The sequence below is a fragment of the Pseudoalteromonas sp. S1727 genome, from assembly GCF_005886375.1.
In the GTDB taxonomy this organism is placed as follows: domain Bacteria; phylum Pseudomonadota; class Gammaproteobacteria; order Enterobacterales; family Alteromonadaceae; genus Pseudoalteromonas; species Pseudoalteromonas haloplanktis.
Window position 1 is genome coordinate 1 of sequence record NZ_PNDT01000048.1, and the last position, 52,909, is coordinate 52,909.

Below are 52,909 nucleotides of genomic sequence, written 5' to 3' on the forward strand. Positions count from 1 at the left end.
GCGGTAAGCGGTAAGCCAAAATTTGAGCGTTGCAAATTATTATGTCAACACTTAAAAAGCACTCGATCCGCTTAAAACTTACAGCTTATGACTTATAGCTCTAAAATAATTGATCAAACAAATCAAACAGCTTATCGAGCTCTTCAATGGTGTTGTAATGCATACAACCGATACGCACAACGCCGCCTTTATCTAACACTCCTAATTGCTCACATAAGCCTTGGGCGTAAAAATTACCATCCCACACACAAATGTGTTGTTTACCTAAAAACTCAGAAACCTGACGCGGCTCCAGTCCTTCAAAGGTCAAAGCAAAGGTTGGGGTACGCTGTGATAGACGCTCTAAATCATCAATTCCAAATAACCTGATCTTAGGGTAGTTAACTAAGCGAGTTAGGAAGTGCTCACTTAAGGCCATTTCATGTTGCTTTGTTTTCGTAAATGCTGCGGCTAACTTATCACGTCGTGAATGGCTATCATCAAGCTCACTAATATCTGCGATATAGTCCACAGCCGCAATCAGACCTGCTAGTGCTTCAAAACTTTGCGTGCCCGTTTCCCAACGACCTGGGATTGCATCTTTTGCAGGTTCCACTTTATAAGGTGTAAATCCTTCAAGATGTTCACGCTTACCGTAAACCATGCCTAAGTGAGGGCCGAAGAACTTATAGGCAGAGCAGGCTAAGAAGTCACAATCTAACGCTTGTGCATCCACCAGCTCATGAGGTGCATAATGCACTGCGTCAACATAAACCAATGCACCCACTTCATGAGCCATGGCAACAATACGCTGGATATCGTTAATAGATCCTGTGGTGTTTGACGCATAAGTCACAGCAACAAGCTTGGTATTTTGATTAAGTAAGCTTGCAAAATGCGCTAAATCTAAGCTGCAATCAGCTTCGTTAATCAATACAGTATTAACCTTCACGCCTTTATCTTCAGCTGCTTGCTGCCAAGAGGATACATTTGAGTAGTGATCAGCATTAGTCACGATGATTTCATCACCCGCTTGCCAATTACGAGAAATCGCACGACTAAAGCTAAACGTAAGGCTGGTCATATTCGCGCCAAATACAATTTGCTCGCGCGATGGTGAATTAAGTAAATCAGCCGCTGCTTGACGCGCATTAGCCATTAGCTCAACGGTTTTATCGCTTGAGAAAAACGCGCCACCTAAATTCGAATTGTAATAGCCTAAATAAGCCGACATTGCACTGAGCACTTGCTGCGGCACTTGCGAGCCACCCGGGCCATCTAAAAATATTGGCGATTTACCCGCAACTTGCTGCATTAATGCCGGAAATTGACGGCGAAGTTTAGTTAAATTCATTGCCATTCCTTAAGCCGTTAATACAAAGCAGTCTAGGTAACCGTCTTTACTTGCATCAATTTTATTCATCGGTGTGGCGTTATGCCATACTTCGCGGTCATTAATAAGTGCAAACATACCGTCTTTAATTTCCATTTTAAAACATGGCTCAGCTTGTTTGTTTTCATAAACCAACAGTTCACCGCCTTCTAAGTTTTCGTGAGATACACCACAAATACACACGTGATCAAAACCATCTTGGTGAATACCCTCTGGTGCAGGTGGTGTATCGCTGTCGATTGCGAGCATTCTAAATTGGTGAATTTCAATATCACGGTCTTCATCTATCCCTGTAATTGCACGAAATTCATTAACGATACTTTTCATCCCTTCACTTTGTAGTAAGCCTTGCTCTAAGTTTTCATACGTACGCTCAACATTACCTTGAAAGGTATTGATTGAATCATCTTGTACAAAGGCTTTAGTGGCTTGTAATTTTAGCTCGCCACCTTGTGCTTTGATCACTGAATAGCGGCGTTTACGAAATGCACCATCAGCGTACGGATTAGCCGGAAGATTGGCAAACGATGGCTTTACCGCCTCGATATGAGCTTGGTTTACAAAACGAAGTTGTAATAGGTTCTGGTTGTTTAATGCTGTCATAAAATATCACCTAAAAAATAAGAGACTAACTCATAAATATTGGTGGGATTTTAATGCAAATAGATAGAATTTTTTGCGTCTTTATTTGGTTAAAGGCAGCTAAATGTATAAAATTAAGATCTAAAAGTGAGTTTTATTGAATTTTTAATTTAAAAATGAAAACGACCACATGGCGTGGTCGTTTTCTCATCTATAAAAGGTATTCAATAAACTTAAGGTGTTGTCTCTACAAACTCAACATTTACTTCACACGACTCTGTGATTGGACCTACTTCATAATAGTCAGCTGAGTGCCAAGTACCATTACAACCTGAGGCAGAATCAACTTCATAACCTTCATCTGGATATAGACTCAGACCACGAGTTTCATTATCTCCTAGTGTAAAACTATTCTCACTTACCACACCATTACCCGAAACAACAACATTTACAGCATAAACTTGACTATAATAAATGTTGTAATAATCTTGGTTATTACGCAAATCTTCCAAATAGTTAACGGTTTCATTACTTAATGGATTATTATGAAACTCTAATATAGCTGATTTTTCAGCAATAAAATCAACCCCTGTAATCGTCGATAAATTCGAGTTACTGAGCCTTACCTCAGTTAAAGCTGTATTATTTGAAAAATCGATATTTGCTATATTCGTACTGTCCAAATATGCGGACTCTAAGTTTATAAACAAACTAGTGTCAAATGAACTTAATTGTTGGTTGTTGCCTAAACCCACTGATATCAGTTGTGATGGCGAGGCAATATTTATTTGCTCACTTAAAGTAAACTGATTACCTTGCAAGAATAACTCTCTTAAATTAATTAGACCACTTGTATCAAATGAAGTTAAATCCGCGTTGTTAAATTCTAACCTCCTAATATGTGGGAACTGTTCATTACTAATTAAGCTTGAGTCTAATCCGTCGATACGTAGAGTATATAGATCTTCAAGATGACTTAGATTTAGTCCAGCTAAGCCATAACTGTAACTAATGTCTAAAAATTCCAATTCAAGATTATTTGATAAATTTAACTCATTTAATTCTAAAGAGTTCGCGAAAAGCCTCCGTAACTTAGTATTCTGAGTTAAATCCAATGAACTTAGTGGATTACTGTTCACCCAAAGAACTTCTAAATTAGCTTTATCACTAACATTTAAGGTTGTTAAGGCATTGTACTCCACATCAAGATGAATCAAATTATCGGTGCTGGCGATGGATAATACACTTATGTTATTAGTCCAAGCACCAAGTTGAACCAATGAAAGCTGATTACTAAGATCCAACTCTACAAGTTCATTATTACTTACCCATAGATGAGCAATTAATGGGTTCGCGCTAACATCTAGCTGGGTAAGCTTGTTATTACTTAAATCAAGCTCTAGTAAATTAACATAACGACTAAGATCGAATGTTGTTAACCCAATTGCATTTAATTTCAACACTTCAATTAAAGAAGGATCTGCAACCTCAATTGTACTTACTTGGCTATCATTAATTGAAAGCTGACGTAGTAAAGGCAGATTGGTTAAATTGAGGTTTTCGCCTACATTTACATTACTAAGACCTATACTTTCTATGTTTGTAAATGCTTCCAGTCCAGCCAGCGCTGTAATTTCACCATAACCTTCATATTGGCAATTTAACTCTGTAACACTCTCTAAATTAGTTTTCCCAGAATTATCAACACACATAGCAAGCGCAGGATCGGTAACATTTGCCTGAATAGATAATGGGACAAACTCTTTAAAGGTTACATCGATTTGGCAGCTTTCCGTAACGGATGAAACTCGATAGCCATCGTCTTCTATAAAACCATCACACCCAGAAATAGTATTAAGTACATAACCTGGGTTAGGGTCAATTGACGTCCACCACGATGAACCATGCCTTACAAAGCTCTCATCACCGACACCAAGCGAACCATTGCTATCACTATTAACTGTAATAGTATGTTGTGGAGCATCAAACGATAAGTAAACTTTATCTTCTTCAAGGCAACTATTACCTTTTAAGTATTTACAGAAAGTAATATCACGGCGGTTGTTATCAATAAGCTCTATAACCGTTTCTTGACCATCAAGTATTAACTCCAGTTTGCCATCCACTAACTCAACATTTACTGGGTCAGCGTCATCAAGCTGGAAAGTATAATATTGTTTATCTAGGGCTTCATCGTAATCACCATAAGTAACAAACCAGCGAGCAATGCCATTGCTATCATTTTGATAAAGGCCAAAGGCTAAATTATACTCATAAAATTGATCAACCTTAGTTGAGTTTGAGTAATCATGAATGTATAGGTGTGAAGTTGAATCAGTAGCTTGATTGTTATCGTCATAAAAATGTGTTGTACGCTCAACATAGTAACGCTCACCGTCAATTGCCACTAACGTGTACTTAAACTCTCCATCGAGATAGCAAGTATTTAAAGATACATCACACCAATCCACTACTTGCCAACCGTCATTAGTAGTATCGATATACCTCGCACGTTTTAAATGACCGTCTTCGAACCCTTGCTGATAAGAACTCGTACTGACTGTAAAGAAAACCTCACCATCATCGTAAACTTGAATTTCAGACCAATGAGTATCAATGTCATGACCATCTCTAAATTGATGGCGACCAGCAAAATTATCGGCACTAATCGGTTGCTCGTTACGGCGAATCATAATGCCAGTATCTGTGTAATACTCTCCTTCAAATATGCCTTGGGTGACAAGCTGATAACCTACGTTTAGATCTTTAGTGATATAAAATGATTCAGTTCCGCCATCTTCAGGAAAGTTAAGCACCATCGTATTATCGGTTACTTGCCAAGTAAAACCCTCATCAGATAAATCACTAATATCATGAGATACACCGGTACCATCATCACTAAACGTAACTTTGTAAACTGTATCCTCACCTACAAGGTCAACAGACCATTCACCAACGATGTCATCAGCAGTGATTGCTAAACGTTGCTCAAGAGTTGTTTTTGTTACCTCGTAAGCGCTTGTATATTCTTCAACTAAAACATCATTTTTATAGTGTTCAATGCTTCGATCTAACTCATACCAGTTACTACCTTTTTCAGGTAGTGGGGTTAATCTCAGGCTGGTAGCTATATCTTTAACAGTCACTTCAACCGGAAAACCCTCTGGGTATTCTATATTTTGGTATTCACCAAGAATAAACTCTTGCTGTGGAGTGATCTCTATTACCCCACCTACATTTTCATTCCAAATAACATCGACTTTACCGTTATAGGTTAAAGAGCCAGTGTTATCTTCACGCAACTCAACTGTATAAGCACTTGCGTAATACAGATCTTGATTACCAATTATGAAGTTACCCGCTACTTGCTGTTGCTCTTTAAAGGTCGCTGTAATTTCACAATCAGTGTTACTTGCAAATGCAATGTAATGGTTACCTTCTATATAGCCTTCACACCCCGTAATGCTATCTACTACGTAGCCTTCTGCTGGCAGTATTTCAAAACCAACATTTTGATAAGTGAATGAGTCTTGAACTATCGGTGATAACTCACCGTTACCTGTGGAGTTTGCAGTAAGTGTTACTTTAGGGCGCTTAGGTAAATAGCTGATCTGTGTTGCTGCTGAACACTCACTACCTTGTTGGTAATGACAAACAACAATCGCATTCTCATCAGCTGAAACAAGTTCGAAATACCAGGTTGTGCCGTCCACCTCATAGCTTAATACACCATCATCGAATACAAGCCCAGTATATTGTTCACCATTAATTTCAAGTGTGTAATCAATACCTTGATCTGTATAGTTTGAGTATAACTGATCTGTATTACCATTTTGGCTATAAAACTGAGTGTAGTTTTCCAATAATTCTTCGGTGAACTCTGAATACGACAAGTCTTCACTGTATTCATAGATTAAAATAGCACGAACTTGCTCAGTAATATTACCTTGCTGATCATAAGAGGATTGCGTTCTTAATATATAAAACTGATTATCAACAATATTTATAAACTCATGAACCATATCATCCGCTAGGTAACAGCTACTATCAAAACCTTCACAGCTAGTTACCAGCTGGTTGTTGTAAACAAAACGCTTACGTATAAACACGCCATCTTCTAGGTAACCTTGATAGCCTGTGTAACCCAGACCTATCATTACTGTGCCATCACTATGCAGATTAAGATCATAGTTTTGCGCTGTACCAACAAAGCCATGCCAACGACCTATAAGATCTTCATTGGTAGTCGTTACATCAGCCTGCTTAACAATTAAACCTGTTAGTGAGTTACCTGACTCATCAGAGCTGGTGTCTAAAGCAACCAGCTGGTAGCCTGCCGATAACGTCTTGGTAAACCAAAAATCAATTACACCAACTTCGCCATCTTCATCATAGCTAACAGATAATTTGGTGCCATCTAATACCCAGTTAAAACTTTCACTACTGTCATTGTTTACATCGCCTGTACCATCAGTATAAAAGCGTAACTCCTCTGGTTCTTCACGCTCGGTAGTACCATCAAAACTGCTGTCATCTGCTTGAAAGAGCCAAGTATTTGCTGTTAATTCTGTGGCAGTTAAAGCAATAGTTTTAAATTTGTTAATTAAATTAGTGGTATAAGTATACTCTTCTGCAGGGCTCGTTGTGACAATACCGGTCTGTTGATCAAGAGTCTCGATTTGTGTTGTACGTGTCACTTCTATGGTCTTAAACACATCATTTTCAGCTAAGATTTGGAAACTTATTGCTTTTAATTTCATCGTTTCTTCAGGATCAGAGCTGCTCATTCCTGCATGAGCTTTATAAATAATCACGTCATTAGCTAGTGCAAGATTGTAAATCCCCCCCTCTTGAGTCATCGTTACATTAGAGCTCGTATTGGAATGAAGTTGACCATTACCATCTGCTGATAGTGTTAAGTGAAATGCGCGATTATTATAATAACGGGGTGAGTTAATAATAAATTCACCCACTAATGCTTCCTTACTACCTGTTACAAGATCGTCGTCTTCTTTAATTTGTTTTTTAGTTTCTTCAATTAACTGTGGATCTTGTTCATTAACTTGCTCTTCAAACGTTTTAGCAACATTTTCATCAGCAACCAGTTCCAGGGTACTATTTACACCTTCAGGTAATTGATAAGCAGGGTTATCAACAACGATTTTAATTAAGGTCGCAAGTTGAATTTTTTCATCCGCATCAACATTTAAAAGAGCTGCGTCAAGCTCTTCAGTAGTGGTTGGTTCAGCACCGTTACGTGTTAAAAGTGCAAATTCAGCCGTTGTAACATTAGTGATGTTTACACCAAAGTTATCATTACTATCAAGTACGTTATCATCACCTGCTTGCTCAAGTAGCTTTTCTACCGAGCTTAATTGCGACACAAACTCAACACCTGGGTTTAATGAGTCTAAGCCTTTAGCTTTTACACGTACCAGTTTTTTGCCTGAACCTTCGTCGATAATTAACTCTTGGGTATAACGACCATTCGCATTTGCCTGTGTTGCAAAAGATTCATTCCCTACAACAATCTCAAGTTCAGCATTAGCGATTGGCTCATCTGTAACTACCCCTGTAATGGTAACGTTCGACACTTTACGCTTAATTACAACTTCTTGTGTTTTTGAAGCTGTAGCGCCATCATCATCTGTTACTGTAACTGTAAAATTAACTGTTATATCTTCTGTTATATCTGCAGAAGTGAACGTCGCATTTGCTGCTGACAGGCCATCGCTAGTCAACTCAATACTTGCATCATGACTCCAGCTATATGAAGCAATACTCCCATCGCTATCACTTGCAGCTGCATTGAGGGTAAATGCCTCTTGCTCTATCGTCTCTGCAGGCGCGGTTATGCTAACTGTTGGGCTCTGATTGACTGGATCAATTGGGGGAGGCGGTGTTGAGCCCCCGCTGTCATCACCGCCGCCTCCGCAGCCAGTTAAAAGTAGTGCACTCGTAAATAAACCAATGCGTAGTTTGCTGTTGCAAAAATCCATTTTCTTTCCCCTTTTAAATGGATAAAGTTCAGTAAATTAGTTCGCTCACCCGATAACTAAAAAAAACCATAGAGGTTCTATGGCTTGTATTCAAATCAAAACTTTATAATTTATTTTTAACTTCTTTTAATTGTTCTGAAAAGGTAAGGTTTCTTAAGTCTCCTAAACCTACCGCTTCGGTAAGTTCGGCTAGCTCGGCTTCAAATTTAAGCAGCTCACTCTCAATCTCTTTATTACCTAACGCTGTTTTTAACTCTGTATACTCACTAAACAGACTATTTATACGATCGATTTGATGGGCAACAAGATCTGCGGCTACTTTTATATTGTCATAGTCTCGGTAATTTTTCTGAGCGTAAGCTTGCCCTTCCGCTAGCTGGCTCTTTACGTCACCATACACCACAGGAAACACACTGACTTTATCTGAATTAGCTAAGCTATAGATTTTATTAATATGTTCTGAAAAATAAAACTGCACCACTGCGTCTTTTTCTAATGCTGTTAACTGCTCTAAAAGCTGTGGGACATACTTTTCTACCTGCGCTTCTTTACCATCTATGAGGAGCTCTTTTAACTCTTGGTGCTGCTCATCTAATAAAGCGTAGCGCTTCTCAAAATGAATTTTGGCATCGATCTGAGTAAGTACAGCAAATTCATCTCTTACCGGTTTCAATACAGCCGTAATTCGCTCTTTAGATAAACTCGCAGCAGTAACTAAATTAATAACCTCTAAACTTTGCTCCATGACTTCATCTGCAACCGTATCCGATGAAAATAATGAAGCACTATCAAGTGCATGCTCTGGTGACAACCTTAATTCATCAAACTCACGATCAAGCACTTGCCAAATCTTTTTAGCTTCAGCGACTTTCTCTGCATCAAAATCAGCCAAAGATTCTGAATCTATTAAGTTATAAGCTGTTAACGCTTCTTGAAAAGCTTGCTCAGCCTTTTCATAAGCCAGTTGTAATTGCTCAGGTGTTGCTTGTTCACCAGTCAGTCCAGAGGTAATGCTGCCTAAATCTTTTTGTACTGACTCGATGGTTTTGCAACCCGTTAAGCCCACAGTTACGATAATTGTTGCTAGTAATATTTTCTTCATTAGTAGCTCCATTGCACACCGAATGTATACGCAATATTTGTGTACTCAACCTCAGGGACTCTTAAACGCTGACCATTCGCTAAGTTTTCGGTTACCACGTCTCTGGTTTTATAATTTGCGTCTATACCTGCGATGATCGCAACATGCTGTAACACCTGATAACGCATTCCAGCTCTTGCAAAGACTCCCCAACCATTAAAGTTATCGGTCAAAGTTGTGGTTTCAAATTGGGTATTTTGAATTTGTGAATACATAGGTGAACTTACCTCACCTTCAACGTACCAACTATATTTGTTGAAGCTATCTTGTAAACGACTGTCAAAGCGAGCTCCTAAACTTAATAAGATGCCCATTTGATCTTCTGATACCGAAATAACGGGGCTTAAATTTGAAGTGTAATCTTGCTGAGCCCCAGTGTGCCCACCATCCATACCTGGCAAGGTATAACGAGCAGGATTATTTGGATCATCAGAGATTGCCATTAGAGCTTGATCAAACGCATCGGCGCCAGGTTGTACAAAAGAAAAGTTTGAACGAGTAAAGCTAGAAGTGAAAAATTTAATTCCAGCTGTTATCTGAACAGCTTGACTAAAGTTATACGCAGCTTTGGCACCGACTTCACTAGAACGAATTTTGAACGCATTTTCTTGTACCGCGCCAAACTCCCCCATACTCCAGGTTTCTGTTTCTATTTCGGGAATAAACGTGGTTGCGGAGTCAATATAATAGCCCCAATCATCATTAAGACCGCTATAAGAAACTTGGCGAATCGTTGTATTAGTTACATCTATTGACTGACTTAACTGACCAAAACCAGCAACATCCCCTAACGTTTCACTATAGCCAACACTTTCAAAGCCAACGCGTATTTCACTAAATGAGGGGTTTGGAGTTGCATAAATTGATGCGCTAAATAAAATTATTGATGGCAACAAGAAGAGTTTCATTTTCTCACCTTACACTACATTGATATTTATAAACATGCAGCAAGCAAGGAAGATAATCTGAAATCATGTACCATCCTTGGTTACAACAAATAACATTTGTTAATATTTATAGACAAAGTTTAGCTTAAGTGAATAATCAGTCAAGTGAAAATGAATGTAGACTTAACAAAAAACCCGTGTAAAACGGGCTTTTTAACAAAGACAAGCGTTTAAACTGCCTGTTGAATAATCACTTTGTCTGCTTTTTTAGTGTAAACAGGCATGCGGTGGAAGTTTAAGTAACGGTATGTGTCAGCTGCTGTTGCATTAATTTTCGCAGCATATTCTTGATATTCAGCAGGTGTTGGTAACTTACCTAAAATAGCCGCGACAGCAGCAAGCTCAGCGGAGGCTAAAAATACATTCGCGCCATTACCTAAGCGATTTGGAAAGTTGCGGGTAGAAGTAGAAACCACCGTCGCCTTATCTGCAACACGCGCTTGGTTACCCATACACAATGAACACCCTGGCGTTTCAATGCGAGCGCCTACGCGACCAAATATACCGTAATAACCTTCATCGGTAAGCTGGTCTTTATCCATCTTAGTTGGTGGAGCAACCCACAATTGAGTTGGAATACGCCCAGTAAAACCATCAAGCAATTTACCTGCCGCACGGAAGTGGCCAATGTTAGTCATACAAGAACCAATGAATACTTCGTCGATTTTCTCACCGGTAACATTTGATAATAAACGTGCATCATCAGGATCATTTGGTGCACACAAAATTGGCTCTTTGATATCGGCTAGGTCGATTTCTAGGACGTGTTTATATTCTGCATCTGCATCAGCTTCCATCAACTCTGGATTTGCTAACCATTGTTGCATTGCTGTAATGCGACGCTCAATGGTACGTACATCACCGTAGCCTTCAGAGATCATCCACTTAAGCATCACAATGTTTGATTCTAAATACTCAGCAATCGACTCTTTAGAGAGCTTAACAGTACAACCAGCGGCTGAACGCTCTGCAGATGCATCTGATAACTCAAAAGCTTGCTCAACCGTTAAATGCTCCACCCCTTCAATTTCTAGAATACGACCAGAGAACTCGTTGATCTTACCTTTCTTTTCAACCGTCAATAAACCTTCTTTTATAGCAAAGTAAGGGATTGCATGAACAAGGTCACGTAACGTAATACCCGCTTGCATTTTACCTTTAAATCGAACCAGAATTGATTCAGGCATATCAAGAGGCATAACGCCTGTTGCGGCTGCAAATGCAACAGCACCGGAACCTGCAGGAAATGAAATACCTAGAGGGAATCGGGTATGTGAATCACCACCAGTACCTACGGTATCTGGTAATAACATACGGTTTAGCCAGGAGTGAATTACACCATCTCCTGGACGCAGTGATACGCCACCACGGTTCATGATAAAATCGGGTAGTGTATGATGCGTGTTAACATCAATCGGTTTAGGGTAAGCTGATGTATGACAAAAAGACTGCATAGTTAAATCGGCTGAGAAGCCTAAACAGGCAAGATCTTTAAGCTCATCCCGTGTCATCGGGCCGGTAGTATCTTGCGAACCGACCGTGGTCATTTTTGGTTCGCAGTATTGGCCAGGACGAATGCCCGTTACGTTACATGCTTTACCCACCATTTTTTGTGCAAGTGTAAAGCCTTTATCAGACAGCTCAGTGATAGCGGGTACTTTAAATACATCCGTTGCACCTAAGCCAAGGGAGGTACGGGCTTTATCAGTTAAGCCACGACCAATGATCAGTGGGATCCGACCACCAGCACGAACCTCATCAAGAATGACATCTGATTTAAGTTCGAATGTGGAGATCACTTCATCTGTACCGTAGCGCTTCACAACACCTTCATATGGATAGATATCAATTTGTTCACCCATATTAAGTTCATCAACATTCAACTCAATTGGTAACGCACCAGAATCCTCCATCGTATTAAAGAAGATTGGCGCTATTTTATTGCCTAAACATACACCACCAACACGCTTGTTTGGTACAAACGGAATATCATCACCCATAAACCAAAGCACCGAGTTAGTGGCAGACTTACGGGAGGAGCCCGTCCCAACAACATCACCAACATACGCCAAGGGCAGGCCTTTTGCTTTTAATTCTTCTAGCTGCGTAATTGGCCCGACTTCACCGTCTTTATCTGGTTTGATACCGTCGCGTTCAATTTTTAACATTGCTAAAGCATGTAGAGGGATATCTGGACGAGACCAAGCATCCGGTGCGGGTGATAAATCATCAGTGTTTGTCTCGCCGGTTACTTTAAAAACAGTCACAGAAATTTTTTCAGCAACAGCTGGCTTGCTAGTAAACCACTGTGCATCTGCCCATGATTCAATCACTTGCTTAGCAAAGCTATTACCTGCTTTGGCCTTCTCTTCAACATCATAAAATGCATCAAACATTAATAGGGTATTAGCAAGGCCTTTAGCGGCGATTGGCGCAAGCGACTCATCATCAAGTAAATCAATCAGAGGGGCGATATTGTAACCACCAAGCATTGTACCCAGTAGTTCTACGGATTTTTCTTTTGAGATAAGCGGCGACGATGCATCCCCTTTAGCAATTGCGGCTAAAAAGCCAGCTTTAATATACGCTGCATCATCCACACCAGGTGGTACACGGTTCACCAGTAAATTTAGAATAAACTCTTCTTCACCAGCCGGGGGAGTTTTAACTAGCTCAATAAGATCAGCTGTTTGCTGAGCATCTAATGGCGCTGGTACGATACCTAATTCGGCACGTTCTTCTACGTGTTTACGATAATCCTGTAGCACAATATAGCCCTCTTTGGTGACGTGAAAGTATTTTGACGATTTATAATAAAGCTTTTAAGTATAGATTAAAATCCATCCTGTAAAGCAAAACATAATACTCACTATAAATTATGTGAATGTTAATTAAGGAAAACACCAATCACATGAATATTAATTACAACCCAGTTATTATCAGGCATAAAAAAACCCAGCATTGCTGGGTTTTTTTAATTTAAGATAGTATTAACGCTCTACTTTTACGCGTTCAATAACAGTTACATGCGCTTCAACACGACGGTTCTCAGCATGCGCTTCAGCCGTGTTTGCAGGGTTTTTAAGACGCTCTTCGCCTAAACCAACAGTAATGATACGTTTTTTATCAATACCATCTTCAATAAGACGAGCTGCAACAGCGTCAGCACGTTTTTTAGATAACCATTTGTTATAGTCAGCTTTACCCACTGAAGAAGTGTGACCTTCTAAAAGAACTTCAGTTCCTGGGTACTCTTTTAAGAATGCAACCGCTGCATCAATATCATCTAAGTATTTTTGCGATACTTTAGAAGTATTATTAGGGAAAGTAATTAATAAGCTCTTAGTTACTTCACGATCTTCATATAATGTACAACCAGTGCCATCTACAGCGTCAGTCATTGGTGTGTTTGCACATTGGTCGTCTGCATCTGGGATGTTATCGCCATCACTGTCAACTGGAGCAACAGCTACTGGAACAACAGCTGCTGTAGGAGCTGCTTCAACTGGAGCTGATGAACCTTGCTCACCAAAAATATAGCTAAGACCAAGCTTACCAGCAACATCAGTGTAACCACGGTCAAGTCCTTGGTACATTGTAGCTTCAGCGTTGAATGCAAAGTTATCTGTGAAATAGTGTTGATAACCAGCACCTAAGTTAGCAAACATTAAATTTTCAGTAATGTCTAATTGCTTAAGACCAAAAATACCATAGAAAGGGCCGCCGTTAATGTGGTAAAGACCATCAATACCTAAACGATCGCCGTCCATGCTCGTTGCAGTCATAGCTGGGTTTGAACTTGAGATATCAAAATCCATATCTGCATATTCTAAACGTGCGCTCCAGTAATCGTTAAAACGATAACCTAGCTCAGCACCCCAACCCGTTGAATCATCAACATTAGTACCAGCACTACCACGAACATTTTCCCATGATGCATCATAGTAATCGCCAAAAGCACCGATAAAGAAGCCTTCTTTTTCAGCCGCGAAGCTTGAAGCGCTAGTTGCAGCTAGTGCTAAAGCAATAGTAAGAGATTTAAGTTTCATGTTTCATTCCTTTCCATTAAAAATACCTAAAGGCCATTTGGCCAAACTCGCTCTAAGATAGATGATGACCAATTAATCCAAACTTAATAAGCCTATAGAAACTGAAATTTATAGTGAAGTCCAATAGGTTGGAACAACACAAAATACGACAATACCTATATCAATTCTTAACTCGCTAGATATTTCGCGAGCTCTCAAAATTATTTAACTCATTTCAAACTTCGACAAATTAATTGATTAACAATAAGAATACTACAATTATTTACGGCTTTATTACTTTAAATCAAGTTTAAATTCACTTTAATTAAAAGCGAAAAATGATTAAGTAGTCAAGAGTAACATCATACAGTGTTAGCCCGTTTACTCAAAAAGTAAATATTGGTAGGTATTTTAAAAGCAAAAAAAAGTCGACTTGAGTTAATCAAGTCAACTTTCTAAAAGCTAAAGTTGCTGAGTTAAAATGTTAAAGCAACTTTAGCTCAGTAAATAAAATTATTTGCGAAGAACTTTAACTCGTTCAACACTCTTAACCTGAGCTTCTACTCGGCGATTTTGTGCGTGAGCTTTAAGTGTGTTTGCTGTATTCAACAAACGCTCCTCACCATAACCAATAGTAGATACTCTTTCAGATGAGATGCCATCTTTAATTAGTACATCTGCTACATCTTGTGCACGTTTTTTAGATAATTGCATATTGTAATCAGCATCACCTACAGCTGAAGCATGACCTTCTAATAAAACTGATGTTCCATCGTTTTCTTTCATAAACGCGGCTAAATCAGCAATATCATCAAAATAGCCATTTGGTACTTCGGCAACATCGTGCGGGAATGTAACTAACAATGCCATTGTTACTTCTTTATCTTCATACAATGTGCAACCGTTATCATCAACGGCATCAGTCGTCGGTGTATTAGCACATTGGTCATCAGCATCGATAACACCATCATTATCACTGTCCATAGGACCCGCCACTACTGGCGCTGGCTCTACTGGCGCAGGTGCTGGACTTTGGTCACCAAAGATATAACTAAGACCTAATTTAGCACCAACATCTGTGTAGCCACGGTCAAGACCTTGATATAGAGAAGTTTCAGCATTAAAAGCAAAATTATCTGTAAAATAATGTTGGTAACCTGCACCCAGATTAGCAAACATTAAATCTTCATCTACAACATCAAGATTTTTCAAACCAAAGATCCCGTAGAAAGGGCCGCCATTGATATGGTATAGGCCATCAATACCGTAACGTTTTCCGTCCATACTTGTTGCAGTCATCGCAGGGTTTGAGCTTGAGATATCAAAATCCATATCAGCGTATTCTAAACGTGCGCTCCAGTAGTCGTTAAAACGATAACCGATTTCCGCCCCCCAACCTGTTGAATCATCAACGTTAGTGCCTGCACTGCCTCGGACATTTTCCCATGATGCATCATAATAGTCGCCGAATGCACCTATATAAAAGCCTTCTTTATCGGCTGCGAAACTTGAAGCGCTAGTTGCAGCTAGTGCTACAGCAATAGTAAGTGATTTTAATTTCATTGTTTCCTTCCCATTTTCACAATTAAAATTGTAGCTAAGTGACCCTAGCTCTTAACATTTAACCTGAGTACAAAGAGATTTGTTAATCATTACTTAACGAAAACGCTTGAATTGTGTTTTTGTCAACTAAAGTGGTTTTAATACAAACAGTAATAAGTATAGACGAGATAAAAGACTTTACCTAACCTACAGCTAAATCACCCAAACATAACACTAAAAAAACCTCCCATAGTCAGTATTTACAGTGATAAGCGCACTTTAGTACGCGTGTAAATTTTAAAACTCTCACGTGTATTATATTGGTTAATTTTAAATCAACAAGTAGGAAGCGTATTTATTTCTTATGAAAGATTAATGAATAACAGTTAATAATCAGCCTAAAGTAAGCAAAGTAAATATCTCCTCACAATAATGACTTACTTTCAGTGAGGAGCGATATAAATAGGAATATACTAACTCAGCGTGGTGCGTCATCAGGTACCACAAAATGTCTGATAATTTAGTTCATTTTTAGGGGCTAAAGTCCATGACTCTTTTACTTGGGATTGATATGGCTGTTGCAATGCATGCAAATATTCGTTCAATATGGGACTGTGCTGCTGCCGCGTAAAATCTTGTAAGATATCTTCAATAATATGATTGCGCGGGATCAATTTTGGATTCACTTTACTCATTATAAAGTAGCTGTCGGTAGATGTTCTTTGTAACCAACTCTGTGACCACGTAGTTAACTCTTGAGGTATATCACTATTACCTTGCAATGATTGCGTCAACGCATTAAAAGTATTGGTGTAATCAAGTTGGTGCGTTTTCAACAACGTTAGTAGCTCGGAAACTAATTCTTTATCCCCTACTTGCTCACCATCAAGTCCCAGCTTCTGCGCCCACATTTGGCTAAATGCATGATTAAACTGCTCAGCAAAGCCATTAATAATTGGGCTTAATAAGGCTACCGCTTGCTCATCATCGCTACTGATCAAAGGCATTAAACTTTCGGCTAAACGGGCACAGTTCCAATTTGCAATATTTGGCTGATGACCAAAAGCATAACGCCCTTGACGGTCTATAGAGCTAAATACGGTATCAAAATCAAACTTATTCATCATCGCACAAGGGCCGTAATCAATGGTTTCACCGCTAACTAGCGTATTATCGGTATTCATCACGCCATGAATAAAACCAACTCGCATCCAACTCACCACAAGGGCTATTTGTTTTTCAACAACCTTAGCTAAAAATGCTAAATAGCGCTCAGCGCCAGAAGTCGTTATTTCAGGATAATGTCGCTCAATGGCTAAATCAGCCAAGGCCCGTAAACCTGCAACATCTCCTTGTGTGGCTAAATACTGGAATGAGCCAACTCGAATGTGACTGCTGGCAACGCGGGTTACAATTGCTCCCGGCTGAGGTGGTTGTCGGTAGACGGTTTCGCCGCTGGCAACAACCGCCAAACAACGTGTAGTGGGTACGCCGAGTGCATGCATGGCTTCACTCATTATATACTCACGTACAGCAGGACCGATTGCACAACGGCCATCACCACCGCGTGAAAATGGCGTAGCGCCCGAACCTTTCAACTGAATGTCCCATAGCTGTTGCTCTTGATCTGTCACCGCCCCTAGTAAGTGTGCGCGACCATCTCCCAATCGCGGTGAGAAATGACCAAACTGATGCCCAGAATAACCCAGTGCAACAGGTTCTATGTTACTGTTACTTTGATTACCAGCAAAAATGTCTGCACGTTCAGCGCAGGCCACATCAATATTAAGCTGTTGAGCTAAAACATCGTTCCACAACAATAATGTGGGTGCTGCAACGACACTAGGAAAATCTGGTACTGCAAAATCATCTGCAATCTGGGTATAGCGCGCAACGAGTTTCATGGTATTCCTTAAGCTTGGGTTGTTTGTATGCCAACGCGGTTATCACCCACGCTGTACGCGAGAATTAAGCTTAGCTCTTGTAAACTTAAACCGCTTTGCTGTTGTAACTCATTAAAAAATGCTTGCGCCGCAGCTAGTGACTTTTTAGTTTGTAGGCCACCATCAATTATTTTATGCGCCCGCAAATAACTTTCTACGTCACGAGATAATAAAAAGGTATCTTTACCAAGAGCACGTAATGCATAAGGTCCTGTGTTACCCCCTAAACGTGCACCGTGCTTTTTTAAATATCCCCACAAACCAATTATGTCGTCTGTTGGCCAATCGGCAATAAATTGACTAAAACTACCATGTTCTGTGGCAACATCATGGATCATATAAGCGTTATGTGGAATGGTTTGTACTTTTTTAAAGTTACGCACAATTCGCTCATCACTGGCTTTTTGCTCGAGCATATCCGGTGGCATCATGAGTAACTTTTCGACACTGAAGTCCCAAAAAACGTCACGAAAGCCAGCCCATTTATTGTTGATCACCGACCAATAAAAACCACTTTGAAAAACCTTGCGGGTAAATTCTTCAAGCCATACATCATCAGGTAGAGTCCGTAATTGTATTGCTGTTTTTGGAGCCACAAGCAATTGCTGTAACATTGCTTCGCCACCTTTTCTCTGTGCCGCTCGTTGATATATATCTTGAAACTTTTCCATCATTCACTACCACTACTGTTATTAAGCTTACTGTAACGTTATTTACGTTGTAAAAAAATGTCAGGAGCACATTGCAGGGTAAATTAACTTAAAAATATCCATCCTTGACACCTAGACGGCTAAAATGCTTTAATCTCCGTCATTACCCCTATTTAAGGTGTGAGTTTTTCTTAAAACTTGCGCTGTGGGCTAGAAGAGGTGCGTTATTCAGGTAGCGTATGTGAGGAGCACAAAACTCCAATGATCATACGTGAGGGGAATTAACGCCGAGAAGTAACACTTTTTGTGAAGGGTTATTTCGGGCGACTGGGTTGAATCCCAGCGACTGTCACCAATAACAGCAACGCTGTTAATTTGTTTGGTGGAGAGCTTCTGGTCTTAGCATAATAAGGCCATTGCGCCCTATTGTATTAAGCCCATTCGCTCTTCGAATTATTAGTTCGAACGACGTTAATGCGGCTCCAATCATAAAAGCTTCCTTAACTCTTCGAATAATTTATAAGTTCGTGAGAGATGATCAACAACTTTAATTTAAACAACTACCCATTATGGACCGCGCTTGTCACCCCTTTTACAGATGCAGGCGACGTCGACTATGGCGTACTTAACCAGTTAGTTGCACAACAACAAGCAGCTAACAATGGTATATTACTACTTGGCAGCACCGGAGAAGGTCTTGCCTTAACATTAAAAGAGCAGCAAGCGATTGTTGAGCACGTATGCCAATTAGCACCAACCGTGCCACTGATGGTTGCCGTTGGCGGTATGAACCTAAAGCAACAAATTGCGTGGGTTGAATACTGCAATCAACTTCCTATTCACGGCTATTTACTTGGCTCTCCTGTGTATGCAAAACCAGGTGTAGTTGGTCAAACTCATTGGTTTGAAAGCCTGCTCAATGCCAGTAAGCACCCTTGTATGCTTTATAACGTGCCAGGGCGTAGCGCCGTTGCGATCCCTCCTGAGGTCATCAGTAATTTAAAAGATCATAAAAATTTATGGGCACTGAAAGAAGCCAGTGGCGACATAGCCAAATTTGAAGGCTTTAGAAAAGTAGCCCCTGATTTAGCAATCTTTAGTGGTGATGACGCGCTAATGCCTTACTTTGCACAAGCAGGCGCGAAAGGCTTAGTGTCAGTTGCTGCCAATGCATGGCCTGAGCAAACCCATGAATTTGTGAGACGTAGCCTTAGCGGTCAACACCCCAATTTATTTGCCGACTGGTCTCAAGCGATTCAAAGCTTGTTTGCCGTGGCAAACCCTATTCCCGTTAAAGTATTGATGCATTTACAAGGGCGTATTCGTAGCCCGTATTTACGTCCGCCTTTAACGCATCTTGAGTTAACACAAACTGATTGCATCAGTCATGCAAACAACACCATTTTATCTTGGCATTAAACACAGGTTTTTATAATGAGCTGGTTAGAACTATTAAATAATTTAGAATCGGGCGCAGTACGCGCAGCAACACAAGACGAAAGCGGCCAATGGCATGCAAATGTTGACGTTAAACAGGGCATTTTAGAAGCGTTTAAAAACGGCACTAATACTGAATTCCCAGGTGGATTTGTTGATAAACACAATTTAGCACCACAAGGTTTTACAGCCGATGCTGGCGTTCGTATGGTACCTGGTGGCTCAAGTGTACGCCGTGGTGCGCACGTAGCTAAAGGTACGATCATTATGCCACCAGCGTACGTGAATATTGGTGCATTTATTGACGAAGGCACTATGGTTGATAGCCACGCCTTAGTAGGTTCGTGCGCGCAAGTAGGTAAAAATGTGCATTTAAGTGCAGCGGTACAATTAGGCGGCGTACTTGAGCCAATTGGTGCAAGCCCAGTTGTGGTAGAAGACGATGCATTCATTGGTGCAGGCTGTGTGATTGTTGAAGGCGTAGTCGTTAAAAAAGGCGCTGTACTTGCACCGGGCGTGCGTTTATCAGCGACTATTCCTGTTTATGACTGTGTTAACGAGCGTCAACTAGATAAAGGCGAGCCAATTCCAGAATACGCGATTGTTATTCCTGGCTCTCGTCCTGCATCTAACGCCTGGGCGCGCGAACAAGGCTTGAGCATGTCATGCGCATTAATCGTAAAATACCGTGATGAACAAAGTGATGCGTCATTACTTCTTGAAGAGGTTTTACGTTAATGACCTTTTTGAGCACGCCAGTTAAAACCGCCATTGATGAGTTATCAACTCAGCTTGATACACCATTTTTTGTTTACGATCTTGATACCCTAAACACGCACTTAGCGCGTTTAGTGGCACAAACTGAAGTAAAACTTTGGTATGCCGTAAAAGCTAACCCGTTATCTAAAGTGATACAGAGCTTAGATAGCGCAGGTTTTAATTTTGATGTGGCAAGCAAAGGCGAACTTGAGCAAGTACTAGCACAAGGTATTAACAGCGAGCGCGTGCTCAACACTGGGCCTGCAAAGAGCCCAAAACAAATTAAACACTTTATTGAGCGTGGCGTACGTATTTTTGTGGCCGAAAGTCTCAATCAAGTTCGCTGGCTAAATGAGCAGGCGCTTGCTCAACAATGCCAGCTTCAGGTTTTACTACGCGTACAATTACGCTGGCCTGAGGGCGAAAAAAACCCACTGGGTGGCGATAGCCTAACGCCATTTGGCTTAGGTTGTGATGAATGGCAAGCACTCTACATTCATGACTACCCTGCACTTAACTTTGACGGCCTGCATATTTTCCAATGGGGTAATATGCTTAGCAGTGACAAACTCGCCGAGCTTTGGTCACAAATGGTCGCGCCATTACAACAACTCGCAGCTGATTTAAATATCAATTTAAAAGTACTCGATTTAGGTGGTGGTTTAGGCATTCCTTATACATTAGATGCCCCTACTCTAAGCTGGGACGCATTAATAGCAGCGCTTGCAAAAATTAAGCGTGATGCAGGTGTTGAACAATTATGGATGGAACTAGGCCGCTATGCTGTTGGTGAATGTGGTCATTACGCAACTCCAGTGGTTGAAAGCAAGCTTAATTATGGTCAACAGCAAGTGATTTTAAGTGGCGGAATAAACCACTTATTGCGCCCTGCGGTAACCAGCCAAGACTTCCCTGTGCGACTATTGCGTGAGTCAAACGCAACAACGCAAGCGATGAGTTTGTATGGCCCACTGTGCACAGCACTTGATTGTTTGGGTGAACACCAATTACCCAATGATTTAAACGAGCACGACTGGCTGGTGTTTAGTCAATGTGGTGCGTACGGCTTTACCGAAAGCATGCCGTACTTTTTATGCCATGAACTTGCCGCCGAGTACGTTTTACAAAACGGTGAGCTTCACTGTATTCGTCAAGCAGAAGATGCCAGCTACTATTTAAGGTAATTGATATGAGTATTACAACAGCTATCAGCCAAGAAAACATCGTAGTTGGTGAAGTTGCAAACGGCCTGCCACTCACTATTCCTGTTTATCGCTTAAAAGGCGATGGCAGCGGACCAAGTGTGTATGTGCAAGCCAACATGCATGGAGCAGAAGTACAGGGTAATGCGGTTATTTACCAGTTACTCGAACAACTTAAACACCATAAACTTAAAGGCGATATTACCTTAGTCCCGTATGCTAACCCCATTGGTTGTAATCAAAAATCAGGGGAATTTACCCTTGGTCGCTTTGATCCAATTACCGGCACTAATTGGAATCGCATGTATCACTGCACTAGCAAGCTTGCAACTGAGTTTGCCGAGCAATACGCGGATGCCGATGATCAGACTTTAAAAAGCGCCTTTAAAGCAGCACTTATCGATGAAATAGATCAGCTATTAACGGGCCCAGCTTACCGTTTAACCACTGGTAAACGTATTGCCCTGAATTTGCAAAAATTAGCTCATCAGGCTGATATCGTTCTGGATTTACACACCGGCCCAATCTCAAGTCAGCACTTGTATTGCCCAGATTACGCCAAAGACAGTGCCCGCTATTTTAATATTCCCCACGTATTGTTTATTCCAAACGACTTTGATGGTGCAATGGATGAAGCCAGTTTTTGCCCGTGGTGGCAGTTAACTGAAGAATTAGCAAAGCAAGGCCGTAAGTTTAATGTGCAGGTTGAAGCGTTTACCGTTGAGCTTGGCAGCCAAGAAAAAATTGATTTGAGTGCCGCTCTCGATGACGCAAATAGCATTTTAAGTTATCTAAATTATAAACAAGCATTCGTCGATGCACCGTATCAACCAAAAATGATGAAGCGCTACGGCTGTAATTTAAATGATTACCTTGCTTACTATGCGCCTATGGGCGGCATGGTTGAGTATATAGCGCCACTAGGCGGGTATATTAAAGCCGGTGAGCCGATTGCTAAAGTGCTACGCATGGAGCGCTATTTAAGTGAACAACCTTTGCAAACACTAACACTTGATTGCGATGCCATCGCAATTTTGCACTTTGCTTCAGCAAGCGTAAATCAAGGCACTGAGCTATATAAGTTTTTTACCAACGTATTTGAGCTTTAAGTTACTTCCCATTGAAAGCTCAACCCTTCTCATTGCGTGAGAGCACGATTATCCAATTGGAAAACGTGCATTGAACAGGCGGCTTCGGCCGCTTTTTCTTTGTATTTATGATCGAAAAGCGCCACAATCACGTAAGTTCAGTAGCAATTCACTGATATTCAGTTACAGTCAATAGTGGATAAATTGTAAAAATCGCAATTTTCAATATTTCTATGACACTGAAATTAGTTAACTTTAATTTATTCGAAATACACAATAGCGACTCTCTATTTGATTTTATCAAAGGAATAATAATGACTTGGCACTATGGGATCTTATTCACTGCACTATTATCAAGCACCGCATTTGCGCAATCAGAACCGGCAACAAAAACCAACGAACAAGATGATGAGCTTGAGCTGGTAAAACAATGTATTTTAAACGAGGCAATTGGCGGCTCTGACGAAATGACACTAGCGCAATTACGCGAAAAATGCTCATCATTAGAGGAAAGTAAGCAAGTAACAGCACTGGATAAACGCAAAGCGCGTGAAGAAGTCAGCCAAAAAAATCGCAATGTGATCACCCCACATAAACGCAATTACATTTTACCGCTGTCGTATGTTTCTAATCCTAATACTAGGCCATTTAGTAGCTTAAATGAACTATCTGAGGACAGCGATGGCGAGCCACTCGATAACTTAGAAATAAAATATCAATTGTCGATTAAAGTCCCTTTGTACAATGACTTTGCAGATAAAGATCAAGCCATTTACTTTGGCTTTACTCTACAATCATTTTGGCAATTCTATAATGATGATATTTCATCGCCATTTCGTGAAACCAATTATGAACCTGAGATTTTTTGGGTTAACTACCTAGACCCGGAAAATGTACTGTGGGGCGATGAAATGGCCATTGCAATCGGTTTAGTTCACCAATCTAATGGTCGTAGCCAACCTAACTCTCGCTCATGGAATCGTATTTATGCCGATTTTATTTGGGAGAATGAAGGATTTGTTTTTAGCTTTAAGCCTTGGTATCGCATTCCTGAAGATGAAAAAGAAAATCCACTGCAGGCTAAAGGTGACGATAATCCAGATATCTATAAATATATGGGTTACTTTGAATTTTCTGGCGCATACCGCTACGAAGACCATGAGTTTAGCTTTATGACTCGCAATAACTTAAATTCGGATAACCGCGGCGCAATTCAATTAGATTGGTCATTTCCTTTATGGGGCCGATTACGCGGCTATGCACAATACTTTAATGGTTACGGTGAAAGTTTAATTGATTATAACGCTGATATTGAACGTATTGGTGTGGGTATATTGTTAACTGATTTACTTTAAAAATAAGTTACTGTAAAAAACAAGGCCAAGCTAATGCTTGGCCTTGTTTTATCACTTAATAACTTTAAACGTACCTTCAAATTCAGCGACTAACACATTGCCATCAAAGATTTCTACTGGCACTAAATAGCTTGCCTTACCTTCCGACTCTAACTCGGCTAATTTACCTTTACAGCCGCTTAAATCAACACTGCCACGCGGTTCATTATTCAGCGGTTTTAAATACTTAATATTTGCATCAGCCAATACGATATTGCCTTCAAGGCCTGCTTCTTTAAGTGCTAAGTATGTTGCCCCCCAGCCAGTTAGCGTCGCTAAACTATAAATAGAGCCTGCAAACATGGTGTTATGCAAGTTTAAATTCGCATTAAGATCAGCACTGGTGGTAAATTGCCAATCTGTGTAGCTTTCAACTTTAATACCCATCGCATCACTAATTGGAATCGATTCGCGCCACGTATTCTGTAGCACTTGAGTCCAATTAGGATGGCGGAACCAACCTGGCTCAGACGGTTTTTGTTTCACCATCTTCCAATGTTGAACATCGTTATAAGCTAGATGCGCTTTTTCTTTAAGCTCATAACCATGGCGCTTATAAAACTCCAGCGCGCGCTCGCGAGCAAATAAAACGAGTTCATCGGCATCTTGGGTCCAAGCTATTTTCTCAAGCTCATGTAGTAGACGACTACCAATATGCTGGTTACGATTCCCTTCAGCAACTGCCATATAACGTACTTGGGCTTGTTGTTGATTATTAAAATGCAGCCGTGCAACACCTAGTACAACACCTTCTTTATTTTTAATAAAGCGGTGCTCAGCATCTTGCTCTAAATCGTCCTGCTCCGAGCCACGCGGCTCATTCCATGGCGCACGTAGTACTTGCCAACGTAATTGATAATAAGCTTGCCAATCTTCGCTACTTTGTGGTGTTGTCACCTGAAACATAATCACTCCTGTTGTGCTAATACCGTACTATAAAACGCTGTCGCTTACTGCTAAAAATAATATCAACAGAATACGGTAATTTGTTATTGCGACCTACCATACTCCATCTGATAAAAACTTGGAATACGACTTTGGTGAGCAAAGTAAAATACCTGTATATCACAAAAATTGATATGCAGACTGGCGCTTTAAATTGACTCAGCTATGCTGATGTAACTATGGAACATTTTTTTGAAGACAACGGGGCAGTAAAGCACAGCTTTATCGAAGATTGTCACCGTCTCGGACATCTACTCTATTGGCACAAATATGGCGCCGATTGCATTCAAGTGCGTCAACATAAGCAATTACGTTGGCTATTGATCAACGAAACCTTACAATCCGTGGTTGAAAAAAGCCGACCGAGCCACTTGCTGTTCCCTCATCTACAGTTTTTAGCACAACTATGGCAACCTCTTACAGCACCAAAATCAGTGCTTGAACTCGGACTTGGCGGGGGGGCTATTCGTAATTACTTACAACACACTTACCCTGACTGCCAACTGATGTCGGTAGAAAAAAACCCCAATATCATTCACTGTTATAAACGTTTCTTTGGCGGTGACCATGCCTTAAACTTGCGCTGTTTTGATGCGGAAGCGGTGCTTGAGCAAGGGCAAGAGTATGGTTGGATCATCCTTGACTTGTTTAGCCAACTCGATGCGCCACTGTTTTTATACAAACATCGCTTTTATGAAAAATTACGTAGTGTCTTAGCTAAAAACGGCTACCTGTTTATTAATTTTTTATCACAACATGATTCACAACTGAAACAATTAGAACACTTACTGATCACCACGTTTGGTAAAATTCCGAGTATTGAGAAAATCCCAGGTTACGCAAACCATATAGTAATGATCAAAAAATAACGTTTATTTAAACAGAGTACGTTACACGGCTAAATTAAATGTCACAGGCCCATCATTGCATAAACTCACCTGCATATCCGCAGCAAACTGCCCCGTTGCAACAACCACCCCAGCCGCTTTTGCTTGGCTAACAAAATACTCATAAAGCTCATTTGCTTGAGTAGGGGTTGCTGCAGAAGAAAAACTTGGCCGCATGCCTTTTTTAGTATCTGCTGCTAAGGTAAATTGCGATACCACTAATAATTCACCTTGAATATCTTTTAGGCTTAAGTTCATTTTGTCGCTTTCATCGCTAAAAATACGGTAGTTACTTACCTTATGTAGCAGCTTATCAGCAGTGCTATTGTCATCGTGTTTTTCAACTCCCAATAATAGCAAGATCCCCTGCCCAATTTGACCAATAACTTGGCCTTCCACTTCAACTTTTGCGTGTTTAACCCGCTGAATTAGTCCTTGCATTTATGCCTCGATAATTTAATACACATTAGATCAGCTGCGCGCCGTACAGCCGCTAAATATACATTATTATCAACACCATGCCCAACACCATCTAATATCAGTAACTGTGCATTGAGTTGCTCTGCTAATTGCTGCACCGCATTAAATCGACATACTAAATCATGGCGGCCATGTATAAACCAAACAGGAACCTTACTAATTTTTTTATAATGCTCGCTAATGAAGTTATCAGTAATAAAACACCGTGCAGCAAAGTAATGAACCATCAAGCGCGCCATATTGAGGCCCAATTGCGGTGAACTCAACCCCCATTGGTGGTGCTGTTTTCCATGGCTCAGTACACTTTCCCACTGGCACCATAACTTAGCAAAGTGATTAGCATTTATTTGATTATCATCATTTAATTGCTGTTGATAAAACGCAAGAATACTCGTCACATCTGGTAGATTTTGAGAAAAGCGTGCATACAACTCAGGGTAAAAGTGTGCAGCCCCGCCAGCACGGCTATATAACCAGTCAAAATCGGCTGCAGTAGCTAAAAATGTACCCCGTAAAATAAGCCCCTGCACATGCTGTGTATGCTCAATTGCATACAGTAAACATAAGGTTGCCCCCCAAGAGCCACCGCTAAGCACCCATTTTTCAAGCCCAAGATAAGTACGTAAGTAATCAAGATCTGCCACAAGCTCTGCGGTAGTGTTTGCATTAATTAAATGAGGAGTAGATTGCCCGCAGCCACGTTGGCTATACAAAATTATACGATAACGCGTAGGATCAAAAAAACGGCAATCATCCGCATGTAAGCCCGCTCCAGGGCCGCCATGACAAATTACTACCGGCAAGCCACAAGGCTCACCGTATTCTTGTATATGAAGCTGATGGCCATCACCAACGCTTAAATGAAAATCATGGTATGGAGTAATTGACGGATATAACTGCATAATGCTGCTCTCCTATGAGCGATGCAGTTAGTTAATTAGCATCGCCCTCTTCATCAAGAATAATCTCAGGGGTATCGGCAATATCTTTAGGGCTAATACAAACCGTAAATTCAGCCCCTAACAACACAACCACCCACGATAAATAAATCCATACAAACAAAATAGGGATCGTTGCTACTGCGCCGTAAATCACCTCATACGATGGAAAATGACTAATATAAAGCGCAAAGCCTTTCTTAGTTAATTCAAATAATAACGCCGCAAATAATGCTCCAGGTATTGCAGCTCGAAATGAAACCCGAGTATTTGGTACTAGAGTATAGAGCAAAATAAAGCCCGCCATGGAAATTAAATACGGCAAAAGCTTTAGTAAAAAGCCACTAAAACCAGGGATCCCTTGATCTGCAAACGACACTAAAGACACGATATACGAGGTAACACCAATACTGGCTCCCAATAACAACGGCCCCAAGCTCAATACCATCCAGTAAACAGCGAAAGAAATCATCATCGGGCGCTTGGCTTTAATACGCCAAATACGGTTTAACGTTGCATCAACATTACGGATAAGCAACAGGGCAACAGCAGCTAAAAAACCAATACCTACAGCAGTCATTTGATTCGCATTACCAGCAAAAGAGGTAATATGCTCTTTTATTACATCTGATGAGGTAGGTATAAAATTAGCAAACAAAAAGTTTTCAATCGCTATTCGGGTATCCTCAAAGCCCGGAAAAGCCGAGAAAATTGCCACACCTACAGCGATTAAAGGCACTAACGAAAGTAACGTCACATAGGCTAAATAACCCGCATTTACAGTTATTTGATCATCGATACAACGATTCACATACTGCATCCACCAACCAGGCTGCTGGCGTAAAAATGACATGGCTTGTTGCTTATAATGCGCGACTTTCTCATTCATAAATTTAACTTTCTGCTAAAATTGTTTTGATTATCATAGCAATCAACCACATAATTTACAGCTATAACGGATTTAAAAAGGGATCTCCATGAAAAAACTTACTTTGCTAGGCGCACCAATTATCGCTTTAACTCTTGCCTTAACGGGTTGCCAATCTGCATATTACTCAGCCATGGAATCGGTTGGTGTACACAAACGCGATATTTTAGTCGACCGTGTTGAAGCAACTAAAGAATCTCAAGAAGAATCACAAGAAGAGTTTCAATCTGCTTTAGAGCGCTTAACTACACTAATAAACTTTGATGGTGGTGATTTACAAGCAGCTTATGAGCAACTCAACGATGACTACGAATCGAGCCTTGCAGCTGCGAGCGACGTGACAAACAACATCAACAAAGTTGAAGATGTCGCAGAAGCGTTGTTTGAAGAATGGGGTGACGAATTAGAGCAATACACCAACGCCTCACTTAAACGTGAAAGCAGTAAAAAACTCACGGCAACCAAACGTGATTTTGACAAACTGTTACGCTCAATGCGTAATGCCGAAAGTAAAATGGAACCGGTACTGTCATCACTGCATGACAATGTCTTATATTTAAAGCATAACCTTAACGCACAAGCTGTATCGGCCATTCAAGGTGAATTCACTAACCTTAAACGCGATATCAAAGTGTTAATGGATGACATGAACAAGTCGATTGCTGATTCAAATAAATTTATTGAGCAAATGAATAAAGCAGGGTAAACCAACTCAGAGTTGGCGAGCAAAGAATACATTAAGCCTGTATTTTGCAGGCTTTTTATTGTTATTTTTTGTTACTTTTTAAGTGTTTTTTAATCCGCTATTTTTGGTACACTTTTATTAATTCAAATAATAAAAACAGTTAATAATGAAAATACCTACTCTTTCTTTAATCTTCACTTCAACTCTCTTAACCGCGTGCAGCGCAGCGAATAATGTACAAATCATTGCCGGTACAGATACTATTGTGCCACTGCACCAAGATGGTGAACGAGCGGGTCGCTATCACAACCTCTACCCTGGCGAAAAAACTTACCCAGTTAGTTGTGAGAATGATTGCTACCCAAAAAATGCCAGCTTAATCTGTGAAACAGAAACTGAAAACTGTCAATATCAAGGCCAACAAGAAAACCCACAGCTTAATACTGGTTTCACTGTTCGCTGGCTCGGCCATGCCGGATTTATGATCAAAACCCCCAATGGTCAACAAGTCGTATTTGATCCTGTAAAAGAGCAATTTGACTCCCCAGTCGACTTAGCCTTTCGTCTTGCCTCTGGGTTCTATCGCAAACCTGGCGACTGGCTTACTGACAGTGAACTTAAAAATCTGGACGCCGTCATGTATTCTCATATTCACTACGATCATTTCAATAAAGCCGACATTGAGGAAATTGGCAATCAGCCACGCTATTTAACGCCACTTGGCATGGCTGATAACTTCCCAACTGGTGGGTTTAACATTAGTGAAATGGCTTGGTATGCAAAAACTAACATTGACGATTTAACGATTCATGCCCTGCCTGCACATCATTTTAGTAGCCGAGTGTTAGTGCCATTTATTTACGAAGATAACGACAAAGACTTATGGAACGGCTGGTTGCTTGAGCAAAATGGTAAAACATTATTCTTTGCTGGCGACACTGGCTACTCACAGCACTTTAGCGATATTCAACAAAAATATGGCGACATTGATATTTGCTTAATGCCGATAGCGTCTTATTATCATGAAGAAAACGGTAAATGGTATCGCTATGTACACACTACGCCAGAAGACGCCCTAATGGGTGCACAAGAGCTTAACTGCAACGTTATGATACCTTGGGGCTATGGCAATTCAAGTTGGAAGATGGGCGATCACAGCAGCCACTCGGCACTGCTACGCTTGTTGCATATGTACACTGAAATGGACTCGCAGATACCACTTTATATTCTAAATGAAGGGGAAAGTATCGCGTTATAAAGGGATACTTGGGTATTCCGACGATGGCTCCTCGGCTTTGCACTCATCATCGCCGAGTGAGCGGCTTATTGGCCCAAGTATCATACTAAAAACGCCATTAATTATATTCGCTGCTTGGTTTGTATCTGAACTATCAAGCGAGTGGTTCTGTACTTGCCTTTGCTGACTTTGCACACTGCCAGCAACAAAATCACACCCCGAGCTCATTACTTGCGATGAAGTGCAACCAGATAACAAAACAACCATAATCAATAAAAATACTTTAGCCAAAATTATTCCTTTAATATGCATGAACTCTGATCGTGCTATCACTTTACCTGTTAATTACGCTAAGCAGTGTAAAAAATTGTATTCAGCGACGACCTATTTTCTCGGCAATTTAATATTGGAAAATGATGTCTGTTGTTTTCAATTTTTGTTTCAGTCACTATTAAGCAATAAACAAAGTAAAAATTTGAGAATACCATGAAAATAGTCGCGTTGACTTTAAGCCTATTAATGAGTAATGCCGCCATAGCAATTGATGTAGAACATACAACAACCCCCATAATTATTGATGGTGTCGCAGAAAATGCATGGGATAAAGCTACTTGGCACGACATGCCACATTTAATGGATGGTACACAGCCTGACTCCGATAGCGATTTTAAAGGCCGCTATCGCCTACTGTGGGATGAAAACACCCTCTATTTACAAGCCGATATTGTTGATGATGTACTCATTGATACACACCCAGATCCCACCGATAAATACTGGGACGATGATGCTCTCGAAGTATTCATCGATAGCGACGCATCGGGTGGTAACCATCAATTTAATCATACTGCGTTTGCCTATCACATTGGCCTTGATAACCAAGCCGCCGATTTTGGGCCTGATAAAAAACCCCATTTATATACAGATCATTTAGTTAGCCGCTGGCAACGCAACACCACCGCGCCTTATAACATTACTTGGGAAGTGGCCATTAAGCTCTACCCAAATGATTATCAAGAAGGTGCTAAAAACACCCCACTTAAATTAACGGCAAAACAAGTAATCGGCTTTATGCTAGCCTACTGCGATAACGACGGCAGTGAAACTCGTGAGCATTTCATGGGCTCACACGAAGTACAGCCAGTTAACGGCAGCCGCAACCTAGGCTATATCGATGCCGATGTGTTTGGTAAAATCACCTTACTACCGAAAAAGTGAAGAAAGAGACAAGGTTGGGTTGAGCGCAGCGAAGCCCAACGAAAAAATACCCTTTTAACTAAAGCAGGGGCTTTGCATTATCGATTATTTAATTCTCAAACACGTTTATGCTTAGATAAAGAAACACTACGCCCTGATTCAGAGCTAATTTTAGCCGCCTTTTTGGTCATACTTAATAATTTTAACAAGCAAATCAATCCTGCGATTTGTTTTCTTAGTTTGATCCCTAATCATGCCCTGCACCATGGCAGAAACCATAAAAATAAAACATATAATTTGAAATAATTCAGTTTCAATATCATAGAAGCTATTAGCGATTGACAACAAAACAAATGGTAAAAAAATTGATATAAGATCTTTCAAGCCCCAATCATTTTTGCCTAGTTTTTCAAATTCATCTTTATACTTTTGCAGCTCGGCAATATGTTCTATCTCTAGTTTTGCCTTAACTTCATTTTCAGTATTCACACTAGCTCACTCACTCGTATTAAATATAGCTTTTACAATAACTAAATACCATTTATGGGTCCACCATTAAAAAAACTGTCTAACAGTATCGAACCCATTGCACCGGTTCTAATCTGACAGCTGACCGCTGACCGCTGACCGCTGACCGCTTATAGCTTACAGCTCTTTTGTTTTCACCCACAAAAAAGCCGCTGTATTTTGCAATACCGCGGCTTTTCAATGCGTTTATCTAAAAAGATTACGCTTTATTTTGCTGCACGACCCGCACGTTTACGCTCACTTTCAGTTAAGTGACGCTTACGAATACGGATATTTAGCGGTGTTACTTCTACTAACTCGTCATCAGCAATAAACTCAAGCGCTTGCTCAAGTGTATAGTTAAGTGCAGGTGTTAATGTTTGTGCTTCATCAGTTCCAGATGCACGAACGTTTGTTAGTTGCTTACCTTTAAGCGCATTAACTGTAAGGTCGTTATCACGGCTATGAATACCGATAACCATACCTTCGTAAACTTCAACACCGTGACCGATGAATAAACGGCCGCGCTCTTGTAAGTTAAACAATGCGTTAGTAAGAGCTTTACCTGTTGCGTTTGCAATCATTACGCCGTTCTTACGAACACCTAGCTCGCCACCTTTGTGCGGACCGTAGTGATCGAACGTGTGGTAAAGTAAACCAGAACCTGACGTTAAGGTCATGAATTCAGTTTGGAAACCGATTAAACCACGACTTGGGATCATAAAGTCCATACGCATACGGCCTTTACCATCTGGTGCCATATCAGTAAGCTCACCTTTACGAAGACCAATTTGCTCCATGATAGAACCTTGGTGCTCTTCTTGACAGTCAATTGTTAGTGTTTCATACGGTTCTTCTAACACACCATCAACAGTACGTAAGATTACTTCTGGACGAGATACTGCTAACTCGTAACCTTCACGACGCATGTTCTCGATTAAGATACCTAAGTGTAATTCACCACGACCCGATACGCGGAAGCTATCTGGGTTATCAGTATCTTGAACACGAAGTGCTACGTTGTGAACTAATTCTTTGTCTAAACGCTCACGAATATTACGTGATGTTACAAACTTACCTTCTTTACCACAGAAAGGAGAGTTATTAACAGAGAACGTCATTGTTACTGTCGGCTCATCAACACTTAATGGTGGTAATGCTTCAACGTTGTTAGGACAACAAACAGTATCAGAAATCTTAAGCTCGCCAATACCCGTTACTGTAACGATATTACCAGCATAAGCCTTGTCTGTTTCAACACGCTCTAAACCTAAGTAACTTTGTACTGAACCAATTTTACCATTACGCTTAGTGCCATCAGCACTAATAATAGTCACTTGTTGGTTAGGAGATACAGAACCACGTTTGATACGACCAACACCGATTACACCAACATAAGAGTTGTAATCAAGTTGAGAGATCTGCATTTGGAAAGCACCTTCAGGATCTGCATCCGGTGGTGATACTTCATCAACGATCATCTTGAACATAGGTTCCATGTTGTCTGATGGCTCGTCTAAATCTAGTGTTGCCCAACCGTTGATAGCTGACGCATAGATTACTTTAAAGTCTAGTTGTTCATCGGTTGCACCTAGATTGTCGAATAAATCAAAGATTTGATCCATAACCCAATCAGGACGTGCACCTGGCTTATCAATTTTGTTGATCACGACAATTGGCTTTAAGCCTTGCGCGAATGCCTTTTGCGTTACGAAACGCGTTTGTGGCATTGGACCTTCTTGAGCATCAACAAGTAATAATACTGAGTCAGCCATCGAAAGTACGCGTTCAACTTCACCACCGAAGTCGGCGTGTCCAGGGGTATCTACGATATTGATATGGTAGTCATTCCATGAGATAGCGGTGTTTTTCGCCAAAATGGTAATACCACGTTCTTTCTCAATGTCGTTTGAGTCCATCACACGCTCTTCGTTACCGCCGCGTGTTTCTAATGTACCTGATTGCTCAAGTAGTTTGTCAACCAGTGTTGTTTTACCATGGTCAACGTGCGCGATAATCGCTATATTTCTTAACTTTTCGATGCTCATATTTTTACTCAGAGAAATTAATTCTCATTGATCCTGCAAGATCTACGCACTCACCTGCGTTTTCACGAGATGTCCCAGCATAGGATTTAAAAGGGCGCATATTATCCCTTATTAATGAGATGGATGAAAGTTTATCCAATATATATTTCACAACTTTCTTTATAGTTCTAATAAGTATCTGTTTTATATATGACATTTTCATTAACTTAATTTTTTAATTTAGCACTATTTAGCTCATTCCTAGCTATTGTTGTCATAATTTGGCAGTATTTGATGGATAAGTTAACTAAATAGCAGTGCCTATTAAATGTACTAATCAATAGTGAATAGCGTTCCACATTAGCAATGCACCAAAATAACTCAAAACATGTCCATATTGGTGCAAAAACATATAAGTGAAGCAAACACTGTTATTTTTTAACCATTAAAAACAATGAATTACAAATGTGGCATGGAAGCCGCTTACTAGAAGCAAAAGCAATTATGCAGCAATAATAAAACCCAACAGTTGGAGGACACATGTCACAATCGGTTTTAGATTTTATTAAAGAAAATGACGTTAAGTTCGTTGATTTACGCTTTACTGACACAAAAGGTAAAGAACAACATGTTTCTATTCCTCATCATCAAGTAGATGAAGACTTCTTTGAAGACGGCAAAATGTTCGATGGTTCTTCAATTGCTGGTTGGAAAGGCATTAACGAATCAGACATGGTACTTCTACCAGTTGCTGAATCAGCTAAGTTAGACCCTTTTACAGAAGAAGCTACTTTAATCTTACGTTGTGACGTGGTTGAGCCTAGCACACTACAAGGTTATGAGCGTGACCCACGTTCAGTTGCTAAGCGCGCTGAAGAATATATGCGTTCTACAGGTATCGCTGACACCGTTTTATTTGGCCCTGAGCCAGAGTTTTTCGTATTTGATGACATTAAATACAAAACTGACATGTCAGGTTCTATGTATAAAATTGATTCTAAGCAAGCTGCTTGGAACTCAGATAAAGAATATGAAGGCGGTAACACTGGCCATCGTCCAGGTGTTAAAGGCGGTTATTTCCCAGTTGCTCCAGTTGATGATTTCCAAGATTGGCGTTCAGCGACGTGTTTAGTTCTTGAAGAGCTAGGTCAAGTTGTTGAAGCACACCACCACGAAGTGGCAACTGCAGGTCAAAACGAAATCGCTACTCGCTTCAATACTATGGTATTAAAGGCAGATGAAATCCAAGAAATGAAATATGTTATTCATAACATGGCTCACTTATATGGTAAAACTGCAACCTTCATGCCTAAGCCTGTTGTTGGTGATAACGGTTCAGGTATGCACTGTCACCAGTCTTTAGCTAAAGACGGTGTTAACTTATTCGCAGGTGACAAGTACGGCGGTCTTTCTGAAGAAGCGCTTTACTACATTGGTGGTATCATCAAGCACGCTAAAGCAATCAACGCTTTCGCAAATGCGTCAACTAACTCTTATAAGCGTTTAGTACCGGGCTTTGAAGCGCCAGTTATGCTTGCATATTCTGCACGTAACCGTTCAGCTTCTATCCGTATCCCAGTGGTTCCGTCTGCAAAAGGTCGTCGTATCGAAGTACGCTTCCCTGATCCAACAGCTAACCCATACCTTGCATTCTCTGCAATGCTTATGGCTGGCCTTGACGGTATCAAAAACAAGATCCACCCTGGCGATGCAATGGATAAAGATTTATACGACTTACCGGCAGAAGAAGCAGCAGAGATTCCAACAGTTGCATCTTCATTAGGTGAAGCCCTAGCTGCACTAGATGCAGACCGTGAGTTCTTAAATCAAGGTGGTGTATTCACTAACGATTTAATTGATGCTTACATTGCACTTAAATCTAAAGAAGTTGAAAAGCTTAACATGACAACTCATCCAGTTGAGTTCGAAATGTACTACAGCTGTTAATCACCTGTAGTTAAAGTTACCTCGTTGTAGGTAATTAATGTGTTCTCGAAAAGCCCGTTCAACGGGCTTTTTTTATGGCAAATGTCCTCATTTTCTACTAGAGTTTTATTAGTGCAAAAAATGCAAGGTGACAGAGTGAAAACAACGCTTTTATTACTAGTAATGCTGATTTTAACCAGCTTTTATAGTTACTGTGGTGATAAGAAAATTTATTCTTGGAAAGACAAGAATGGCGTTTTAGTATTTTCTGATACACCTAAAGTCGGTGCGACTGAGGTAAAGCTCACCAGCCAAACTTTATCTATGCCAACCATTGATACGAGTATCTTAGATGAGCAACAACCGGTTGCTGCAAAGAGCTATAAAGTAGCGATTTCTTCACCTGCTGACCAAGACACTGTGCGTGAGAATAGCGGTTCCGTGTATGTAACGAGCCGGATCACACCGCGCTTTGAAAATGGTTTTAAAATTCAGCTACTCGTTGATGGCGCAGTATTTGCGGAACCCAGTAATACCAGTACTTTTGCCCTTCGTGATGTAAATCGCGGCGAACACACCTTACAAGTAAAGCTATTTGATCCGCAAGGCTCGGTAGTTTCTGTTAGCCCCATAAGTACATTTTATATGCATAGAGCTTCATCTTTGTAAATAACTCAGCTTTATTACAAAGACAATAATTTGCTTAATAATTATGTGCTAAGCTGCTAACTATCATCAACGCACTAAAGTGGTGCAACCATGCCCAATAATAAAAGTTTTAACCCTGAATTACTCACCAGCATTTGGCAAAATCTCTCAACTGCAGTGATCTTACTGGACCAAAAATTCACGCTTATTTATGCTAATAATAGTGCCAGTGAGCTCTTAGGATTAGGCTCTAAGCGTATTCTAAACCAACCCTTCGATAGTCTGTTTAACTACCATTCGATTGACTTAAAACGCATTGCGCAATACTCTTTAATGGATGGTGTAGATTGCCACCAGCATAGAGCTGACGTGGTGTTCATCGATTCTCGCCATGCTAAGTTAGCGATCAGTTCGCGCCGAGTTAAACTACAAGACGAGTATTACATCCTATTTGAATGCCGCCAAACTGACGACGAAATTCGTCACGACCAAGCTTCAAATCAAATGCATCAATATCAAGCGGCCCGTAACTTAATAAGGGGACTTGCCCATGAAATTAAAAATCCTTTAGGCGGAATTCGCGGAGCGGCGCAATTATTGCAGTATGAGGTTGATCAGCATGAACGGGATGAATGTGCAGAACTGATCATTGAGCAAGCCGACCGCTTAAGGGAGCTGGTTGACAGATTGTTAGGACCGAATCAATTACCACAAAAATCATACGGTAATATTCATCAAACCTTAGAGTCTGTAATTAAGTTAAGTACTTTAGATAATTGCGCCAATATTAGTTTGGAGAAAGATTATGATCCAAGTATTCCAGATGTATTTATTGACCAAGGTAAAATTCAGCAAGTGGTACTTAATATTGTTCGTAATGCACAACAAGCGTTAATTGGTGGTGGCGTGATAAAAATTAAAACGCGAATAAATCATCAACAACGTCGCCCGGGTAAAGCCCCTAAAAAAGCTTTGCTGATCCAAATATCAGATGACGGACCCGGTATCGATCCTAGCATCAAAGAGACCTTGTTTTACCCAATGATCACTAATAAAGAAGGTGGTTCAGGACTTGGCCTTTCGATTGCACAAACCTTGATCGATCAACATAATGGCCATATCGAATGCGATAGTTGGCCGGGTCATACAGAATTTAATATATATCTGCCTTTTGTGGATTAATCGGTTTTTGGAGTTCGCATGAAAACAGTTTGGCTTGTTGATGATGATGCATCGATTCGCTTTGTGCTTGAAAAAGCACTTGCACGCGCAGGTTTCAATGTTGAAAGTTTTGCTAATGCCCAAGATGTGCTCAGTGCATTAAAGTTTAGTCAGCCCACCGTGCTGGTATCAGATGTTAGAATGCCAGGTATGGATGGGATGGCTCTACTAGAACTTATTGCGGAGCAAAACCCAGGGCTTCCCGTGATCATTATGACTGCGCATTCTGATTTAGACTCTGCAGTTAACGCCTTTCAAAAAGGTGCATTTGAGTACCTCGCCAAACCGTTTGATTTAAATGAAGCGGTGTCTTTAGTTGAGAGTGCGTGTCGTGCTAATTCAACGAAAAAAACCAAGCGTAAACAAGCACCACCAAAAAGTGCTCATATCATTGGTGAAGCACCCGCCATGCAAGAAGTGTTTCGTGCCATTGGTAAACTCTCAGCGTCGAGCATGAGTGTGTTGATCAATGGTGAATCTGGTACCGGTAAAGAATTGGTAGCCAGTGCCTTGCACAATCACAGCCCACGTAAAGACAACCAGTTTATTGCCCTCAATATGGCAGCTATCCCTAAAGAGTTAGTTGAGTCAGAATTGTTCGGCCATGAAAAAGGCGCCTTTACTGGCGCTGATAGTGTACGTAAAGGCCGTTTTGAACAAGCTAATGGCGGTACATTATTTTTAGATGAAATTGGTGATATGCCGCTTGATGTACAAACCCGGCTATTACGCGTATTGGCAGATGGCGAGTTTTACCGTGTTGGTGGTCATCAAAGTATTAAGGTCGATGTGCGGATCATTGCTGCAACCCACCAAAATTTAGAAGACTTGGTCAAACAAGGGAAATTTAGGGACGACTTATTCCACCGCTTAAACGTGGTAAGGCTACGTTTGCCTGCTCTGCGTGAGCGCACCGAAGATATTGAACGGTTAGCACAACACTTTTTGCATAAAAGCGCAAAAGATTTACAAGTTGAAAGTAAAGTACTCAGCTCTAAAGCCACGGATTTACTACGCCTATTTAACTGGCCAGGTAATGTTCGTCAACTCGAAAACACCTGCCGCTGGCTTACTGTCATGGCCCCAGGTGAACTGATCAGTGAACAAGACTTACCCCCTGAGATTTTAGAGATTGATGAAGCTCAACAAGAAGGTGACTGGCTTGATTCATTCCAGCAGTGGCTTAATCAGGAGCTAAAGCAAGGTAAAGAAAATATTTGGCCAAATATTCAAGCGCAGCTAGAAACTCGCTTAATAAAAACGGCGTTGGCTAACTGTGCTGGTCACAAACAAGAAGCCGCCGTTAAAATTGGTTGGGGACGCAATACATTGACCCGTAAATTAAAAGAGCGCAATATTAACTAATTAGATCTTACTATTGGCTCTTAATGAAGTTAATCGAACATATTCCACTGATAAAACAGATGGAAATTATTAATCGGCTGAATTTTTTTAAAGAATTTACCCTCAATGAGCGGCAAGTTTTACTTGAGTCATTCAGCCATTTATATTTAATTAATAAAGATCGTTTTTTATTCAAACAATTTGATAATGATAAGCACCTTTATATCATTTTAAGTGGCGCTATTACGGTTTTCAAACACAGTCACCTAGTTGATCTCGGTACTATTGAGCCTGGTGAGTTTATAGGTGAAGGTGCATTTATTAACAACCGTGAGCGTAGCACCAGCGCTCGAGCTAAAAGCGACACCATCGTATTAGCTATTACCCCAGAATCACTCACCCGTTTACCCAATGTGATCCGCGAAAAGATTAAAGACCGTATTATCGAAGGTATGAGCGAGCGTATAGCCAAACTTAATCACTACCTCGAATCACGCGGCTAATCCATATACACAACTTGCAGCGAGCAGTTTAACCATTGTGGGCTCTCAACATGCGCAGTATAACGATATGTATCTGAGGGTTTTTCACCAAATGGTGTTGCAACCAAAGGAGTTGAATGCGTGTAGGACTGCGAAATATCTCTATAATTGATGACCAAATAATTTTCATAAAACTGCCACTCTAAGTGGGTACGCGCACCATTAAGTAATGTAAACGCAACCACGTTTTCATTAAATGTAACCCGTAAGTTGTTATATCTGTCTTCTGAGCAGTTGGTTGTGCGCATTAACTTGGGCATATTAAAGCCCGGCTCAATATGCTCGCCACGCAGGTAAAAACCAATATTGCCATTACTATAATGATGATTAGCCGCCGACACATAGTTTATCTGTGGCTGATAACCCATTGCTTGCATAATACCAGCAAGCTGCTCGGTTTCGGCTGTAAGTAGCTTATCTTCAGAAGTTAATAGAGTCGCAGCGGCAAACTCTTTGGGGATTGGTAATTGAATAAACTGATACGGTAATGATTGTTGCTGCAAGCGTATTGTTAGCTGTTGTGTTTGTATGTCTGTTAACGCTTGTGTATATACATATACTGTTGGTTGCTGGCACGCAGTTAGTAATAACAACATGCAAATTAAAATTCCATTTCGCATAGCACCTCCAAATGATTACAAGTGTAGTCTATTAGAGGTGCCCTATTATAGCAACTTAATTTATTTGGCTATTTAGCCAAGCATCAACGCTTTTCCTGGTGTAAAGCACATCTTTAAATAAACGATGACGTTGAAATTCCAGTAAACGCTCTCGGTTGCTATCGCCACTGAGCAACTGGCTGTGGTTATCATTAAACTTTGAAATTACCGAAAAGCCTTTTTGCGTATTATGTGGCTGTTGTTTTACCTGTTCGGTTAGGTGCGCTCTGACATCATCAGCAGTTAACATATCTGAGTTATTCAAACCCATTAACTCTTTTCTCATTGCTAATCTTACGCCCATCTTCTACTCCATTGTCAGTGCCTTAGCACTTAAGTTACTGTATCTAGCGGTTATTGATTTTCATCACTTATGGCAAATAACAAGCCAGATTTCACGGGGGCAGCTTACACTGCAATTACTGCAGTTTTTTTAAAGGCAGCGAGAAATACAAAAATGTGCCTGATTAAATTTATTTAATCCCTAGTAGACTTTATAGTGCTTGATGCAAAATTCGCGCTAAGCCTTTATACTACAGGCTATGCCCTACCTTAATGAGATCAAACATGAACGACGAATACATTGAAATTGAATTAGAAGAAGAACCGATTGAGTTATGTAAACTTTTAAAAGTTCTTGATTTAGTTGAAGGTGGCGGCCAAGCAAAAAACCTCATCACTGAAGGTTATGTGGGTGTTAACCATGAAATTTGTACAATCAAACGGAAAAAATTATACAGTGGTGATGTGCTTGAATTTGATGGTGAGTTATTTCAATTAACGCTAAGTGAAGATGCAACACCGGCACAGCGCCCTGTGGAAAATACTCAATCTGAAAGTGCAAAAAGCCCTGTGCAAGAAACACCAGCGGAACCTAAAAACAAACGTAAACGAACTAAAAAGCCGAAAGTAGATGAAAAAACGGGCCGTCGTCCGATTTCATTTGGTTAATCACCAACCTAACTTGTAAAACGTATTAAGGTCGTCTTTAATTACTTTCTGAACAATAACAATTAGAAAATATTTATGACGACTTCAACAGCTCCTAGCTGGCTTAAAAGCGTTGCTTGGGCCGCATTAGTTTGGAATTTACTTGGGGTGATTGCGTTTATTATGCAGCTGCTTATGACCCCTGAGATGATTAGTAAACTTCCTGCAGATCAACAAGCTGCCTATTCAAATACCCCTCTGTGGGCAACTTTGGCATTTGCTGTAGCCGTTTTTGGTGGCACATTAGGCTGTATTTTTTTGTTACTTAAAAAAGCCGTTGCACGAACCTGTTTTACGCTGTCTTTAATCGCAATTTTGATCCAACAATTTTATAATTTCATCATTATTAACAGTATCGAACTACTCGGTGCAAGTGCTGTCTTTATGCCACTGCTGGTGATAATCATCGCGATTTTATTATTGCACCTTAGCCATCGAGGCAAGCTGCAACACTGGTTAAATTAATTCATACTTGGGCCAATATTAGTTTTGGCCCAATAAAAACTTCCCCTTGATTTTTTACCTTTAAATCGCATCTCTACTACAATAACTGTATAAAAAAAGCACATCACTTTTAAATATTCGACCTTGGTATGCAGTTTGCAAACCTATAAACATTAGAGGTTTTTCCACTCATTTTAATTTAGTAAAGGGGCACATAATGAATAATAGTTTTGATACCCAAAAACAGCTCACAATTAATGGCGAGCAGTTTCATATTCATTCACTACAAGGGTTAGGCGATAAAGCCAAACGATTGCCGTTCTCGTTGAAAATTCTACTTGAAAACCTATTGCGCAATGAAGATGGCGTTAATATTAAAGCACAAGATATCGATGCATTATTAGAGTGGGATCCGCAAGCCAAACCTACCGCCGAAGTAGCATTTACGCCAGCGCGTGTAGTTATGCAAGACTTTACAGGTGTACCCGCAATCGTTGATTTAGCCGCAATGCGCGACGCTATGGAAAAACTCGGTGGCGATCCCGCAAAAATAAATCCACTCTCGCCTGCTGAGCTAGTCATTGACCATTCTGTTCAAGTAGATGGCTATGGTAATGATGGCTCGTTTGATTTAAATGCTAAGTTAGAATATGAGCGCAATAAAGAACGCTACGAGTTTTTACGTTGGGGTCAAACCGCTTTTGATAATTTAAAAGTAGTCCCCCCCGCTACCGGTATTGTTCACCAAGTTAACTTAGAGTATTTAGCCCGCGTAGTATTTAATGAAGAGCGCAACGGCCAAAAATTTGCTTACCCAGACACATTGGTCGGTACTGACTCTCATACTACTATGATCAATGGCCTGGGCGTACTTGGTTGGGGTGTCGGTGGCATTGAAGCCGAAGCTGCAATGCTGGGTCAGCCTATTAGCTTACTGATCCCACAGGTTGTGGGTATGAAGCTCAGTGGCCGTTTAGCTGAAGGCACTACTGCGACCGATTTAGTACTTACAGTAACAGAGATACTGCGCAAACATGGTGTAGTGGGTAAGTTTGTTGAATTTTATGGTGATGGCCTTGCTGATCTACCATTAGCCGATCGGGCAACCATAGCAAACATGGCCCCCGAATATGGTGCAACCTGTGGTATTTTCCCTATCGATGATGAAACCATTAGTTACCTGCGCTTAACTAATCGTGATGAAGAGCAGCTAAAACTGATTGAAGACTACGCCAAACATCAAGGGCTATGGCGTAACGATGGTGATGAGGCTAATTACACCGATAAACTTGAGTTAAACCTCAGCGATGTGGTGCCAAGCCTAGCGGGGCCAAAACGCCCACAAGACAGAATTGCATTAGATCAAGCTGGCGACATCATTACCAAGCATTTAAAAACCTTTCAAGATGAGCGCTTAGCTAAACGTGATAACAGTGACGAACAACAAGCACGCATTGAAAGCGAAGGTCCTGCCACGAACCCAGACGAACCAGTCAACGAAGCGCAATTTATGGGCGCTGCAAAGGTTAATTTTAAAGACCAAGAATTTGAGCTTAAAGATGGCGCGTGTGTGATTGCAGCTATTACTAGCTGTACTAACACCTCCAACCCTAGCGTGGTTTTAGCCGCAGGTTTAGTAGCGCAAAAAGCGCGTCAGTTAGGAATTAGTGTAAAACCTTGGGTAAAAACATCACTGGCGCCAGGCTCACAAGTGGTCACTGACTACTTAGAAAGAGCAGGCCTAATGGATGATTTAGATGCTCTTGGCTTTAACTTGGTAGGTTATGGTTGCACAACCTGTATCGGTAACTCAGGCCCACTTGCGGATGAAATATCTGATGCGATCCAAAAGCATAAACTGGTAGTCAGTTCTATCTTATCAGGTAACCGTAATTTTGAAGGACGTATTCACCAAGATGTAAAAATGAACTTTTTAGCCTCACCGCCATTGGTTGTTGCGTACGCAATTGCTGGACGCACTGATATAGATGTGTATAACGAGCCATTGGCGCAAGATGCTAACGGCAACGATATTTACCTAAAAAACATCTGGCCTACAGTAAGTGAAGTAAATGAACTAGTGAAAAAAACCGTCACTAAAGAAATGTTTGCTTCAAGTTATGGTAATGTCTACAAGGGTGATGATCGCTGGCAACAAATTAAAATTCCCGATGGCAAACTGTATGATTGGAATGACGCTTCCACTTATATCAAAAAAGCGCCCTTTTTTGATGGTATGACAGTAGAGCCACCTGGGATCCCCGCAATTAACGGCGCACGCTGTTTAGCAAAACTTGGCGACTCTGTTACTACTGACCATATCTCCCCAGCAGGAGCTATAAAAGCTGATGCCCCCGCCGGTCTCTACTTGCAAGAACATGGTGTCGAGAAGGCACAATTCAACTCTTACGGTTCACGTCGTGGTAATCACGAAGTCATGATGCGCGGTACATTCGCTAACGTAAGATTGAAAAACTTATTAGCCCCTGGCACTGAAGGTGGTGTAACTCGCACACAACCTGAGGATGAACTTGCTAGTATTTATGATGCGGCGATGGCTTATCAACAACAAGGCACGCCATTAGTTATACTTGCAGGTGCTGAATATGGTACTGGCTCTTCTCGCGACTGGGCAGCAAAAGGCTCGCTATTACTTGGTGTTAAAGCTGTCATCGCACAAAGCTATGAACGCATTCACCGCTCTAATCTAATTGGTATGGGTGTATTACCGCTACAATTTAAAGATGGTGAAAGTCATGAATCCCTTGGTTTGACTGGTCAAGAGCAATTTGACATTGATGGCTTGTATGACAAAACCGCAGAAGTGAGCGTGATTGCTACCAACAGCGAAGGTAAACAAGTTAGCTTTAGCGCCGATGTTCGAATCGATACCCCTAAAGAGTGGGATTACTACAAGCACGGCGGCATTTTACAATACGTCTTGCGTAATATGCTCAGTAACTAATAACGAGTTAGGGCTTTGCAGATTTGATTTGCTTAGCCCTCTTTTTTTGATGTAAAACAATTCTACCCCGCCACTTATTACCTATACTTAATGTTGTTAATTAACTTCAGTTCAGCTTAACCACTAATAGGTGCATTCTATGACTGAGCAAAGTATGACAGAGCAAAAAATCATAAGAGTTTTAAAAATTTTTATAGCTCTCGGTATTACACTGATTTTAACAGGGCATTATTTGCTAGTTTCAGATATTTTTGCTCAACAAAATAGTATCCATAGCATTATGATCGGTGCAGTTTTTATTGCTGTTGGAATTTTATGTTCATTACCGACTAAAATTTATCTCACGATTGTGCTGATGAAAATGGAAGCCGAACACGATCAGCATACACAATAAAACGCTCATAAAGCTGTAAAAAGGTTTATTACTGAGCCGCTTCCAACGCCTTTGTGCGCTGCTCTAACGCACTCTTTGCCTGCTCTGCATCTTCAAATAGCTTTTTTATCACTAAAGGGTCATATACCCCACTTGGCGTAAGCGGCATATCAGGTGCTGCTTTAGCACTACCTTTGAGAATCGCGGTATCTTCGGCTGCAACAACCGTAATATCGCTCGGGTCGAGTAACATTTGCTGGCTGTTGCCATCAGGGTTAGGGTTATCTGAATAATGCCACTGTCCTTGTTTATCTTGCCATTTATAAATGACAATAGCCTCAGATGAACTATTCGAAGTGATTGACGCGGCGACTTTTTTGCTGGTATCACTGACGGTCTTAACAGCGTGAGCAAACGTGTCAGTAGATAATCCAACGACTTGCTCTTTTATCTCACGAGATTGACGAGTTATTTCATCACTCGTTAACCATGGTTGACCATCAGGGCGTTGTAAATAAAATAATGCTGCAACACTAATTAGCAATATCATAATTACTAAATACGAAAAGTACTTCATTTTCAATCCTTTGAGTTAAAAATCTCCATCACTATCATTGATAGCGAGCTATGATTCTAGCTAGCTCGCCACTATCTTTCAACCTCTGTAAAAAATCATTAAATTCTTTTGCGTATTTCTTACCCCGAGAATTATAAGAAAACTGTAGTTGTAGTGGCGCCTTACCTACGTTTTCATTACTGACAACCAAAGCAGATAATTCTGGATACTGGCGTACATACCAATCGATTTGTGATCTCGACATCACAGCAAAACGCCTACCAGCATGTGTATCTCTATACAAACTTTGCAACATAGCTAGATCTGAATAATAGTTTTCACGATGTAATACTTTATTCTTTACTAACAACTCAAATGTTGGATAAACATAACCAAAACGGCCAAGTAAAACACCACTTTTTAGGTTATCCAGTTGCTGAAGATCAATAAGTTTAGCACCTTGTGCAACAACCATTACATCTTCGATTCGCACAATTTCTTGACTCCAATAATATGGCTCATGACTAGACAGCCACACTTCAGATTCCATCCGAGCATCAACCTCACCTCGTTGCACCATTTTTGCTGATCGCATTTCAGGTACGAAGGTATAGTCAATCTGAGTGCCCGTTGTTGTCGAAAATAATGTAATGACGTCATTTAAAATACCTTTATGTTGCGCATCCACAAAATGATAAGGGGGATAATCTTCATCGGGTAACGCAATGCGAAGGCTATCGGCAAAAAGGCTGCTAGAAAAAAGCCAAAAGAAAATTGCACAAAACGGTTTCATAAAATACGTGAGCATGAATTTATAATGATTAATTGTAGTCAAAAATAGAAAACGCAGCTAGGCTGCGTTTCGATAATCGTTATAGAGCTGTGCTTGAGGCTAAATGCCATCACCATCAATATGCAAGCCACACTCGCGGTTTAAGCCAAAAAAGCGGGTTTCTTCTTCGGTCATGCCCGGCTCTAATTTACGCGTGGTATGAACATCACCCATAGACACATAGCCTTGCTCCCAAAGCGGGTGATACGGTAAATCATGCTTAGTTAAATATTGATATACATCACGATTAGTCCATTCAATAATTGGATAAACTTTAACTGTACCACGGCTGATCTCAACAATTTGTTTGTCAGCACGCGTAGACGCTTGATCGCGGCGTAAACCACTAAACCAAGTTCCTGCATCAATCTCTTTTAAAGCACGGGTCATAGGCTCAACTTTATTAAGCTGATTATATTGCTTTATACCCGCCTCACCTTGCTCCCACAATTTACCAAACTTAGCTTCTTGCCATGCTGGACTAAGGTGCGATTTATACACTTTTAAATTAAGTGATAAACGTTCGGTTAATTGCTCAATAAACTGATAAGTCTCTGGAAACAAATAGCCCGTATCGGTAAGTACCACAGGAATATCAGGTTTTAGCGAGGTTACTAAATGCAACATCACCGCTGCTTGAATACCAAAGCTTGATGATAAAAACTGTGTATCAGGCAAATTCTCAAGCGCCCACGCTACACGCTGCTCGGCACTCATATCTTTCAATACGCCGTTAGCATCAGCAAGCAATGCTGCTTGGCTTTCTTTATCTAGCTGTAATATGTTTTTAAATTCACTCATAGTAAATTCCAAACCTTAACCAGTGCTTTGCACTGGTTTTAAATTATGCGTGGAAATCGGTTACTGAGACTTTAACTTCAGCGACGATGCCTTTACGGATCACAAAGTCACCAAAACATTCGCCGTCATTACGCTCGCTTGCCCATTGACCTATTAATTTGTCAAAGGCCTCTAAATACACATCTTCACCGACATTTTCTAAATACAACTTAGGAATGCGCGTGCCTTCAAGGTTGCCCCCTAGATACACGTTATATTTACCAGGTCCTTTACCAACTAAACCCGCCTCAGCCAACATTGCACGACCACAACCATTCGGGCAGCCAACAACGCGCATGATTATGCTGTCATTAGGAATACCATGCTTAGCAAGTAAAGCTTCTGTCTTCTCAATTAAGCTTGGTAAATAACGCTCAGCTTCTGCCATGGCTAATGGACAAGTTGGCAAGGCCACACAGGCCATCGAATTTTTACGTTGCTCTGAATCGTTATCATCAATCAAGCCATGATTACGAGCAATTTCTTCAATGACTGCTTTTTGATCCGCTGGAACACCGGCAATGATCAAGTTTTGGTTTGCCGTCATGCGCATATCACCTTGGTGAACTTCAGCAATTTTACGACAACCTGTTTTAAGTGGCTTACCTGGATAATCTAAAATACGACCACTTTGAATAAATAATGTTAAATGATGCTTGCCATCAATGCCTTCAACCCAACCTATACGGTCACCTCGATGAGTAAACTCATACGGACGACTGTCTGCAAACGTCACTCCTGCGCGTTTTTCTACTTCTGCTTTAAATACATCTGCACCAACACGATCTAATGTGTACTTAGTCTTTGCATTTTTACGGTTTGAGCGGTTACCCCAATCACGCTGTACAGATACCACGTGCTCAGCAATTTTTAACGTATGCTCAAGCGGTATAAAACCAAAATCATCTGCTTTACGAGGATAAGTCGCTGTATCGCCGTGAGTCATAGCAAGACCACCACCAACCAGCACGTTAAAACCAACGAGCTTGCCATTGTCAGCAATTGCCACAAAGTTTAAATCATTTGCGTGTACATCCACTTCGTTATTCGGTGGAATGGTCACTGTGGTTTTAAACTTACGTGGTAAGTAGTTAGATCCTAAAATAGGCTCTTCAGTAGTTTCGGCCTTTTCGCCATTTAACCAAATTTCAGCGTATGCTTTAGTTTTTGGTAATAAATGCTCAGAGATCTTTGCCGCCCACTCGTAGGCTTCTTGATGAAGTTCAGATTCCACAGGGTTAGTGGTACACAGTACGTTTCGGTTAACATCACCTGCAGTCGCGATAGAATCAATGCCCACACTATTTAGCATTTGGTGCATGCCTTTAATGTTTGGCTTTAATACCCCATGAAACTGAAACGTTTGACGGGTGGTTAAACGAATACTGCCATAGCTGGTTTTTTCATCGGCAAATTTATCAATCGCCAGCCATTGCTCTGGCTTGATGATGCCACCTGGCATACGTGCTCGTAGCATTACATTATGTAATGGCTCCAGCTTTTGCTTCGCGCGCTCAGGGCGAATATCACGGTCATCTTGTTGATACATACCGTGGAAACGGATCAGTTGGAAGTTATCCGCAGTAAAACCACCGGTGATCTCGTCTTTTAAATCTTGCTCAATTGTGCCACGTAAAAAGTTACTTTCTCTTTTCAAACGCTCGTTATCAGAAAGCTTTACGTTTTTATCTTGTTCGCTCATGGTAAATCCTAAATTAGTTACAGTGACGGCTGTTAGCTTTGCTTTTATAAAGTAAGCAACGTGTACGTTTAGTACACGTCTTTCTGATAGCGATTTGCGCTACGTAAATCTTTTAAATACTGCTCAGCGTCTTCATCATTTTTACCGCTGTTTTCTTTGATAATATCAAGCAAAGCTTGATGTACATCTTTCGCCATACGATTTGCATCACCACAAATATAAAAATGCGCGCCCGCTTCTAGCCATGCAAATACATCTTTACTGTTTTGACGTAGCTTATCTTGAACATAAACTTTCTCAGCTTGGTCACGACTAAATGCCACATCAACTTTACTCAGTAGGCCTGATTTTAAGTAACCTTGGATTTCCACTTGGTATAAGAAATCTTGAGTAAAATGTGGGTTACCAAAGAATAACCAATTTTTACCTGATGCTTCACGGGCATCACGCTCTTGTAAGAATGCGCGGAACGGCGCAATACCCGTTCCAGGACCTACCATGATCACCGGTGTTTCATCGTTCGCTGGTAAACGGAAGTTATCGTTATGCTCGCTAAATACTTTTACTTTACAGCCTTCTTCAGTGCGACGTGCTAAATAACCAGAGCAACCACCTAAATGTTCACTACCAAAAGCTTCAAACTCAACCAAGCCAATCGTTAAATGAACTTCGTCTTCAACCTCAGCTTGGCTTGACGCAATTGAATACAAACGCGCTTGTAATTTACGTAAACAATCAACGAGTGTTTGCGCTTCAAGCTTGGCTGGGTTTTGGCGGATCACATCGAAGATTTGGCGAGGTTCAATATATTCACGCATTGCCGCTTTATCTTCAACCAGCTTTAATAACTCAGGTGTACCCGTCGCCACGGCGTACTTTTCAACAAAGCCTGGGTATGATTGAGTTAACTCAAGTTTTTCGATTAAAGCATCACGAACGCTAAGTTCTTCCTCGCCTAATTTAACAATAGCTGCCGCATCAATTTGCGTAAGTTCTAGCACTTCATCAACTAAAGCTTCATCATTTAAAAAATACACACCTAGCGAGTCACCCGGCGTATAGGTAATATCTGAACCTTCTAGTGAAATTTCAACGTGACGCACGTCTTTTGTTGAATCACGGCCTGTGATCTTTTGTACTAGGCTCAGCTCTGCCGCAAATGGGTTTTGCTTGGTATATTGACTAGCAGCCGTTGCAGGTGCACCAAATGAAACCACTTGACCTGCAGTTGCACCTTGCTGTGCTTTTAAATCAGGTTCAAACGCATCAAGGGCACCCGTGATCCACGTTGCCGCTTCATCATCATAATCAACATCTAAATCAGCGCGCTGATAAATAGTCTCTGCACCCAGTTTATTTAAGCGTTGTTCAAAGTCTTTTGCTGTTTGGCAGAAAAACTCATAGCTTGAGTCGCCCAAACCAATTACCGCAATTTTCACGCCATCGAGCTTAGGGGCTTTTTTGGTTGCCAAAAACTCATGCAATGTTTCAGCATCCTCTGGTGGCTCACCCTCACCATAAGTTGAAACTACAACGCTAAGGAACTTTTCTTTTTTCAGGGCTGTTGGTTTGTAATCAGACATGCTAACCAACTTGACCGCAAGACCACGTGATTCAGCTTGTTCCTTAAGTTTCGTTGCGACACCTTTCGCATTGCCGGTTTGTGAACCGTACAAGATAGTTAATGCGGCCGCTTCTCCTGCACTTGGTGCTGCACCAACCACACCACCTAATGCCGCGGTATTTGCATTTGCAGCAAGGTAGCCACTTACCCATGCTTGCTGAATTGGATTGAGCTCAGCAACTAAACCTTGTAGCTTCTGTACTTGCTCTTGCGATAGTGGACTTGCCGCAGCATTGAGTTGACCTAACAACATGAATTAATTCCCCGTAACCCTGAAAGTTATCTACAAAATGATCACCGTTCACAGTCAATCACTTTGCCTAAAATTTGTGTCGACTTTAAGGCAAATAACTCAGGCCCTAAAGATTTCTCTGAGTGTGAAGAATAACGGGGTATGCGCCAATAAAAAAAGAATAGAATCTGCTTTGTTATTCCATTTAGTTCTTAATTTATAAATTAACCAGTAAAAACAGATTAAAAGCTAGAAACAGTGCCCGTCTGCTAACGCAACACCCTAATCACCTCTCAAAAATAGTCATTATCAATCTTGATTACGAAATAATAAGTTAACTTTTTTGCAACAAAACTCGGGTACGGTATAGTGGAATTGGCCACATTTTGTGCGCCCATAACAATAAGGAAACACTATGTCACACGGGACATATAAAAAATGCATACTCGCCAGTGCTGTTTTATTAGCAGCACTACCTTGCTTAGCCGCCATTGATAATGGCGACTTTGAAAACTGGTCTGGTAATACCCCTAACAATTGGAGCACTATTGATTCTGGTATTACGCTATCGCCGTCAAGCTCTATCGTCAACAGCGGTTCACTCGCTGCAAAAGTAGAGGTGAATACAGCAAGCCAAAGTAATACGGATTTACTGCAACAGATAACTGTTGAGGCAGGCCAAAGCTATCTATTTTCAAGCTGGGTTTACCACACTGAAGGAGGTGTTAAAGCGCGCCTAATTGCTGACGACTATCAAGGCTACTCAAACCCTGCACTTTTAAATCAATGGCAACAGATCAGCTATACATACACAGCATCAAGTAACACGACCATTAGCGTTGGCCTACGCTTTTATGATGTTAGCGGTTTTGATGGCAGTGAAACTCTTTATGTAGATAGTTTTATGCCAAGTTCTGCTGGCAGCACACCAACACCGACCAGTTGTGCTGATAACACTGTTAGTTTAGCGCTCACTACAGATAACTATGGCGAAGAGACAAGTTGGCAAATTACTAATGCACAAGGTACACCCGTTGCATCTGGTGGCGATTATAGTGGCAATAGTAGCTACTCAGAGCAAGCCTGTTTAGTGGATGGCGATTATACCTTTAGTATTTTTGATAGTTATGGTGATGGTATCTGCTGTTCATTTGGTAATGGCAGTTACGCGCTCACATTTGAGCAAACACCTCTTGCAAGCGGCAGTAGCTTTCAAACTAGCGAAGCAACGCCATTCACACTGGGCGATGATACTAACCCAGAAACGCCCCCCACAGAGCCAAGTGGTTATTATGTCACAACCCAAGGTTTAACAGGCTACGCTCTAAAATCAGAGCTATACAATATTATAAAAGACCACAATTCACAGGGATATTCAGCAATTTGGAGTTTTTACGATAGCGCATCTCGCGATAAATACTTTGAAAACGACAATTCGATTCTCGATCGCTATGCTGAAAATCCAATGGGCCAAGACAGTTATAACTACGTCGCTGTTACGGATCAATGTGGTACCTACAGAGGCGAAGGTGATTGTTATAACCGCGAACATTCATTCCCGAAAAGTTGGTTTGGCGGCACAAATGAGCCTATGAATTCAGACGTACATCATATTTTTGCCACCGATGGTTACGTCAATTCAAAACGCAGCAATTATCCGTTTGGTGAAGTAGGCAGCGCCAGCTACACCTCAAGTAATGGCAGTAAACTGGGCAGTGCAGCAAGCTCAATTAATTACTCAGGTACGGTATTTGAGCCAATCGATGAATTTAAAGGTGACTTTGCACGCGCCTACTTTTATATGGCAACCCGCTATGAGAATGTCATTGGAGCGTGGCAAAACAACACCACGGCTAGTAATGCCGTACTTAACGGCTCTAGTAACCAAGTATTTGAGAATTGGGTAGTCACTATGTTGGTTAATTGGCATAACGACGATCCTGTCAGTCAGCTTGAACTAGATAGAAACCAAGCCGCTTATGAGCATCAAGGTAATCGTAATCCATTTGTTGATCACCCAGAGTTCGTCGAGATGATCTGGTAGAAGGTCAGCGGTCAGCGGTCAGCGGTCAGCGGTCAGCGGTCAGCGGTCAGCCGGC

43 protein-coding genes and 1 riboswitch are annotated in these 52,909 nt (G+C 40.9%); of the genes, 19 read left to right on the forward strand and 24 right to left on the reverse strand.

The window, feature by feature from the left end; all coding sequences use genetic code 11:
* Positions 1–100: 100 nt before the first annotated feature.
* The 10 genes from CWB85_RS12025 to CWB85_RS12070 form a co-directional block, all read right to left on the reverse strand.
* A complete protein-coding gene (locus tag CWB85_RS12025) occupies positions 101–1,333 on the reverse strand; it encodes a cysteine desulfurase-like protein (RefSeq protein WP_138555017.1) in 1,233 nt (410 codons plus the stop codon).
* Positions 1,334–1,342: 9 nt separating this feature from the next.
* A complete protein-coding gene (locus CWB85_RS12030) occupies positions 1,343–1,975 on the reverse strand; it encodes a 2OG-Fe dioxygenase family protein (protein WP_138555018.1) in 633 nt (210 codons plus the stop codon).
* A 212-nt stretch (positions 1,976–2,187) separates the two neighbouring features.
* Positions 2,188–7,953: a leucine-rich repeat domain-containing protein gene (locus CWB85_RS12035; RefSeq protein WP_138555019.1), complete on the reverse strand. Its 5,766-nt coding sequence runs from the start codon at positions 7,951–7,953 to the stop codon at positions 2,188–2,190.
* Positions 7,954–8,056: 103 nt separating this feature from the next.
* Positions 8,057–9,055, reverse strand: coding sequence for a hypothetical protein (locus CWB85_RS12040; protein ID WP_016709095.1), 999 nt, complete (start codon positions 9,053–9,055; stop codon positions 8,057–8,059).
* The gene (locus CWB85_RS12045; protein WP_138555020.1) at positions 9,055–10,002 is read right to left on the reverse strand and encodes an autotransporter outer membrane beta-barrel domain-containing protein; all 948 of its coding nucleotides are present in this window, start codon (positions 10,000–10,002) and stop codon (positions 9,055–9,057) included. The genes CWB85_RS12040 and CWB85_RS12045 overlap by 1 nt, the downstream gene beginning before the upstream one ends.
* A gap of 209 nt (positions 10,003–10,211) precedes the next feature.
* Positions 10,212–12,809 (reverse strand): bifunctional aconitate hydratase 2/2-methylisocitrate dehydratase, encoded by a 2,598-nt coding sequence (gene acnB, locus CWB85_RS12050; protein WP_138555021.1) that lies wholly within the window; start codon positions 12,807–12,809, stop codon positions 10,212–10,214.
* A 222-nt stretch (positions 12,810–13,031) separates the two neighbouring features.
* Complete coding sequence (locus CWB85_RS12055; RefSeq protein WP_016709092.1) at positions 13,032–14,090, reverse strand: OmpA family protein; 1,059 nt, start codon at positions 14,088–14,090, stop codon at positions 13,032–13,034.
* Positions 14,091–14,582: 492 nt separating this feature from the next.
* Positions 14,583–15,632 carry an OmpA family protein gene (locus CWB85_RS12060; protein ID WP_016709091.1) on the reverse strand — a complete coding sequence of 350 codons (1,050 nt, stop codon included), beginning with the start codon at positions 15,630–15,632 and terminating at the stop codon, positions 14,583–14,585.
* 473 nt (positions 15,633–16,105) lie between these two features.
* Positions 16,106–17,515 carry a protein adenylyltransferase SelO gene (locus tag CWB85_RS12065; RefSeq protein WP_138555022.1) on the reverse strand — a complete coding sequence of 470 codons (1,410 nt, stop codon included), beginning with the start codon at positions 17,513–17,515 and terminating at the stop codon, positions 16,106–16,108.
* 8 nt (positions 17,516–17,523) lie between these two features.
* Positions 17,524–18,225 carry a DNA-3-methyladenine glycosylase I gene (locus CWB85_RS12070; RefSeq protein WP_016709089.1) on the reverse strand — a complete coding sequence of 234 codons (702 nt, stop codon included), beginning with the start codon at positions 18,223–18,225 and terminating at the stop codon, positions 17,524–17,526.
* A 185-nt stretch (positions 18,226–18,410) separates the two neighbouring features.
* Positions 18,411–18,605: riboswitch (Lysine riboswitch) on the forward strand.
* Between the two features lie 133 nt (positions 18,606–18,738).
* On the opposite strand from CWB85_RS12070, the gene dapA reads away from it, so the two are divergent.
* The 5 genes from dapA to CWB85_RS12095 all read left to right on the forward strand — a co-directional run bounded on the left by dapA (position 18,739) and on the right by CWB85_RS12095 (position 24,045).
* Positions 18,739–19,623 carry a 4-hydroxy-tetrahydrodipicolinate synthase gene (gene dapA, locus CWB85_RS12075; protein WP_016709087.1) on the forward strand — a complete coding sequence of 295 codons (885 nt, stop codon included), beginning with the start codon at positions 18,739–18,741 and terminating at the stop codon, positions 19,621–19,623.
* Positions 19,624–19,638: 15 nt separating this feature from the next.
* Positions 19,639–20,379, forward strand: a complete 741-nt coding sequence (locus tag CWB85_RS12080) for a 2,3,4,5-tetrahydropyridine-2,6-dicarboxylate N-succinyltransferase (protein ID WP_138555023.1) — start codon at positions 19,639–19,641, stop codon at positions 20,377–20,379.
* On the forward strand, positions 20,379–21,584 hold the full coding sequence (locus tag CWB85_RS12085) for a PLP-dependent decarboxylase (RefSeq protein WP_138555024.1): 1,206 nt from the start codon (positions 20,379–20,381) through the stop codon (positions 21,582–21,584). The genes CWB85_RS12080 and CWB85_RS12085 overlap by 1 nt, the downstream gene beginning before the upstream one ends.
* 5 nt (positions 21,585–21,589) lie before the next feature.
* Positions 21,590–22,711, forward strand: a complete 1,122-nt coding sequence (locus tag CWB85_RS12090) for a succinylglutamate desuccinylase/aspartoacylase family protein (RefSeq protein WP_138555025.1) — start codon at positions 21,590–21,592, stop codon at positions 22,709–22,711.
* A gap of 293 nt (positions 22,712–23,004) precedes the next feature.
* Positions 23,005–24,045, forward strand: coding sequence for a phospholipase A (locus CWB85_RS12095; RefSeq protein ID WP_138555026.1), 1,041 nt, complete (start codon positions 23,005–23,007; stop codon positions 24,043–24,045).
* Positions 24,046–24,096: 51 nt separating this feature from the next.
* On the opposite strand, the gene CWB85_RS12100 is transcribed toward CWB85_RS12095, so the two are convergent.
* Positions 24,097–24,990 (reverse strand): bifunctional GNAT family N-acetyltransferase/hotdog fold thioesterase, encoded by an 894-nt coding sequence (locus tag CWB85_RS12100; RefSeq protein WP_016709082.1) that lies wholly within the window; start codon positions 24,988–24,990, stop codon positions 24,097–24,099.
* A gap of 218 nt (positions 24,991–25,208) precedes the next feature.
* Between CWB85_RS12100 and CWB85_RS12105 the strand changes: the two genes are divergently transcribed.
* Entirely contained in the window at positions 25,209–25,898 is a 690-nt protein-coding gene (locus CWB85_RS12105; protein WP_138555027.1) for a spermidine synthase, read from the forward strand.
* Positions 25,899–25,919: 21 nt separating this feature from the next.
* Here CWB85_RS12105 and dtd read toward each other — a convergent pair whose 3' ends face one another.
* Genes dtd through CWB85_RS12120 form a run of 3 tightly spaced genes read right to left on the reverse strand, consistent with a single transcriptional unit; the run spans position 25,920 to position 28,223 of the window.
* Positions 25,920–26,357 carry a D-aminoacyl-tRNA deacylase gene (dtd, locus tag CWB85_RS12110; protein WP_016709081.1) on the reverse strand — a complete coding sequence of 146 codons (438 nt, stop codon included), beginning with the start codon at positions 26,355–26,357 and terminating at the stop codon, positions 25,920–25,922.
* The gene (locus CWB85_RS12115) at positions 26,345–27,298 is read right to left on the reverse strand and encodes an alpha/beta fold hydrolase (RefSeq protein ID WP_016709080.1); all 954 of its coding nucleotides are present in this window, start codon (positions 27,296–27,298) and stop codon (positions 26,345–26,347) included. The genes dtd and CWB85_RS12115 overlap by 13 nt, the downstream gene beginning before the upstream one ends.
* Before the next feature lie 31 nt (positions 27,299–27,329).
* Positions 27,330–28,223 carry a virulence factor BrkB family protein gene (locus CWB85_RS12120; protein WP_138555028.1) on the reverse strand — a complete coding sequence of 298 codons (894 nt, stop codon included), beginning with the start codon at positions 28,221–28,223 and terminating at the stop codon, positions 27,330–27,332.
* 88 nt (positions 28,224–28,311) lie between these two features.
* On the opposite strand from CWB85_RS12120, the gene CWB85_RS12125 reads away from it, so the two are divergent.
* The gene (locus tag CWB85_RS12125) at positions 28,312–28,968 is read left to right on the forward strand and encodes a DUF2959 domain-containing protein (protein WP_016709078.1); all 657 of its coding nucleotides are present in this window, start codon (positions 28,312–28,314) and stop codon (positions 28,966–28,968) included.
* 145 nt (positions 28,969–29,113) lie between these two features.
* Positions 29,114–30,205 carry an MBL fold metallo-hydrolase gene (locus CWB85_RS12130; protein ID WP_138555029.1) on the forward strand — a complete coding sequence of 364 codons (1,092 nt, stop codon included), beginning with the start codon at positions 29,114–29,116 and terminating at the stop codon, positions 30,203–30,205.
* Here the strand turns inward: CWB85_RS12130 and CWB85_RS12135 are convergent.
* Entirely contained in the window at positions 30,200–30,475 is a 276-nt protein-coding gene (locus tag CWB85_RS12135; RefSeq protein ID WP_016709076.1) for a hypothetical protein, read from the reverse strand. The genes CWB85_RS12130 and CWB85_RS12135 overlap by 6 nt on opposite strands.
* A gap of 195 nt (positions 30,476–30,670) precedes the next feature.
* Between CWB85_RS12135 and CWB85_RS12140 the strand changes: the two genes are divergently transcribed.
* On the forward strand, positions 30,671–31,399 hold the full coding sequence (locus CWB85_RS12140) for a CBM9 family sugar-binding protein (RefSeq protein WP_138555030.1): 729 nt from the start codon (positions 30,671–30,673) through the stop codon (positions 31,397–31,399).
* A gap of 150 nt (positions 31,400–31,549) precedes the next feature.
* Here CWB85_RS12140 and CWB85_RS12145 read toward each other — a convergent pair whose 3' ends face one another.
* Together CWB85_RS12145 and typA are read right to left on the reverse strand one after the other, a co-directional pair.
* Entirely contained in the window at positions 31,550–31,867 is a 318-nt protein-coding gene (locus tag CWB85_RS12145; protein WP_016709074.1) for a hypothetical protein, read from the reverse strand.
* A 245-nt stretch (positions 31,868–32,112) separates the two neighbouring features.
* Entirely contained in the window at positions 32,113–33,933 is a 1,821-nt protein-coding gene (gene typA / locus CWB85_RS12150) for a translational GTPase TypA (protein ID WP_016709072.1), read from the reverse strand.
* Between the two features lie 519 nt (positions 33,934–34,452).
* On the opposite strand from typA, the gene glnA reads away from it, so the two are divergent.
* The 5 genes from glnA (at position 34,453) to CWB85_RS12175 (ending at position 39,554) form a co-directional block, all read left to right on the forward strand.
* A complete protein-coding gene (glnA, locus tag CWB85_RS12155; protein WP_016709071.1) occupies positions 34,453–35,859 on the forward strand; it encodes a glutamate--ammonia ligase in 1,407 nt (468 codons plus the stop codon).
* Between the two features lie 135 nt (positions 35,860–35,994).
* On the forward strand, positions 35,995–36,507 hold the full coding sequence (locus CWB85_RS12160; RefSeq protein WP_029216170.1) for a DUF4124 domain-containing protein: 513 nt from the start codon (positions 35,995–35,997) through the stop codon (positions 36,505–36,507).
* A 90-nt stretch (positions 36,508–36,597) separates the two neighbouring features.
* The gene (gene glnL / locus CWB85_RS12165) at positions 36,598–37,668 is read left to right on the forward strand and encodes a nitrogen regulation protein NR(II) (RefSeq protein WP_016709069.1); all 1,071 of its coding nucleotides are present in this window, start codon (positions 36,598–36,600) and stop codon (positions 37,666–37,668) included.
* A gap of 18 nt (positions 37,669–37,686) precedes the next feature.
* On the forward strand, positions 37,687–39,072 hold the full coding sequence (gene ntrC / locus CWB85_RS12170) for a nitrogen regulation protein NR(I) (RefSeq protein ID WP_016709068.1): 1,386 nt from the start codon (positions 37,687–37,689) through the stop codon (positions 39,070–39,072).
* Positions 39,073–39,095: 23 nt separating this feature from the next.
* Positions 39,096–39,554, forward strand: a complete 459-nt coding sequence (locus CWB85_RS12175) for a Crp/Fnr family transcriptional regulator (RefSeq protein ID WP_016709067.1) — start codon at positions 39,096–39,098, stop codon at positions 39,552–39,554.
* Here CWB85_RS12175 and CWB85_RS12180 read toward each other — a convergent pair.
* Together CWB85_RS12180 and CWB85_RS12185 are read right to left on the reverse strand one after the other, a co-directional pair.
* Positions 39,551–40,213, reverse strand: a complete 663-nt coding sequence (locus CWB85_RS12180) for a hypothetical protein (protein WP_138555031.1) — start codon at positions 40,211–40,213, stop codon at positions 39,551–39,553. The genes CWB85_RS12175 and CWB85_RS12180 overlap by 4 nt on opposite strands.
* A 55-nt stretch (positions 40,214–40,268) precedes the next feature.
* A complete protein-coding gene (locus tag CWB85_RS12185) occupies positions 40,269–40,556 on the reverse strand; it encodes a hypothetical protein (protein WP_016709065.1) in 288 nt (95 codons plus the stop codon).
* Positions 40,557–40,819: 263 nt separating this feature from the next.
* On the opposite strand from CWB85_RS12185, the gene CWB85_RS12190 reads away from it, so the two are divergent.
* The 4 genes from CWB85_RS12190 to CWB85_RS12205 all read left to right on the forward strand — a co-directional run bounded on the left by CWB85_RS12190 (position 40,820) and on the right by CWB85_RS12205 (position 45,045).
* On the forward strand, positions 40,820–41,203 hold the full coding sequence (locus CWB85_RS12190; protein WP_138555032.1) for an RNA-binding S4 domain-containing protein: 384 nt from the start codon (positions 40,820–40,822) through the stop codon (positions 41,201–41,203).
* Positions 41,204–41,278: 75 nt separating this feature from the next.
* Positions 41,279–41,707, forward strand: a complete 429-nt coding sequence (locus CWB85_RS12195) for a hypothetical protein (RefSeq protein ID WP_016709063.1) — start codon at positions 41,279–41,281, stop codon at positions 41,705–41,707.
* A 196-nt stretch (positions 41,708–41,903) separates the two neighbouring features.
* Positions 41,904–44,651, forward strand: coding sequence for an aconitate hydratase AcnA (gene acnA / locus CWB85_RS12200; protein ID WP_138555033.1), 2,748 nt, complete (start codon positions 41,904–41,906; stop codon positions 44,649–44,651).
* Positions 44,652–44,790: 139 nt separating this feature from the next.
* Positions 44,791–45,045, forward strand: a complete 255-nt coding sequence (locus CWB85_RS12205; RefSeq protein ID WP_016709061.1) for a TMEM134/230 family protein — start codon at positions 44,791–44,793, stop codon at positions 45,043–45,045.
* A 28-nt stretch (positions 45,046–45,073) separates the two neighbouring features.
* Here the strand turns inward: CWB85_RS12205 and CWB85_RS12210 are convergent, their stop codons facing one another.
* The 5 genes from CWB85_RS12210 to CWB85_RS12230 form a co-directional block, all read right to left on the reverse strand.
* Positions 45,074–45,601 (reverse strand): DUF4124 domain-containing protein, encoded by a 528-nt coding sequence (locus tag CWB85_RS12210; RefSeq protein WP_016709060.1) that lies wholly within the window; start codon positions 45,599–45,601, stop codon positions 45,074–45,076.
* A 34-nt stretch (positions 45,602–45,635) separates the two neighbouring features.
* Positions 45,636–46,373 carry a substrate-binding periplasmic protein gene (locus CWB85_RS12215; protein ID WP_016709059.1) on the reverse strand — a complete coding sequence of 246 codons (738 nt, stop codon included), beginning with the start codon at positions 46,371–46,373 and terminating at the stop codon, positions 45,636–45,638.
* A gap of 99 nt (positions 46,374–46,472) precedes the next feature.
* Positions 46,473–47,213, reverse strand: coding sequence for a phosphoadenylyl-sulfate reductase (locus tag CWB85_RS12220; protein ID WP_016709058.1), 741 nt, complete (start codon positions 47,211–47,213; stop codon positions 46,473–46,475).
* A gap of 43 nt (positions 47,214–47,256) precedes the next feature.
* Positions 47,257–48,954 (reverse strand): assimilatory sulfite reductase (NADPH) hemoprotein subunit, encoded by a 1,698-nt coding sequence (cysI, locus tag CWB85_RS12225; RefSeq protein WP_016709057.1) that lies wholly within the window; start codon positions 48,952–48,954, stop codon positions 47,257–47,259.
* 68 nt (positions 48,955–49,022) lie between these two features.
* A complete protein-coding gene (locus CWB85_RS12230) occupies positions 49,023–50,831 on the reverse strand; it encodes an assimilatory sulfite reductase (NADPH) flavoprotein subunit (RefSeq protein ID WP_138555034.1) in 1,809 nt (602 codons plus the stop codon).
* Positions 50,832–51,225: 394 nt separating this feature from the next.
* Here CWB85_RS12230 and CWB85_RS12235 point away from each other — a divergent pair, with 394 nt between their 5' ends.
* On the forward strand, positions 51,226–52,854 hold the full coding sequence (locus tag CWB85_RS12235) for an endonuclease (protein WP_138555035.1): 1,629 nt from the start codon (positions 51,226–51,228) through the stop codon (positions 52,852–52,854).
* Positions 52,855–52,909 lie beyond the last annotated feature (55 nt).

Coding starts and splice junctions, on each gene's coding strand:
- CWB85_RS12180 (WP_138555031.1), bottom strand. CDS start 40,213: ATGCGAAATGGAATTTTAATTTGCATGTTGTTATTACTAACTGCGTGC.
- CWB85_RS12210 (WP_016709060.1), bottom strand. CDS start 45,601: ATGAAGTACTTTTCGTATTTAGTAATTATGATATTGCTAATTAGTGTT.
- CWB85_RS12065 (WP_138555022.1), bottom strand. CDS start 17,515: ATGAAACTCGTTGCGCGCTATACCCAGATTGCAGATGATTTTGCAGTA.
- glnL (WP_016709069.1), top strand. CDS start 36,598: ATGCCCAATAATAAAAGTTTTAACCCTGAATTACTCACCAGCATTTGG.
- CWB85_RS12140 (WP_138555030.1), top strand. CDS start 30,671: ATGAAAATAGTCGCGTTGACTTTAAGCCTATTAATGAGTAATGCCGCC.
- CWB85_RS12025 (WP_138555017.1), bottom strand. CDS start 1,333: ATGAATTTAACTAAACTTCGCCGTCAATTTCCGGCATTAATGCAGCAA.
- CWB85_RS12195 (WP_016709063.1), top strand. CDS start 41,279: ATGACGACTTCAACAGCTCCTAGCTGGCTTAAAAGCGTTGCTTGGGCC.
- CWB85_RS12090 (WP_138555025.1), top strand. CDS start 21,590: ATGAGTATTACAACAGCTATCAGCCAAGAAAACATCGTAGTTGGTGAA.
- CWB85_RS12235 (WP_138555035.1), top strand. CDS start 51,226: ATGTCACACGGGACATATAAAAAATGCATACTCGCCAGTGCTGTTTTA.
- CWB85_RS12175 (WP_016709067.1), top strand. CDS start 39,096: ATGAAGTTAATCGAACATATTCCACTGATAAAACAGATGGAAATTATT.
- CWB85_RS12060 (WP_016709091.1), bottom strand. CDS start 15,632: ATGAAATTAAAATCACTTACTATTGCTGTAGCACTAGCTGCAACTAGC.
- CWB85_RS12100 (WP_016709082.1), bottom strand. CDS start 24,990: ATGTTTCAGGTGACAACACCACAAAGTAGCGAAGATTGGCAAGCTTAT.
- CWB85_RS12220 (WP_016709058.1), bottom strand. CDS start 47,213: ATGAGTGAATTTAAAAACATATTACAGCTAGATAAAGAAAGCCAAGCA.
- CWB85_RS12070 (WP_016709089.1), bottom strand. CDS start 18,225: ATGGAAAAGTTTCAAGATATATATCAACGAGCGGCACAGAGAAAAGGT.
- CWB85_RS12190 (WP_138555032.1), top strand. CDS start 40,820: ATGAACGACGAATACATTGAAATTGAATTAGAAGAAGAACCGATTGAG.
- dtd (WP_016709081.1), bottom strand. CDS start 26,357: ATGCAAGGACTAATTCAGCGGGTTAAACACGCAAAAGTTGAAGTGGAA.
- cysI (WP_016709057.1), bottom strand. CDS start 48,954: ATGAGCGAACAAGATAAAAACGTAAAGCTTTCTGATAACGAGCGTTTG.
- typA (WP_016709072.1), bottom strand. CDS start 33,933: ATGAGCATCGAAAAGTTAAGAAATATAGCGATTATCGCGCACGTTGAC.
- ntrC (WP_016709068.1), top strand. CDS start 37,687: ATGAAAACAGTTTGGCTTGTTGATGATGATGCATCGATTCGCTTTGTG.
- CWB85_RS12125 (WP_016709078.1), top strand. CDS start 28,312: ATGAAAAAACTTACTTTGCTAGGCGCACCAATTATCGCTTTAACTCTT.
- CWB85_RS12205 (WP_016709061.1), top strand. CDS start 44,791: ATGACTGAGCAAAGTATGACAGAGCAAAAAATCATAAGAGTTTTAAAA.
- dapA (WP_016709087.1), top strand. CDS start 18,739: ATGATCAACAACTTTAATTTAAACAACTACCCATTATGGACCGCGCTT.
- CWB85_RS12030 (WP_138555018.1), bottom strand. CDS start 1,975: ATGACAGCATTAAACAACCAGAACCTATTACAACTTCGTTTTGTAAAC.
- CWB85_RS12085 (WP_138555024.1), top strand. CDS start 20,379: ATGACCTTTTTGAGCACGCCAGTTAAAACCGCCATTGATGAGTTATCA.
- CWB85_RS12040 (WP_016709095.1), bottom strand. CDS start 9,055: ATGAAGAAAATATTACTAGCAACAATTATCGTAACTGTGGGCTTAACG.
- CWB85_RS12055 (WP_016709092.1), bottom strand. CDS start 14,090: ATGAAACTTAAATCTCTTACTATTGCTTTAGCACTAGCTGCAACTAGC.
- CWB85_RS12035 (WP_138555019.1), bottom strand. CDS start 7,953: ATGGATTTTTGCAACAGCAAACTACGCATTGGTTTATTTACGAGTGCA.
- CWB85_RS12080 (WP_138555023.1), top strand. CDS start 19,639: ATGAGCTGGTTAGAACTATTAAATAATTTAGAATCGGGCGCAGTACGC.
- glnA (WP_016709071.1), top strand. CDS start 34,453: ATGTCACAATCGGTTTTAGATTTTATTAAAGAAAATGACGTTAAGTTC.
- CWB85_RS12230 (WP_138555034.1), bottom strand. CDS start 50,831: ATGTTGTTAGGTCAACTCAATGCTGCGGCAAGTCCACTATCGCAAGAG.
- CWB85_RS12045 (WP_138555020.1), bottom strand. CDS start 10,002: ATGAAACTCTTCTTGTTGCCATCAATAATTTTATTTAGCGCATCAATT.
- CWB85_RS12115 (WP_016709080.1), bottom strand. CDS start 27,298: ATGCAGTTATATCCGTCAATTACTCCATACCATGATTTTCATTTAAGC.
- CWB85_RS12130 (WP_138555029.1), top strand. CDS start 29,114: ATGAAAATACCTACTCTTTCTTTAATCTTCACTTCAACTCTCTTAACC.
- acnA (WP_138555033.1), top strand. CDS start 41,904: ATGAATAATAGTTTTGATACCCAAAAACAGCTCACAATTAATGGCGAG.
- CWB85_RS12215 (WP_016709059.1), bottom strand. CDS start 46,373: ATGAAACCGTTTTGTGCAATTTTCTTTTGGCTTTTTTCTAGCAGCCTT.
- CWB85_RS12095 (WP_138555026.1), top strand. CDS start 23,005: ATGACTTGGCACTATGGGATCTTATTCACTGCACTATTATCAAGCACC.
- CWB85_RS12120 (WP_138555028.1), bottom strand. CDS start 28,223: ATGAATGAGAAAGTCGCGCATTATAAGCAACAAGCCATGTCATTTTTA.
- CWB85_RS12105 (WP_138555027.1), top strand. CDS start 25,209: ATGGAACATTTTTTTGAAGACAACGGGGCAGTAAAGCACAGCTTTATC.
- CWB85_RS12185 (WP_016709065.1), bottom strand. CDS start 40,556: ATGGGCGTAAGATTAGCAATGAGAAAAGAGTTAATGGGTTTGAATAAC.